56 protein-coding genes, 2 tRNA genes and 1 pseudogene (1 of these 59 only partly in view) are annotated in these 57,671 nt (G+C 49.4%); 25 read left to right on the top strand and 34 right to left on the bottom strand.

The annotated features are described in order from the left end of the window. Positions 1–107 (bottom strand): annotated as a pseudogene (locus HMPREF2909_RS04190) (class I tRNA ligase family protein) (its annotated part extends 796 nt beyond the left edge of the window); the annotation flags it as partial. 155 nt (positions 108–262) lie between these two features. Between HMPREF2909_RS04190 and HMPREF2909_RS09840 the strand changes: the two are divergent. From HMPREF2909_RS09840 to HMPREF2909_RS04160, 6 genes are all read left to right on the top strand, one after another. Then, positions 263–577, top strand: coding sequence for a DNA cytosine methyltransferase (locus tag HMPREF2909_RS09840; protein ID WP_219350890.1), 315 nt, complete (start codon positions 263–265; stop codon positions 575–577). Positions 578–668: 91 nt separating this feature from the next. Then, complete coding sequence (locus HMPREF2909_RS04180; protein WP_210387860.1) at positions 669–881, top strand: hypothetical protein; 213 nt, start codon at positions 669–671, stop codon at positions 879–881. Continuing rightward, positions 875–1,327, top strand: coding sequence for a virulence protein (locus HMPREF2909_RS04175; RefSeq protein ID WP_071415340.1), 453 nt, complete (start codon positions 875–877; stop codon positions 1,325–1,327). The genes HMPREF2909_RS04180 and HMPREF2909_RS04175 overlap by 7 nt, the downstream gene beginning before the upstream one ends. Before the next feature lie 106 nt (positions 1,328–1,433). Next, complete coding sequence (locus HMPREF2909_RS04170) at positions 1,434–1,769, top strand: hypothetical protein (RefSeq protein ID WP_022865315.1); 336 nt, start codon at positions 1,434–1,436, stop codon at positions 1,767–1,769. 178 nt (positions 1,770–1,947) lie between these two features. Continuing rightward, on the top strand, positions 1,948–2,241 hold the full coding sequence (locus HMPREF2909_RS04165; RefSeq protein WP_071415339.1) for an Nmad4 family putative nucleotide modification protein: 294 nt from the start codon (positions 1,948–1,950) through the stop codon (positions 2,239–2,241). Positions 2,242–2,316: 75 nt separating this feature from the next. Further along, entirely contained in the window at positions 2,317–3,921 is a 1,605-nt protein-coding gene (locus HMPREF2909_RS04160; protein WP_022865313.1) for a terminase large subunit, read from the top strand. Here the strand turns inward: HMPREF2909_RS04160 and HMPREF2909_RS04155 are convergent. Then, positions 3,907–4,377: an HXXEE domain-containing protein gene (locus tag HMPREF2909_RS04155; protein ID WP_071415338.1), complete on the bottom strand. Its 471-nt coding sequence runs from the start codon at positions 4,375–4,377 to the stop codon at positions 3,907–3,909. The two genes, HMPREF2909_RS04160 and HMPREF2909_RS04155, sit on opposite strands and share 15 nt — an antisense overlap. 55 nt (positions 4,378–4,432) lie before the next feature. On the opposite strand from HMPREF2909_RS04155, the gene HMPREF2909_RS04150 reads away from it, so the two are divergent. From HMPREF2909_RS04150 to HMPREF2909_RS04120, 7 genes are read left to right on the top strand one after another with little or no spacing between them, the layout of a single operon-like run. Continuing rightward, a complete protein-coding gene (locus HMPREF2909_RS04150) occupies positions 4,433–5,749 on the top strand; it encodes a phage portal protein (RefSeq protein WP_071415337.1) in 1,317 nt (438 codons plus the stop codon). Continuing rightward, a complete protein-coding gene (locus HMPREF2909_RS04145; protein ID WP_071415336.1) occupies positions 5,746–6,630 on the top strand; it encodes a head maturation protease, ClpP-related in 885 nt (294 codons plus the stop codon). Before HMPREF2909_RS04150 ends, HMPREF2909_RS04145 begins: the two co-directional genes overlap by 4 nt. A gap of 22 nt (positions 6,631–6,652) precedes the next feature. After that, positions 6,653–7,870, top strand: coding sequence for a phage major capsid protein (locus tag HMPREF2909_RS04140; protein WP_071415335.1), 1,218 nt, complete (start codon positions 6,653–6,655; stop codon positions 7,868–7,870). A 29-nt stretch (positions 7,871–7,899) separates the two neighbouring features. After that, positions 7,900–8,217, top strand: a complete 318-nt coding sequence (locus HMPREF2909_RS04135) for a head-tail connector protein (RefSeq protein WP_071415334.1) — start codon at positions 7,900–7,902, stop codon at positions 8,215–8,217. A gap of 15 nt (positions 8,218–8,232) precedes the next feature. Continuing rightward, a complete protein-coding gene (locus tag HMPREF2909_RS04130) occupies positions 8,233–8,565 on the top strand; it encodes a phage head completion protein (protein WP_071415333.1) in 333 nt (110 codons plus the stop codon). Further along, positions 8,565–9,002, top strand: coding sequence for an HK97-gp10 family putative phage morphogenesis protein (locus HMPREF2909_RS04125; protein WP_022865306.1), 438 nt, complete (start codon positions 8,565–8,567; stop codon positions 9,000–9,002). Before HMPREF2909_RS04130 ends, HMPREF2909_RS04125 begins: the two co-directional genes overlap by 1 nt. Next, positions 8,999–9,346: a hypothetical protein gene (locus HMPREF2909_RS04120; protein WP_022865305.1), complete on the top strand. Its 348-nt coding sequence runs from the start codon at positions 8,999–9,001 to the stop codon at positions 9,344–9,346. The genes HMPREF2909_RS04125 and HMPREF2909_RS04120 overlap by 4 nt, the downstream gene beginning before the upstream one ends. Here HMPREF2909_RS04120 and HMPREF2909_RS04115 read toward each other — a convergent pair. After that, positions 9,343–10,251, bottom strand: a complete 909-nt coding sequence (locus tag HMPREF2909_RS04115) for a GIY-YIG nuclease family protein (RefSeq protein ID WP_071415332.1) — start codon at positions 10,249–10,251, stop codon at positions 9,343–9,345. The genes HMPREF2909_RS04120 and HMPREF2909_RS04115 overlap by 4 nt on opposite strands. A gap of 97 nt (positions 10,252–10,348) precedes the next feature. Here HMPREF2909_RS04115 and HMPREF2909_RS04110 point away from each other — a divergent pair, with 97 nt between their 5' ends. After that, positions 10,349–10,957, top strand: a complete 609-nt coding sequence (locus HMPREF2909_RS04110; RefSeq protein ID WP_022865303.1) for a major tail protein — start codon at positions 10,349–10,351, stop codon at positions 10,955–10,957. Positions 10,958–10,972: 15 nt separating this feature from the next. Continuing rightward, entirely contained in the window at positions 10,973–11,401 is a 429-nt protein-coding gene (locus HMPREF2909_RS04105; RefSeq protein WP_022865302.1) for a polysaccharide deacetylase family protein, read from the top strand. Positions 11,402–11,591: 190 nt separating this feature from the next. On the opposite strand, the gene HMPREF2909_RS04100 is transcribed toward HMPREF2909_RS04105, so the two are convergent. Next, a complete protein-coding gene (locus HMPREF2909_RS04100) occupies positions 11,592–11,789 on the bottom strand; it encodes a helix-turn-helix transcriptional regulator (protein WP_004014542.1) in 198 nt (65 codons plus the stop codon). A gap of 3 nt (positions 11,790–11,792) precedes the next feature. Beyond that, on the bottom strand, positions 11,793–12,233 hold the full coding sequence (locus HMPREF2909_RS04095) for a hypothetical protein (protein ID WP_210387859.1): 441 nt from the start codon (positions 12,231–12,233) through the stop codon (positions 11,793–11,795). Between the two features lie 106 nt (positions 12,234–12,339). Here HMPREF2909_RS04095 and HMPREF2909_RS04090 point away from each other — a divergent pair, with 106 nt between their 5' ends. The 9 genes from HMPREF2909_RS04090 to HMPREF2909_RS04045 all read left to right on the top strand — a co-directional run bounded on the left by HMPREF2909_RS04090 (position 12,340) and on the right by HMPREF2909_RS04045 (position 24,366). Then, positions 12,340–15,018, top strand: a complete 2,679-nt coding sequence (locus HMPREF2909_RS04090; protein ID WP_071415331.1) for a phage tail protein — start codon at positions 12,340–12,342, stop codon at positions 15,016–15,018. 4 nt (positions 15,019–15,022) lie between these two features. Then, a complete protein-coding gene (locus tag HMPREF2909_RS04085) occupies positions 15,023–15,709 on the top strand; it encodes a hypothetical protein (protein WP_071415330.1) in 687 nt (228 codons plus the stop codon). Positions 15,710–15,722: 13 nt separating this feature from the next. Then, the gene (locus HMPREF2909_RS04080) at positions 15,723–18,383 is read left to right on the top strand and encodes a phage tail spike protein (protein WP_071415329.1); all 2,661 of its coding nucleotides are present in this window, start codon (positions 15,723–15,725) and stop codon (positions 18,381–18,383) included. A 30-nt stretch (positions 18,384–18,413) separates the two neighbouring features. Next, complete coding sequence (locus tag HMPREF2909_RS04075; RefSeq protein ID WP_071415328.1) at positions 18,414–18,851, top strand: DUF1617 family protein; 438 nt, start codon at positions 18,414–18,416, stop codon at positions 18,849–18,851. Between the two features lie 274 nt (positions 18,852–19,125). Continuing rightward, positions 19,126–19,680, top strand: a complete 555-nt coding sequence (locus HMPREF2909_RS04070) for a phage holin family protein (RefSeq protein WP_071415327.1) — start codon at positions 19,126–19,128, stop codon at positions 19,678–19,680. Positions 19,681–19,865: 185 nt separating this feature from the next. Beyond that, on the top strand, positions 19,866–20,714 hold the full coding sequence (locus HMPREF2909_RS04065) for an N-acetylmuramoyl-L-alanine amidase (protein WP_071415326.1): 849 nt from the start codon (positions 19,866–19,868) through the stop codon (positions 20,712–20,714). 607 nt (positions 20,715–21,321) lie between these two features. Next, positions 21,322–21,522 carry an SHOCT domain-containing protein gene (locus HMPREF2909_RS09835; RefSeq protein WP_071415324.1) on the top strand — a complete coding sequence of 67 codons (201 nt, stop codon included), beginning with the start codon at positions 21,322–21,324 and terminating at the stop codon, positions 21,520–21,522. 40 nt (positions 21,523–21,562) lie between these two features. Beyond that, positions 21,563–22,813: a recombinase family protein gene (locus HMPREF2909_RS04050; protein ID WP_071415323.1), complete on the top strand. Its 1,251-nt coding sequence runs from the start codon at positions 21,563–21,565 to the stop codon at positions 22,811–22,813. Then, the gene (locus tag HMPREF2909_RS04045) at positions 22,813–24,366 is read left to right on the top strand and encodes a recombinase family protein (RefSeq protein ID WP_071415322.1); all 1,554 of its coding nucleotides are present in this window, start codon (positions 22,813–22,815) and stop codon (positions 24,364–24,366) included. Before HMPREF2909_RS04050 ends, HMPREF2909_RS04045 begins: the two co-directional genes overlap by 1 nt. Positions 24,367–24,548: 182 nt before the next feature. Here HMPREF2909_RS04045 and HMPREF2909_RS04040 read toward each other — a convergent pair. From HMPREF2909_RS04040 to HMPREF2909_RS03995, 10 genes are all read right to left on the bottom strand, one after another. After that, positions 24,549–24,621: transfer RNA gene (locus tag HMPREF2909_RS04040), tRNA-Ala, on the bottom strand. 67 nt (positions 24,622–24,688) lie between these two features. Then, positions 24,689–25,438, bottom strand: a complete 750-nt coding sequence (locus tag HMPREF2909_RS04035; protein WP_084797246.1) for a histidine phosphatase family protein — start codon at positions 25,436–25,438, stop codon at positions 24,689–24,691. A 10-nt stretch (positions 25,439–25,448) separates the two neighbouring features. After that, positions 25,449–25,838, bottom strand: coding sequence for a ribosome silencing factor (gene rsfS, locus HMPREF2909_RS04030; RefSeq protein ID WP_071415321.1), 390 nt, complete (start codon positions 25,836–25,838; stop codon positions 25,449–25,451). Between the two features lie 16 nt (positions 25,839–25,854). Continuing rightward, positions 25,855–27,246, bottom strand: a complete 1,392-nt coding sequence (gene glmU / locus HMPREF2909_RS04025; protein ID WP_071415320.1) for a bifunctional UDP-N-acetylglucosamine diphosphorylase/glucosamine-1-phosphate N-acetyltransferase GlmU — start codon at positions 27,244–27,246, stop codon at positions 25,855–25,857. 12 nt (positions 27,247–27,258) lie between these two features. After that, positions 27,259–28,062: an HAD-IIA family hydrolase gene (locus HMPREF2909_RS04020; protein ID WP_022856499.1), complete on the bottom strand. Its 804-nt coding sequence runs from the start codon at positions 28,060–28,062 to the stop codon at positions 27,259–27,261. Positions 28,063–28,139: 77 nt separating this feature from the next. After that, positions 28,140–28,210 (bottom strand) — tRNA-Gln (locus HMPREF2909_RS04015). A 202-nt stretch (positions 28,211–28,412) separates the two neighbouring features. After that, a complete protein-coding gene (locus HMPREF2909_RS04010; protein WP_071415319.1) occupies positions 28,413–29,426 on the bottom strand; it encodes a ribose-phosphate diphosphokinase in 1,014 nt (337 codons plus the stop codon). Positions 29,427–29,540: 114 nt separating this feature from the next. Then, entirely contained in the window at positions 29,541–30,335 is a 795-nt protein-coding gene (gene nadD / locus HMPREF2909_RS04005) for a nicotinate-nucleotide adenylyltransferase (protein ID WP_373604534.1), read from the bottom strand. Between the two features lie 75 nt (positions 30,336–30,410). Continuing rightward, a complete protein-coding gene (locus tag HMPREF2909_RS04000; RefSeq protein ID WP_071415974.1) occupies positions 30,411–30,950 on the bottom strand; it encodes a hypothetical protein in 540 nt (179 codons plus the stop codon). Positions 30,951–30,982: 32 nt separating this feature from the next. After that, positions 30,983–32,368 carry a glutamate-5-semialdehyde dehydrogenase gene (locus HMPREF2909_RS03995; RefSeq protein WP_080658312.1) on the bottom strand — a complete coding sequence of 462 codons (1,386 nt, stop codon included), beginning with the start codon at positions 32,366–32,368 and terminating at the stop codon, positions 30,983–30,985. Positions 32,369–32,583: 215 nt separating this feature from the next. On the opposite strand from HMPREF2909_RS03995, the gene thrC reads away from it, so the two are divergent. After that, on the top strand, positions 32,584–34,107 hold the full coding sequence (gene thrC / locus HMPREF2909_RS03990; protein WP_210387905.1) for a threonine synthase: 1,524 nt from the start codon (positions 32,584–32,586) through the stop codon (positions 34,105–34,107). A gap of 665 nt (positions 34,108–34,772) precedes the next feature. Here the strand turns inward: thrC and recN are convergent. The 19 genes from recN to HMPREF2909_RS03895 form a co-directional block, all read right to left on the bottom strand. After that, positions 34,773–36,476, bottom strand: coding sequence for a DNA repair protein RecN (recN, locus tag HMPREF2909_RS03985; protein WP_071415317.1), 1,704 nt, complete (start codon positions 36,474–36,476; stop codon positions 34,773–34,775). Continuing rightward, a complete protein-coding gene (locus HMPREF2909_RS03980) occupies positions 36,476–37,390 on the bottom strand; it encodes an NAD kinase (protein ID WP_071415316.1) in 915 nt (304 codons plus the stop codon). Before HMPREF2909_RS03980 ends, recN begins: the two co-directional genes overlap by 1 nt. Positions 37,391–37,452: 62 nt before the next feature. Then, positions 37,453–38,208, bottom strand: a complete 756-nt coding sequence (locus HMPREF2909_RS03975) for a TlyA family RNA methyltransferase (protein ID WP_071415315.1) — start codon at positions 38,206–38,208, stop codon at positions 37,453–37,455. Between the two features lie 124 nt (positions 38,209–38,332). Further along, positions 38,333–39,388: an HAD-IIA family hydrolase gene (locus HMPREF2909_RS03970; protein WP_071415314.1), complete on the bottom strand. Its 1,056-nt coding sequence runs from the start codon at positions 39,386–39,388 to the stop codon at positions 38,333–38,335. Between the two features lie 3 nt (positions 39,389–39,391). Then, positions 39,392–40,708: a tetratricopeptide repeat protein gene (locus HMPREF2909_RS03965; RefSeq protein ID WP_071415313.1), complete on the bottom strand. Its 1,317-nt coding sequence runs from the start codon at positions 40,706–40,708 to the stop codon at positions 39,392–39,394. A gap of 2 nt (positions 40,709–40,710) precedes the next feature. Continuing rightward, positions 40,711–42,030 carry a tyrosine--tRNA ligase gene (gene tyrS / locus HMPREF2909_RS03960; protein ID WP_071415973.1) on the bottom strand — a complete coding sequence of 440 codons (1,320 nt, stop codon included), beginning with the start codon at positions 42,028–42,030 and terminating at the stop codon, positions 40,711–40,713. A gap of 192 nt (positions 42,031–42,222) precedes the next feature. Then, the gene (locus tag HMPREF2909_RS03955; protein ID WP_071415972.1) at positions 42,223–42,519 is read right to left on the bottom strand and encodes a thiamine-binding protein; all 297 of its coding nucleotides are present in this window, start codon (positions 42,517–42,519) and stop codon (positions 42,223–42,225) included. A 158-nt stretch (positions 42,520–42,677) separates the two neighbouring features. Continuing rightward, entirely contained in the window at positions 42,678–44,165 is a 1,488-nt protein-coding gene (gene argH / locus HMPREF2909_RS03950) for an argininosuccinate lyase (RefSeq protein ID WP_071415312.1), read from the bottom strand. Positions 44,166–44,266: 101 nt separating this feature from the next. Further along, positions 44,267–45,505 carry an argininosuccinate synthase gene (locus HMPREF2909_RS03945; RefSeq protein WP_071415311.1) on the bottom strand — a complete coding sequence of 413 codons (1,239 nt, stop codon included), beginning with the start codon at positions 45,503–45,505 and terminating at the stop codon, positions 44,267–44,269. A gap of 115 nt (positions 45,506–45,620) precedes the next feature. Beyond that, positions 45,621–46,154: an arginine repressor gene (locus HMPREF2909_RS03940; RefSeq protein ID WP_071415310.1), complete on the bottom strand. Its 534-nt coding sequence runs from the start codon at positions 46,152–46,154 to the stop codon at positions 45,621–45,623. Positions 46,155–46,206: 52 nt separating this feature from the next. Then, positions 46,207–47,181, bottom strand: a complete 975-nt coding sequence (argF, locus tag HMPREF2909_RS03935) for an ornithine carbamoyltransferase (RefSeq protein WP_084797244.1) — start codon at positions 47,179–47,181, stop codon at positions 46,207–46,209. Positions 47,182–47,222: 41 nt separating this feature from the next. Further along, complete coding sequence (locus HMPREF2909_RS03930; RefSeq protein WP_071415308.1) at positions 47,223–48,449, bottom strand: acetylornithine transaminase; 1,227 nt, start codon at positions 48,447–48,449, stop codon at positions 47,223–47,225. Further along, the gene (gene argB, locus HMPREF2909_RS03925) at positions 48,436–49,395 is read right to left on the bottom strand and encodes an acetylglutamate kinase (protein WP_071415307.1); all 960 of its coding nucleotides are present in this window, start codon (positions 49,393–49,395) and stop codon (positions 48,436–48,438) included. Before argB ends, HMPREF2909_RS03930 begins: the two co-directional genes overlap by 14 nt. A 5-nt stretch (positions 49,396–49,400) precedes the next feature. Beyond that, positions 49,401–50,573, bottom strand: coding sequence for a bifunctional glutamate N-acetyltransferase/amino-acid acetyltransferase ArgJ (gene argJ, locus HMPREF2909_RS03920; RefSeq protein ID WP_071415306.1), 1,173 nt, complete (start codon positions 50,571–50,573; stop codon positions 49,401–49,403). Further along, a complete protein-coding gene (gene argC, locus HMPREF2909_RS03915; protein WP_071415305.1) occupies positions 50,570–51,688 on the bottom strand; it encodes an N-acetyl-gamma-glutamyl-phosphate reductase in 1,119 nt (372 codons plus the stop codon). The genes argJ and argC overlap by 4 nt, the downstream gene beginning before the upstream one ends. Positions 51,689–51,859: 171 nt before the next feature. Further along, positions 51,860–52,513, bottom strand: coding sequence for a DUF4190 domain-containing protein (locus tag HMPREF2909_RS03910; protein ID WP_071415304.1), 654 nt, complete (start codon positions 52,511–52,513; stop codon positions 51,860–51,862). A 59-nt stretch (positions 52,514–52,572) separates the two neighbouring features. Beyond that, a complete protein-coding gene (gene pheT, locus HMPREF2909_RS03905) occupies positions 52,573–55,170 on the bottom strand; it encodes a phenylalanine--tRNA ligase subunit beta (RefSeq protein ID WP_071415303.1) in 2,598 nt (865 codons plus the stop codon). Positions 55,171–55,173: 3 nt separating this feature from the next. Further along, positions 55,174–56,229 carry a phenylalanine--tRNA ligase subunit alpha gene (pheS, locus tag HMPREF2909_RS03900; protein ID WP_210387904.1) on the bottom strand — a complete coding sequence of 352 codons (1,056 nt, stop codon included), beginning with the start codon at positions 56,227–56,229 and terminating at the stop codon, positions 55,174–55,176. Between the two features lie 136 nt (positions 56,230–56,365). Next, on the bottom strand, positions 56,366–57,217 hold the full coding sequence (locus HMPREF2909_RS03895; RefSeq protein WP_071415301.1) for a TrmH family RNA methyltransferase: 852 nt from the start codon (positions 57,215–57,217) through the stop codon (positions 56,366–56,368). Positions 57,218–57,671 lie beyond the last annotated feature (454 nt).

Here is a 57,671-nt window from a genome sequence, read left to right as displayed (position 1 = left end):
TAAGCCTCAATCATGCCCTGGTTGAACAGGCGATGGAACGGCTCTGAACTGGACACATATCCCAAGTCGTAGAGGACCTTGTGCCAAAAACGCGCGTACAGCAGGTGTTTCTCCGACCTGCAACCAAGGCGGCATCGCCATCGTCGAACCCGACGTTGTGAGCGCCTCGAAGGCAGACTTCTTCTGCCGAGGCAACGTCAATATTGCTGGCGCTCTGTTGGCTTCGGACTCAACTGAGCCGCCCCTGGTCACTGACCCTGGCATGCCCAAATACCGCGTGAGACGCTTAACCCCCACCGAATGCGCCCGCCTACAAGGATTCCCTGATACTTGGACAGACGGACTCGCCATCGAGAACCCGAGCGAAGACGTGCTGGATTATTGGTGGCAGGTCTGGGCTAGCTGGGCCAAGGTGCAAGGATTGAAAAAACCTAAAACCCGCAACCAAGTACGCAAATGGCTGGCTAATCCAGCGTCCGACCGGGCACTCTACAAGCTGTGGGGAAACGGGATAGCTTTGCCGTGCGCCAAACTCGTGCTTTCCCAGATAGTCGCCGAGAGCACTAAAACTCCTTGATTTTAAGGCAAAAATTACTGGATAAGTACGCGCTCCTATGGCTGTATGTACATGACCAAACAACCAGCAAGAAAGAGAGGGTTTGGTGATGATGGGACAGCTATATGTCGATCTAGAAGAAATCGAAAACCTCGGAGTCGACCTCACCGATATTGGTGCGGTGTGGAATGCGGCCAAAGACCACGGCTACGAGCACGTAGAAATGATCGTCTCCAACTTTCCAGACAACTACCTGCGCCTCATCCGCACATGGATGGACGTTCAAAGCATCGAATTTGATGGTGAGGAGGATGAGCAATGGTGAACACCAAAAAGGCTGAAAACTACGGGCTCTTAGTCACCCTGCCCGCCACGCTTGATGAGACTGAGCTGGCAAGGCTGCATGAACTTATCGCTGCCAAGAAAGACTTGATCGCTAAAGCGCTCGGCGCGAGCCATCTCGACATCACCACCAGTAGCGAGGGGCTGAGTTTTCCTTGGTGGGATGAGCTGCCAGAGTTCGAGAAGATCACGGCATACACCGAGTTCCTAAGCAAAATGGTCGCATATGCGAAACGCATCGGGCTCACCACCCACCGCGCCGCGAGTGACAAGGTGGTGAATGAGAAGTATGAACTGCGCTCCCTGCTTTACCACATCGGACTTTCTGGTAAAGAACATAAGGAAGTACGCAAGATCTTACTTGCACCATTAAGCGGTGATTCTGCGTGGAAAACCCCGCCACTAATAAACACTAACCAAGAGATGTAAACCACTATTTATTAGGCAAAATAGGCGGCAAAATGACTGGATAAGTAGCGAAGTCTATGGCTGTATATACATACCGAAACGGTACACAACACATAAGGAAACAGCCATGAACACCAAAGAAGCTGAATGCAGCGTCGAGGAAGAAAACACCGAACGCCTTATCGGACGTGCTAACCGGTTGGGATACACCATCACCAGCATTGAGATTGAACCTGGCCGGGTCGCGATTTCTATTGTTCCTTCCCCGCTGTTCCCCTACACCCCGGAGCTTGACCGAGACTTTGAAACCGATCAATGGCGGGTGCAAACCACCGCCTACGGAGCGTTGAACCTAGACAACATCGAACAAGTCACCGAGGGATACGGGCGGGCAGCAGCGATGGTGCGTGAACTTGAACATGCTACACCAGGAAACGTTGTCAACTACCACCTGACCCGTTAAAACTAAACACACAGGCAACCCCACCTGGCGTGGGGTTTTCCTTTATCGTGAAGCGTTATGACCTAGAGATGTACATCTCTAAGTTTTCTTGAAAATAGGCGGAAAATGACTGGATAAATAGGCGGGTCTATGGCTGTATATACATACCGAAACGGTACACAACAGAAAGGCACCAGCCATGAACAGCACAAAGGTCACCAGCGAAACCCTCCAGATGCGCGTTGATTCCTACGGGACGGTTCTTTCCTACGGGAACTACACGCTAGCAAGTTTTGCTACCTGGACCAAGACTGAAGGATTTGGCAATAACGCCCAAATCTACCGGTTGATGGAAGAACCCGTCAGCGGGTTCGGGCCTAACTCGAGGAGCCGCGGAGAATGCGAACTCGAACTCATCGCGAAGTCAGACCACCTTTTCGCTGACGCCGGACATGCGATCGCCTGGGCGTTAGCTAATCTGCCCGAAGCCTAGCCCCGCCGGGTATGAGGGTACCTGTTATCGCTGGTAGTAACTGACTTTTTAACCAATAGAAGGTAACTGATTCGTATGCGTCAGCTAGCTGAATATCAACCGACACGGTTCATGGCTGAAAGCTCGCGCTATGACAAGCGCCGAGCCGACTTTGCAGTCGCGTTTATCGAAGCTTTAAAGCATACGAAAGGACGGTGGTCAGGAAAACCTTTTAAGTTGATTGATTGGCAAGAACAAATCATTCGCGACCTTTTCGGCACCCTCAAAGCCGATGGATACCGCCAGTTCACGACTGCTTATGTGGAGATTCCGAAGAAGCAAGGCAAGAGTGAGCTGGCTGCTGCCGTCGCATTGTTGCTCACGTGCGCCGATGGCGAGGAACGCGCTGAAGTTTATGGGTGTGCTGCCGATCGGCAACAAGCATCCATCGTGTTCGAAGTGGCAGCCGACATGGTGAGAATGTGTCCCCCACTAGCCAAGCGGGTAAAGATCCTTAGAAGCCAAAAACGTATCATCTACTCCCCCACCAATTCCTTCTACCAGGTACTATCGGCCGAGGCCTATTCCAAACACGGATTCAATATTTCCGGAGTGGTATTCGATGAGCTACACACCCAACCCAACCGGGCGCTCTTCGACGTGATGACCAAAGGCAGTGGGGATGCTCGCACCCAGCCGCTGTACTTCCTGATAACAACCGCCGGCACCGACACTCATTCGATTTGTTACGAGCAACACCAAAAAGCCCAAGACATTCTCGATGGCAAAAAGATCGACCCCACCTTTTATCCAGTCATATATGGGGCGGGGCAAGATGATGATTGGACCGATGAAGCCGTGTGGCATAAAGCCAACCCATCCTTGGACGTGACGGTGCCAATCCAGAAAGTTAGGGACGCTTGTAATAGTGCCAGGCAGAATCCGGCTGAAGAAAACACCTTCAGACAATTGCGGCTCAATCAGTGGGTGAAGCAGAGCGTGCGGTGGATGCCTATGCACGTCTGGAATCAAAACAACACCCCAGTAGATTTATCGGAGTTGGAGAGCCGGGTTTGTTACGGCGGGCTCGACCTGGCATCCACCACCGATATCACTGCTTTCGTTCTCGTATTCCCACCCACGGATGACGATGACAAATACACGGTCGCGCCCTGGTTTTGGATTCCCGAAGACAACCTCAAACTCAGAGTTTCTAGGGATCACGTCCCCTACGACTTGTGGAACAGTCAAGGCTTCTTGGAGACGACCGAGGGCAACGTGGTGCACTACGGGTATATCGAGAAGTTCATTGAGGATCTTGGCACCCGGTTTAATATCCGAGAGATCGCTTTCGACCGGTGGGGTGCGATCCAAATGAGCCAAAACCTTGAGGATGCTGGTTTCACGGTGGTGCCTTTCGGGCAAGGCTTCAAAGACATGTCCCCACCATCCAAAGAACTGATGAAGCTGGCGTTGGAGGGCAAGCTGGCTCATGGCGGGCACCCGGTGCTGGCCTGGATGGTCGATAACATTCACGTACGCACCGACCCAGCAGGAAACATCAAGCCAGATAAGCAAAAATCCACGGAAAAAATCGACGGAGTCGTCGCCACCATCATGGCCTTGGATCGAGCAATAAGATGCGGCAACACCCCAGAGGCGAGCTCAGTTTATGATTCGCGGGGACTATTGGTGTTTTAGCGTTTTGCTGGTGATCCAGTGCATGGCTACAAGGTTGAGTCCCATGGCTGCCACCATGACGAGCGAAGCGAGTGGAAGCCCTACTGTTCCGCAGGTGGGTGTGATGGTGATGAGCCAGATCATGATGGGTAGCTGTATGGGGGCGCTCCATAACCGTAGCGGGATTCGTTTCAGGTAAGTAAAGAGCAACTGGCCGCAGTGGATTACCAGGTGGATGGTGTAGGCGACCATGATGGCTGCTATCCATACTGGCTGGCACCAGATAGCGACCGCGATGAGCAGAACGAGTTCTTCTGTTGCGATCACTGTGAAATGTGTGCGGGTCATGTTGATGTGTCGAACAGGTTCAGGCAACCGGGCAGTGTTGTCGTCTAGCCATGGAACCAGGACGAAGTATTCCTCGATTTCGTGCCACAAAAATAGACCCACAAACACAATGACTGGCCAACCCACCACGCACCTCCTCGTGTGAACGTTACCCAATTATCCCACAGGGAAAGGAGCCACCATCATGGGATTCCTCGACTGGCTACGCGCCGCCAACCCTCGCCGCGCCTCGAACCACCATCTCACGAGCCAGTATTCGTTCCTGTTTGGCCCCACGTCGGCGGGTCGGACGGTGACGGAACGATCGGCGATGCAGATGACGGCCGTGTATTCGTGCGTGCGGATTTTGGCTGAGGCGATAGCCGGCCTACCACTGCACGTATACCGTTACAAGGACGGTGGCGGCAAGGAAAAAGCAGTCGATCATGGTTTGTACCGCCTGCTTCACGATGAACCTAACCCCGAGATGACGAGCTTCGTGTTTAGAGAAACGCTCATGACGCATTTGTTGTTGTGGGGGAACGCGTTTGCTCAGGTAGTGCGTAACGGTCTAGGCGAAGTCATTGGACTGTATCCTTTGCAACCGAATCGGATGAGCGTAGGCAGGGATCTGGACACCAAGAGCTTGTATTACGAGTACCAAACCTCCTGGGACGAACCCGCAGGACAATACCAAACCATTCGGCTTACCCCTAATGATGTGCTTCATGTTCCAGGTCTGGGTTTCGATGGGTTGGTTGGTTATTCCCCGATTGCGATGGCTCGTAATGCTATCGGCCTGGCACAAGCCACTGAGGATTATGGGGCTTCATTTTTTGCTAATGGGGCGGCACCGGGCGGTGTGTTGGAGCATCCGGGCACGATAAAAGATCCCTCCCGGGTGCGTGAGTCCTGGCAGGCAACCTTCGGGGGCGCGAAAAACGGCAATAAAGTCGCTGTTTTGGAAGAAGGGATGAAGTACACGCCGATTAGTGTGTCGCCTGAGCAGGCGCAGTTTCTTGAAACGAGAAAGTTTCAGCTCAATGAGATCGCCCGTATTTTTCGTATTCCGCCGCACATGATCGGTGACCTCGAAAAATCCTCGTTTTCCAATATTGAACAGCAGTCTTTAGAGTTCGTGAAATACACCCTTGACCCGTGGGTAATCCGCTGGGAACAAGCAATCACCAAAACACTGCTAAGCGCTCGTGAGAAACAGCAGTTGTTTGTGAAGTTCAATGTTGAGGGGCTGCTGCGCGGGGATTACCAGTCGCGTATGGAGGGCTATGCGGTAGCCCGCCAGAACGGCTGGATGAGCGCCAACGATATCCGCGAGCTAGAAAACCTTGACCGCATCGACGAAGCCGATGGCGGTGATTTGTATCTGGTCAACGGCAACATGCTCCCGTTGCCCATGGCAGGCGCTTATGCAGCAACCAAACAAGCCGACGCTGTTGAAGCTAAAGATGAGCAGCTGGAAGAACAACCTGGAGAGAATCAAGTTTTGAGGAGGAGAATGTGAAGCGTTTTTGGAACTGGCTAACCCCACAGGCAAGTAGCCCGAATAGTGATGGGGGTGAAAGGGTTTTGCGTATTAACGGGGTTATTGCTGAGGAATCTTGGCTCGACGACGATGTAACACCAGCTGTTTTCGAGTCTGAACTAAATGCTGGCTCGGGTCCGGTCACTGTTTGGCTTAACAGCCCTGGTGGTGATGTGGTTGCGGCAGCCAGGATTTACAACATGCTTCTGGACTACCCAGGAACCGTGACAGTCAATATTGATGGCATCGCAGCATCCGCAGCGAGCGTGATCGCTATGGCAGCAAGTCATGTGGCGATGTCGCCGGTGTCGATGTTGATGATCCACAACCCAGCAACGTTGGCGATGGGTGATAAAACCGAGCTGTCGCGTGCCCTGGACATGCTCGAATCGGTCAAAGCCTCGATTATCAATGCTTACCAGCTCAAGACTGGGTTGAGCAGGGCGAAGTTGTCGAAGTTGATGGATGCCGAGACCTGGATGGACGCAACTGCAGCCATCGAACTTGGGTTCGCCGACGAGCTGCTGACTGGTAAACGAGCACCAACCCCAGACAAAGAGGACGAAGAATCTGAAGAGCCGGGTGAAGACGAGCCGGATGAGGACGATTCCGGCGGGGATGACGAGCAAGGCCCTGCCCGTAAGAAGCCGCCGTTGCCGCCCAAAAACAAGGGTGGTGTGGTGTTTTCCAGAAAGGTTTCAGAGCAAAAACTTGTTGCCCAACTAGCTATGCACGGTAAAAGTGCTGCCCCTCCCGGGCCGCCGCCTCCTGTAAGTGAGCATCCTTGTTTAAAGCCCGCTGTCTCTTGTGGTCGGCGGGTTGTTGATTTATACGCCCTTTTAACCAACCACCCCCATTAACTAAGAGAGGAAATATTCCATTATGACTACTGTTACTGATTTGTATACCCGGCGTGCCCAAACCTGGAATAAGGCTAAGAAGTTTCTAGATGAGCGGCGCGATAGCGACACTGGCTGTCTAAACGCCGAAGATGACGCGGCCTATGCCAAAATGGAAGCTGAGATTGAGGCACTTAGCGGCGAGATTGCTCGATGTGAGCGAGCCGAACGCCTAGAAAGCACTCTTGCCAAGGCGACCTGTAATCCCATCACTTCCGCTCCTGGAAGCGCCATGGGCGAAGACAGTAAGGTCAAGCCTGCCCGTGCTACAGCTTCCTACAAGCGGGCGTTTTGGGATGCGATGCGGCTTAACACCTCACCCATGGAAGTAAGGAATGCGCTAAGTGAGGGGGTGGATTCTGAGGGCGGATACCTAGTGCCTGACGAGTTCGAGCGCACCCTAGTGCAGTCTTTGGCCGACCAAAACATCATGCGAAGCCTCGCCAAGGTTATTCAGACCACTAGCGGGGATCGTAAAATCCCTGTCGTGTCTACCCATGGCACCGCTACCTGGCTGGATGAAGGCAAACCATACAGCGAATCCGATGAAGCTTTCACCCAAATCTCTCTGTCGGCGTTCAAGCTGGGTACCTTCCTGAAAATCAGCGAAGAACTGCTCAACGATGCAGCGTTTAACGTTGAACAATACCTAGCGAGCGAGTTTGCTCGCCGTATTGGAGCTGCTGAAGAAGAAGCCTTCCTGGTTGGCGATGGTAAAGGTAAACCCACCGGCATCTTCAACCCAACCGGCGGAGCAGACTTAGGCGTGACCACCACCAAGCCTACCGACATTAGCGCTGATGAACTCATCGATCTGCACTATAGTTTGCGCTCCCCCTACCGGGCGCGTGCGGTGTGGCTGATGAACGATGCAACAGTAAAGACCGTACGCAAGCTCAAAGACGGTAACGGGCAATACCTGTGGCAACCGGCGATAACCGCCGGCACTCCCGACATGATCCTTGGCCGACCCGTCTACACCAGTGTTTTTGCACCTGAGCTTAAAGCTGGGGCGCGCACAGTAGCGTTCGGTGACCTCGGTTTTTATTGGATTGCTGACCGGCAAGGCCGCTCCTTCAAACGCCTCAACGAGCTATTTGCAACCACCGGGCAGATCGGGTTCCTCGCCTCCCAACGCCTAGACGGCAAGCTCGTCTTGCCCGAAGCGATCAAGGTTCTTACCCAAAAGACCGCCGGGTAAACCATAAAAATAGTTAGGAGGTGGCAGCCATGAAAACAGACGAACTCATGGCCTTAGTCAAGCAGAATCTACTGGTCGACCATAGCGAGGATGATTCTTTGATTGCCTCGTTTGTTTTGGCTGCCATCTCCTATGCCACCGCTTACCAACATCTGCCCGAGGGCTACTACCAAACGCAGCCTATGTCGCAGGCAACCCGGCAAGGCATTATCATGCTCGCCACCCATTTCTACGAATCCAGAGATGGAGCAACCGCCGGGTTTTGGGCAGACAAAACCGATGCTCCCCGCGCCGTGTGGAACGCAGTTAACACCCTGCTTCGTCTGGATCGGGACTGGAAAATCTAAAGAAAGGCGCGCCCTGTGGCAACGCTAGGCAAAATGAGCGAGCACATCGACCTAATACAACCTGTAGTGGTTAAGGACGCTGCCGGGTTCGCCACTACTGGTGACGAAATTATTGCTTCGGTGCGCGCATTTATGCAGGTGCGGCACGCTTCACCGGTTTGGGTCAACCGCGCCGCCTACACCAAAGCAGACCTGTTATTTAGGATCCGAGCAATACCCGGCGTAAAAATAACCGAGGCGATGGAAATCAGCTCCGCACGTGGCAGGTGTGTTATTGATGCGGTCGAATACCTCGGCCGCTATGTCGAGATTTTGGCTCACCGCACCGAAGCAGAAGGAGCACTCTGATGGCTCGCGTACAAATAAAGCTTCCCAACGATTTCATTGACGCACTCGACTCAGCCAGCAACATTCTTGATAACTCCGCTGAGCAAGTACTTAAAGCCGGGGCTAATATCGTGGAGCCGCGTATGCGTTCTAACCTTTCTGCCGCCATCGGCAGCTCAACGAAACAGCCCTCCCGTTCTACCGGTCAGCTCGCCAAAGCGTTAGGAACCGCGCCAGTAAAAGTCAATAGCCGCGGAGACTATAACGTTAAAGTTGGTTTCGCCGAGAACCGAGACGATGGTAGAGCTAACGCACTAATCGCTAACGTTCTTGAACACGGGCGCTCCAACCAGCCCGCTAGACCCTTCCTAGCCCCTACGCGTTCACAAACCAGGCGAGCCGCAATAGCCGCAATGAAACAAACCCTGGCCGCGCGAATCCAGCAGGTGAAACCATGAGCGGGCTTTTAGAAAACCTAAGCCACATCGCTAAACAACTTGGGCTCGCCTATGCAGTCAGCTGCTACACCGATTCCCCAGCCCCAGACACGTATCTAGTCTTCACCCCGTTAACAGATTCTTTCGAGATCTTCGCCGACAACACCCCAGGCGTCGAAATAGAAGAAGCCCGAATCAGCCTGTTCACAAAAACCAACTACTTGGCACTAAGAGACCAGATCACGAAAGCTCTAATTAGCGCTCGCCTAGTTATTACAGCCAGGCGCTATATCGGATACGAGGACGATACCGGCTACCACCACTATTCAATCGACATCGCGGATTATTCGCCGACTACTTTCTAGGAGTTATTGGTTTCTTCCCAGGCTCCATAATTTTGTCCCTCATCATTGACCCAGCGAGCTCTACCATTGGCGGTGGTACCTAACACTATGGCAGCTGCGGCAGAAGGAGAAGTAAAAGCAATATCCCGGGTGACCACGCCGCAATCATTGTCTATGCGGATTGATCCATCACTAACTAGCTTTTGGTGACGACTAGCTATAGCCGCATACGAATTAACCGTTGCCTGGCTTCTGGCTTTACTGGTTTCCCAGCTAGCAACCACGATTGACCCCTTGAGGAGGAAAAACTCTCCATCGATAAGCTGCATCGAGGCATCGATCCGATCTCTTTGTCTATGTAGATGAAAAACAGGTGAAGAAACTATCTGAGCGTTATCTGGTTGCACAGTATTTTCTGGGGAACGCAAAACGTTGACCCCCAGGATCGGCAAAATCAGCTTCATATTGTCTAAGAATGACTCTGCTGATGCTCGTTGCGCTTCAGAAAGCTTCCTAACCCGAGGAGTTTGTTTGTTATCAGGCATAGAACAGCGCTCAGCATTCTTAGCGATTTCAACCAGACGGGCTTCTAAATAACCCCAATGTCCCTCGTTAAAAGATCGTTGCAAGCTAGCAATAATAACGACCTTTTCCCACTGCGGCTTCTTTTTGTCATGATCGCGTAAGCGCTCTACAAAGTTTTCTGTCTTGCCGATATAGCACCAGGTGTTCTCGATAGCTTCGGGGTCATTACCGAGAAGGATATATACGCCGTTACTATTGGCTTCCTCTCGCTTATAAAGCTGGGAAAGTTGATCGCGGCGTGCAGAGGTGACGATCCCCGTCCAATCCGCTATCCCCGCAGTAGCCATACCTCCCGGGGTTCCATCGACCATAAAAAGCTCTACCGCTTTACCACTCGCCATCACAACCACGCCCCTCGTTCACACGCACCTAACCTCAAGAATAACCGAGAAAAACAGATCACCCCTCAATACGAGGATCCAACAGAAAGGAAATACCATGGCAACTATTGGTTTAGACAAGCTCTACTACGCGAGCATTAGCGAAGATCCCACCAGCGGTGAGGAAACCTATGCCGTTCCTAAACCGCTCGCTAAAGCAATATCCGCAGAATTGTCTGTGGAGGTGGCTGAGGCAATTTTGTATGCCGATGACGGGGCATCCGAGATTGTCAAGGAATTCAAATCTGGAACCCTCACTCTTGGGGTTGATGATCTCGGGGCAGAGACTGCAGCTGCCTTAACTGGTGCGAGACTGGACGCCAACGGGGTACTTATCAGCACTTCTGAGGATGGTGGCGCACCCGTGGCTATTGGTTTTAGAGCTGCACGCTCTAACGGGAAGTACCAGTATTTTTGGCTTTACCGCATCAAATTTGCTCTGCCGGGAACCACGCTGGCAACCAAAGCTGATTCGATCACGTTCTCTACCCCGAGTATTGAGGGAACGATCCTGCGGCGTAACAAACCAGACGCTACCGGAAAGCACCCGTGGAAAGCCGAAGTCACCGAAGGAGCGGTCGGCGTCAAGCCAGAAACCATTACTGGCTGGTACACCCAGGTGTATGAGCCTGCCGCTACAACCAGCCCTAAACCGACAAACAACTAGAACAGCAGGTAAGCCATGACAGCGAAAACCCAAACAAACCCGGCCGATAGCCCCACTTTAAAAAGCGCGACAATCACTATCGCAGGTCAAGAATACGAACTCGTCCTCACTACCCGCGCGACCCGCCTGATAGCTCAACGTTACGGAGGTCTAGAACATTTAGGTCAAGCCCTGGAAACTAGCGAAGATATGGATAAGTCGCTCGGTGAGGTAATCTGGCTCATCGCCCTGCTCGCTAACCAGTCCGTACAAATACACAACCTCACCCATCCAGACGATAAGCGCCCAGAGCTGACCGCAGAAGCGGTGGAGTTACTAACTGTGCCTGCAGATTTAGCTGACTATCGGGAGGCTATCGCCCAGGCACTCCAACGCGGCACCCGGCGAGCAATCATGACCGAGGCCCCAGACCCAAAAGGGCAAACCAGGAAAAAGGACACCTAATAGATAGTGATGAGGCAATTTTTACCCGCCTGACCTATATCGGGCTCGCCCACCTGGGACTGACCCGCAGGCAAATCGAACTGACCATATTCGGTGAACTATTGGACCTGGTGGATTGTTGGCGCATCGAAACCGGCAGAGCCCAGCCGAAACGCATCTGGTTTATTGATGATGTGGTACCTGAAGGGGTCTAGGCGTCGTCTGGGGTGAAGATGTCTTCAATCTTGCAGTTGAAGGTTTTCGCGATAGTAAAGGCTAAGGGCAGGGAGGGGTCGAAGCGTCCTTTTTCGATGGAGATCACGGTTTGGCGGCTGACTCCGAGTAGTTCGGCGAGTTTTTCTTGTGACCAGCCGGCCTGTTTGCGGAGCGTGACGAGATTGTTTTTCACGACTTACCTGTGTTTCGCCCACAAATAGGAAATCCCGTAGACAAGGAATTCGAACACGACAATTCCTGCCAACACGAATGAGACGTTACCTGATGTTACTGCTGCGCCGATGCCTGCTGCTGCGATGGTGATTAGGAAAGTGTTCGTGGCTGCGAGCGAGTGCCAGTGGTGCTCCACGGCTTGTTCTGGATGGGCGGTCGCCCCCGGCAGACTTGAGCGGTCAACGATTAGCATCCACACCAAGGCGATGAGAGGACCGGCCAAACAGGCTGCGAGTATCGCCACCGCCGCCCATCGGTGCGGGCCAGTCGGATTGGCCGCCACCTTGAACACGGCGGCACCAATCGCCAGTAACGCCCCTACGGGCACCGCCGGGAAGATCGCTGGGATCTTCGTTTTGCGCACATACCCCCACGCTGGTCGTTTGGTAGTTACCTCTTCCACGATGGGCTCCATACATTCTCCTAATCTGCTCTAACAACCACCACCCTAATGTCAAAGACGCTTTACGTCAAGTGTATTTGACATTATTTGTGAAAGGATCCCTCCCATGGCTGATTCGTCTTTTGGTTTGAAGATTGGCCTTGAGGGTGAGCGGGAGTTTAAGCGCGCGATCACGGATATTAATCGTGAGATGCGGGTTTTGGGATCCGAGATGAAGTTGGTGGCTTCTCAGTTCGATAAGAACGATAAGTCAGCTTCAGCGTTGACTTCTCGTAACCAGGTTTTGGGTAAAGAGATTGAGGCGCAAAAATCTAAGATCCAGACCCTTAAGAGCGCTCTTGATAACTCGGCTACCAGTTTTGGGGAAAATGATTCTCGAACGAAGAATTGGCAGATTCAGCTCAATAACGCTCAGGCGACTTTGAATGGTCTTGAGGGTGAGCTTAAAGAGAATAATTGTGCTCTTTCCAAGTTTGCTGATGAGGCTGACGGTGCGGGTGATGATGCGAAAACTGCAGCTAAGGACACCGGACACCTAGAAAATGCTGTAGATGAGCTGGGTTCGCAGATGGACGGTACCAGTTCGAAGACCCGCATTTTTGGTGATGTGCTTAAAGCCAGCCTGGCAGCGGAAGCTGTTGTTGGTGGGGTTAAAGCTATTGGGCATGCTATTTCTTCTATTGGGCGGGGCATGGTCGGGGCTTTAAAGGATGGTTTGGACTATAACGCCCGGATGGAGCAATACACCACCTCGTTTACCACGATGCTGGGTGATCAAGCCAAGGCTCAGAAACTGGTTAATAACCTCAAGTTGGAAGCGGCTCGTACTCCGTTTGGGATGGAGGATCTAGCCAAGGCCACCCAAACGTTGATGGGGTTCGGCATGAGCGCTGAAGAGTCCCAGGTACGGATCAAACAGTTAGGTGATATCAGCCAGGGGGATGCTGGAAAGTTCGAATCCCTCACGTTGGCGTTTGCTCAAATGAGCTCTACTGGCAAGCTGACTGGTCAGGATTTGAACCAGATGATTAACGCAGGCTTCAACCCTTTAGAGGAGATTTCCCGTAAGACCGGTAAAAGTATCGGTGAGCTCAAAGAAGAAATGGCTAAGGGCGCGATCAGTGCGGATATGGTTGCGGATGCGTTTGCTAGTGCCACAAGTGAGGGTGGACGGTTTTATGGGGCGATGGATGCCCAGTCCAAAACCTTTTCTGGTCAACTCGCTACGTTAAAAGACGGGGTCGATAACCTTAAAGGTCTATTGGCTGGAGGTTTGACCACGGCTTTGGCTGGCACGGTGATGCCGATGGTTAATGGTTGGGTCGATGAACTCACCGGCGCGTTCGAGACCGGGGGCGCCCCTGCCTTTATCGACGCCCTGGGACAGATCTTGAAAGAAGCCCTGGAGTTTATTTCTAGCCAGCTTCCGCAAGTGGTGGATACCGGGATGAGTATCTTGACTGCTTTGTTGGAGGGCATTATCGCTGTTCTGCCTTCCTTGGCGGAAACTGCCGTGACGTTGATTGTGGCATTGGTGGAAGCGATTATTGAGGCACTTCCGAGTCTGTTAGAGGCTGCGGTTCAGATTATCGCCACCTTGGTTGCTGGTATCGGCCAGGCTCTACCGGAGCTGATCCCGGCGGCGGTAGAAATGCTGATGACCATGATCCAGGGGCTCATCGATAATTTGCCACTTATTTTGGATGCAGCCCTACAGTTAATTATCGGTCTTGCGCAAGGTTTGATTGCGGCTATCCCGGTGCTTGTTGAGGCTTTGCCGGAGTTGATTGGTGCGATTATTTCTTTCTTAATCGGAGCCGTCCCCCAGATCATCGAAGCTGGCATCAAGCTGTTAACCGCGCTGGTTGGTGCCTTGCCAGAAATTATTACCGCTATCACCGGGACTTTACCTTTGATTATTACCGCTATCCTTAGCGCGATCATCCAGGCAATCCCACAGTTGATTAACGCGGGCGTGCAACTGTTGACGGCTCTTATAGGGGCGTTACCAACTATTATTAACGCGATTGTGGGGGCTTTACCTCAAATCATCTCTGCCATATTGTCTGCTATTGGTGGGGCTATCCCCCTTCTGGTACAAGCTGGCATCCAACTATTAACCAGTCTAATTCGGGCTTTACCGACCATTATCGGCACTGTCGTTTCGGCTATCCCGAGGATTATCTACAGCATTGTTCAAGCAGTGCTGGGCGGGGTCGGGCAGATGATCAACGCCGGAGCATCCCTGGTTTCTGGGTTATGGCAAGGCATTCAGTCACTAGCAGGTTGGTTGTGGAACCGGGTCTCTAACTGGGTGTCCTCAATCTGGAATGGGATTCTCGGATTTTTCGGTATCCATTCTCCTTCTAAGCAAATGGCGTGGGTTGGTGACATGCTAGTTGCTGGTCTAGCCGGAGCAATAACCTCACGAGGCCATAAGGCCGCCGATGCGGCAGCAAACATGGCAAAAGACACCATGGACGCTATGGGCGAGTTAACTAACGGAGTTAACGTACCTATCAAGGTCAGCGAGGATTTGTCTTTGCCAAGCACCGATCTGACCCCTGCCCCAGTTAACCAAACATCGCAAACCGAAAAGGAAGCTAAAACTTACAGCGTTGATGTTCAAGGGGTAGCAGATGCTACAGCTGCCCGGATTCTTGAGGGTTTGGATATCAAGGTTGTTTTAAGTGATGGGACGCTGGTCGGCAAACTCGCACCCAAAATTGATCAGCAACTATCACGGCTATCTCGGCGAGCCAATCTGCTAGCTGCGGGGGTGTAAAACAATGTACGGGTTTGTTCTCGACCATAAGGTTAGCTCTAAAAGCCTGGGTATCCGTTTTTGCGCACCTGTAGAGATCCCTACTGCCGCCATGGGTGTAGACGATATTGAGGTGTCCGGGCGGGCCGGCACTCTTACCCGCCTTAAAGGGTGGCAAGACAGTGAAATAACTTTGAAACTATCGGTGCGTGGCGGGCTGGAAGCATTCCGCAAAGCCGCTTACTTACTCACCCAAGCCCACACGATTGGGTTTAGCGGTGAGCCTGGCATGTTCAGGTATCTTAAACACGTCAAAATATCACCAGTGCTGCCTTCGATGGCCACTTGGGTAATGTTTGAAGCCGAGCTTTGCTGCCAGCCGTTTACCTACCTGGAAACTGGGCTTAAACAGCTAACTTTAAACGCTTCGGGCACGATTAGTAATCCTGGTCTTTTAGCTTCCGATCCGGTAATAACTGTTTTTGGTACCGGGGAGTTGGAACTAAAAATAAACGATACTGCTTTGATAGTTTCTGCTCCTAGCGGGCAATTAACTATCGATAGTCCCCGGCTTACAGCCCACGTTGCAGGTAAAACCCAAACCAACGGGATTTCAGGGCCCTTCCCGCAACTTTCTCCTGGCACTAACCACATCGAGCTGGGCACAGGTATTTCAAGAATCGAAATCCAAGGTAACTGGCGTACCTTGTAGAAAGGACTAACCCATGATTACGATTCATGATCGTAGCGCTAGGGATTTTACTGCCAGTGGGTTAGCGGTGCTAGATCGCCACGTTATCGACCCGATGGTCACTCAGGAACTAAACGGAAAGTTTTCCCTAACATTTTCCTACCCGGTAGATGGGCCAGCAGCGAACCTGTTGGTAATAGAAAACATCGTGGCCGCCCCGGTTCCAGGAATAAACGTCCGGCAAGGATTTCGTATCAGCGAGGTCACCACCAGCCTTGACGGGATACTCGAGGTAGTTGCCCATCACGTATTTTATGACCTTTCTGCCAACCTTATCGCTGACACCTATGTGGTAAACAAAACCGCTAAAGCCGCCCTGGATCAGCTGCTAGGGGCAGCCAATAGCCCGCACGGTTTTAGCGCTAGCAGTTCAGATAACTCGCGTCGATCCTCTGCCCGCATAGTTAGAACCCCACTCAGCGCGGCTCTGTTAGATGACAGCGACAACAGTTTTATTTCGCGTTGGGGCGGCGAGCTTACTTTCGATAACTGGCACATCCACCACGCGCCGCGCATAGGCGCTAATCATGGCGTGGTTATAAGGGATCGTAAGAACCTGTCCGGATACGAATCGAGCCTGGACTACACCACCATAGTTACCCGGATTTTGCCGGTTGGTTACGACGGTCTGCTCCTACCTGAACTGTACGTGGATTCTCCGCGCATAGGTGATTATGTTGCCCCGCGCATCAAGGTCATCCGCTATGGGCAAGTAAAGGCAATCAAAGACCCAGGCAAGCCACGCGAGGACGAACTGCCCCTAGAGCAAGCACACGCATGGCTGCGCGCCCTAGCCAAAAGCGAGTACAAACTTGGCCAGGTTGATCAGCCATCTTGTGCCTACAAGATTTCATTTGTTGACCTTGCCAGCGCCAAAGAATACGCAGATCTGCGCGAGGTAGAAACCCTATCCTTGGGTGATACCGTGACCGTACGCCATAGCGACTTAGGCGTGGAGTTAACCTCGCGGATCCTGGCCTATGACTACAACCCACTTGGCCAAGAATATATAAGCATTGAGCTAGGCAGCACCGCTCCTAAATTCACCGACATCACCCACACCATCACCGCTGCCCGCAGCCAGGCTATCCAAGCCCAGCAGGTGGCAAGTATTGCGCTAGCTAGCGCGGACGGGAAAAACACCAACCACTATGGCACCACCCAACCAGTATCCGCCCGGCTGGGGGATGTGTGGTTTAAAGACAATGGTGAGCAAGTAGGAATCTGGATCTATAAGGCCACCGATACTGGCCAGCCCAGGTGGGTCAGTCTTGCCACCGATTTGAACGGGGCCCAACTGGCGGCGAACCTGCAAGCAGCTAAAACCCAGATCGCGCAAGCAAACGCTAGCGTTGAGCAAGTCCAAGCAAGCCTTAAACAAACCCAAAGCGAGCTAGTAAAAACCAGTAGCGATACAGCGACTGCAAAAGCGCGGGCCGAAAAAGCCCTCCAGGATGCTACCAGCACCCAAAATGCTCTAGAAGCGTTCAAAGTGCAGGTAGCAGATGAAACCAAAAACATTAACTCCTCCTTGACGATGGTTTCAGACAACGTGAACCTGAGAGTTAAAAGAGCCGAGATTATTACCCAAATCAATCTGTCGAATGAAACCGTTTTGATTGATGCAGCAAAAGTACACATCAGTGGGCAAACCTCAATAGATGACGCCGTAATCGGTACCGCAATGATTGCCGATGCGGCTATCACTAACGCCAAAATCGGTGAGCTGTCCGCCGATAAAATAACCACCGGTACCCTAGCGTCCGCGCGGATTGCCGCCGGGAGCATCACTAGCGATAAGCTCACGATTGCTAACGGATACATCCAAACAGTAATGATCCGCGACGCTGCTATCACCTCGGCGAAGATTGCTTACATAGATGCCAGCAAGATCACCACTGGTCTGCTTGATGCCAACCGGATCGGAGCGGCATCCATTACGGCAGATAAGCTTTCCGCTAACGCTATCCAAGTTGGTCTTGCCGGATGGACAAGCAATATTCGCATCAACCCCACCCAGATCTCTTGGTATAACGGTTCGGAACTGGAAGGAAAAATCGCTAGTACCGGGATGCAGTTTTGGTACGGGAATCGATATATCGGACAGCTAGGCAGGGGCCATAAAAAGGATCATGAGGAAATAGAGGGTATCTCCACCTCCCTAGCTAACGAGGGTGACTATGTTGCCTGGACCTACCAAGACACTCCAAACGGGGACTATTTCACGTGTTTGACCCTAGACCCAAAGGGAAGGTTTTATGATTCGGCTGGCATCCACCTTGGGGCTGATCTGCGCACGAATGGTTACAAGTTCTATACCACCGAAAACAGATCGGTCACCTTGGAAGATTGTGTACTAACCGATAGGGGCACGCATCCAGGATGGGTCGGGCCGACAAAGCTAGCCAAAGTAGTATTCCACACCTATGACGTCATGATCGTCACCAACGGCACGTTCTATAACATGACCCGACTTTTCGACCGGCTCTCAGACCTTATGAGCCGGGTAAACGGGCTCATCGGGCTGCTTAACCAGGGATGGATCAGCACCATAACCTCCAAAGCCGATGGCACCATCTCCTGGACCTACTTCCATAACACCGGGTATCAACCAATGTCTACCAACACTGCCTAAACCAGGCTCGATTCAAGAAAGGAATACGTCATGAAAATTTGGATAGCTAACAAGCACCTAACCGGACTAACAGAACTATTAGCTGCCATGAGTCTTAAACCTGGCCCTTCTAGAGCTAGAACCAAACTACTAGACCTGGTAAGACAGGCCACCAAGCGTTTTAGCGATGACGAATACGAACTGGTAACCCAATACGCCTCCCTAAACGAAAACGGCAAACCCCGCATCGATGCTGGGGGAACATTCACCCTGGCATGCCCAGAAAAAGCCCAAGAATTCTTCAGTGCCCGTCAAAGCCTATTCGATTCCCTGGCCGAAGTATCTGGGCCTACCTACCAAAACCATCTCCAAGAAGTAAAAAGCCTAATAGAAACCTACGACGGCGAGCTCGCCGGGCAACAAGCAGAAGCATTCTGTGCGTTAAGCGAAGCAGTAGAACAAGCCATAAGCAAAGGAGAAACCTCATGATTGAGCAAGCGATAATCCCGATCCCTTCTGACCCAAAACCCGCCCCGCCAGGAAAAACAAAAAACACAGACAATCGTGTAATGGTGATACCTAGAAAAAACACTATGGATATCACCCGCCTCACGCTGCAAGCCCTAAGGCGCTCCCAAATACAAACCGAATAGCGCCGCCTTGTTTGAAGTTTCAATGCCTGCCTTGTGCAGGCATTTCTTATATCCGCAATCCCCCACGCTTTCCCTAACCCGTTAACTATTTTGAAAGGACAGCAAGAATTTTGTCTATCAAAACCATTTGGATGCTATTCCAAGGCGCCATCACCGCTATAGGTGCTTGGCTAGGAGCCTTTCTCGGTGGAACCGACTCCCTGCTTTACGCCATCGTAGCCTTCACCATCATCGACTACGCCACCGGAATACTAGCCGCAATCAACGCCCACAAACTATCCAGCTCGGTAGGGTTTCGCGGTATCGCCCGCAAAATTCTAATCTTCGCCCTCATCGGACTCGCCCACTTATTGGATGTGCATGTTCTTGGCACCCCCGGAGTGCTACGCACCGCCACCATCTTCTTCTACCTATCCAACGAGGGCATCTCCGTCCTCGAAAACGCTGCACTGTTAGGTCTGCCGATCCCGGGCGGACTAAAACAAGCATTAGACACAATCAAGCAAACCGGTCAAAACCAGCCCGCCTTAAAAACCGGCTCAACACCACCCGCTCGGGCGAGCAGTCCAGATAAATACTCCCCGCCCATCCCCCACGCAGACCAGACCAGCCCGGGCAAATATCTGCCCCAACACGCCCTCCCCGACGAAAAAGAAAAACCATGAAAACATGCATGAAAACAATTCTTAAATTCCTGGCACTCCTAACAGTCTTAACGCTACTTACCGCCGGGATCTGGCTCCTTTTCGCCATATTCCTTTCATGGATAATGACCCCGCTTATCTACCTGATCGCACTTTTTATCCTGGCCACCGGCTAAACCAACCAACAAAGAAACGGAGAACCCAAAATGAAGAACTGGAACACTCTAGAAGCTGACCTGAACCTTTTGATGAACAAACACTTCACCAAAGGCAGACAAGGCCGATCCATCAACAAAATCATCCTGCACCACAACGATGGAAACCTTTCCATACAAGGATGCTGGAACGTATGGCAAACCCGACCCGCCTCCGCGCACTACCAAGTAGAAACCAGTGGCCGCATCGGCCAACTCGTCTGGGACCGGGATACTGCCTGGCACGCGGGAAATTGGGTAGCCAACACCACCTCGATTGGAATCGAACACGCAGACGCATCCACCCACCCCTACCGTATCTCCGATGCCTGCCTAGAAAACGGGGCGCACCTGGTCGCCGCCCTGTGCCACTATTACAAGCTCGGCCGACCCTGTTGGGGTAAAAACGTATTCGGACACCGCGACTTTTCCGCAACCGAATGCCCCGCCTCCATAGCCGGATCCCAACACGCAACCTACATGGCCAGAGCCATCTACTGGTACGACCAAATGGCCTCCAGCAAAGCGTCAGCTACGCCAGCACCTGCCTCGAAGCCTGCGCCTACTGGCTGTAAGAGCATCGACACGCTCGCACGTGAAGTCATCAATGGTTCGTGGGGTAACGGGAACGAGCGCTACCAGCGGCTCACCGCGGCCGGGTTCAACTACGACGCCGTGCAAGCCCGCGTCAACGAAATCCTCGGGCTCAAATCCAAACCTGCGGGCAAGTCCATCGAGACCCTGGCGCGTGAGGTGATTCGTGGGGATTGGGGTAACGGCCGGGAACGCTACAACCGTCTCACCAATGCTGGCTACAGCTACCAACAGGTACAAAACCGCGTCAACCAAATCCTTGGTTAACCAGCCGAGGACAACAACTGAATAACCACGCTGAATAAGAGCCGCTCTGGCGAGACGTCACCGTCTTGCTGGGGTGGCTCTTTTTTTGTTTCTACCCATCCAGTTCGCCTCTTCTTCACGGACGTATAGCGCCATTGCAGAAATAGACCGTCCGGATTGGGCTTCTGGGGTGGCTTAAAGCGAAAGCAAGTTCATCGAGTTAGGAGCACGCTATGGGTTTTGATACCAGAGAACAGCACGCAATCCAGCAACTGCATGCTGACCACGTACCATATCGGCGCATTAGCCAGATCCTGGGTTTGCCACCAACATCGGTTCTTCGTTTTGTTAATGACCTTCCAGCAAGCACCACCCGTGTTCCTGATGATGTGCTCGGTTGGTGCCCGTGGTGTGGGGGTCGTCTATATCGACGTACCGACGGTAAGCAGCAGCGTTTTTGTAGCGAGGAGCATCGGCGTGCCTGGTGGAAAGCACACCCTGAGGCGAAAAGGCGCACTGCTATCTATATCTTCACCTGCGCTGGCTGCGCAACCACATTCACTGCCTACGGCAACAAGAAACGCAAGTATTGCTCCCATGCCTGCTACGTGACCCACAGAGGCACGGCATGAAAGCGGTTCAGATGAAACATGAGGCAGTCTGCAGGGTCACGCTCGCACTTGCCGAAAAACTCCGCGTAGCCGGTGCCATCTCTCAGGCTGATTATCAGCGGATACGAGATACTCTCATTGGTTCGTATCATCCTGCGATTATGGCGCTGTTATTGCCACAGCCACTGGATAAATCTGGGCTTCAGAGTGATGTATAGAAGCAAAGGTTCACACCGAACGTGATACAAGGAGACGCGCATGAAAATCCGCAAACTACCACCCAAACCAGCAGCGTTGAAGCTCACGCGGGTAGCGGCGTATGTGCGGGTCTCACGCGAATCCGAGCGCCTCACCCACTCGTTCTCTGCTCAGGTCTCCTACTACAACAAGCTCATCACGAACACCCCGGGCTGGGAATACGCCGGGGTCTACAGCGACTACGCAACGACAGGTACGTCTATCTCGGGGCGCGGCGAGTTCAACCAGATGATCGAGCAAGCACTCGCAGGGAGCATCGACATTATTCTCACCAAATCCATCTCGCGGTTCGCTCGCAACACCGTCGACCTACTCACCACTGTGCGAGCCCTGAAAGCTGCTGGGGTGAGCGTGCGTTTTGAACGTGAAAACATCGACACCGCTAACGCTGAAGGCGAAGTCCTCCTCACTTTACTAGCCTCGTTCGCGCAAGCTGAATCCGAATCTATCTCGGCTAATGCGAAGTGGGGCATCCGTAAAAAGTACAAGGATGGGCTGTTGCATTCGCGCCACCCCTATGGATACCTCTACCACCACGGCCAGCTCGACATTATTGAAGAAGAAGCCGTGATTGTGCGGCGTGTGTTTGCCGAGTTTCTTGAAGGTATCAGCCCGGAGAAAACCTGCAAACAAATGAACCAAGAGGGTTTGCGTTCACGTGGTGGCGGCAAGTTCAGCGCCTCGGTGACCCGCGATTGGCTGGAGAACCCCACCTATATCGGTACCGCAATCTTGCAACAGTACTTCAGTGCTCACGCCGGAGATAACACACCGACTCTGAATCGTGGCGAGCTGGATAAATATATTGTGGAAGACTCCCACCCGCCGATTATCGAGCGTAGCGTTTTTTATGCCGTTCAAGCAGAGCTAGCTAGGCGGCGTGCCACGGGCGGACGCGGCTTGACCCCAACCGGTGGCAGTAGCGCTCTTACGCACCGTATCACCTGCACTATCTGTGGCAGGAACTATCATCGGCGTACCCGCCGCTTGGCACACTCGACTTATAAATACTGGTGGTGCGAAACCGCCACGAAAGGCAAGGGCAACCCCTGTCATGCTCATCAACTACGAGAAGAACACCTGCACGCCATCATCAAACGCCTACTTGGGCTTCATGCTTGGGACAACCAACAGGTTATCGAACAAATCGAGCAGATCGAGGCCAGCCCAAACTGGGTCCTGACCATCCACCTCAGCAGTGGGAACACTGCCACGATTAACTGCCGCACCGGTGAGGAGGTGACTGCCTGATGCCACGGATTACCGCTATCCCTGCCACCAAAAAGATACACACCTCACCCACGGCTTTGCCCTCGCTTCGCCGCGTAGCTGGGTATGCTCGCGTCTCCACCGATGACGCTGACCAGGCGAACTCCTATGAGGCGCAAGTGGATTATTACGAGCACTACATCAAAAACCACGACGGCTGGCAATACGTCGACATCTACACCGATGAAGGAATCTCTGGCACTTCCACGAAACACCGTGACGGATTCAACCGCATGATAGCTGATGCTCTCTCAGGAAGAATCGACTTAATCGTCACCAAAAGCGTCTCCCGTTTTGCTCGCAACACCGTCGACTCCTTGACAACCGTGAGGAAGTTGAAAGATAAAGGCGTGGAGGTGTTTTTCGAGAAAGAAAACATCTGGACCCTCGACTCCAAAGGCGAACTCCTCATCACCATCATGTCAAGCCTTGCCCAAGAAGAATCCAGATCCATCTCCGAGAACGTCACGTGGGGTCAGCGTAAACGCTTTGCCGACGGGAAAGTAAATATGCCATTCAAGAACTTCCTCGGCTACGACCGCGGCCCAGGCGGCAAGCCCGTCATTAACCCTGAGCAAGCCGAAACAGTACGCCGCATCTACCGCCACTACCTCGAAGGCATGAGCATCCCCCAAATCGCGGCATCATTAGATGCGGACGGAATACTGACCCCTCGGCGTAAACACAAATGGAGCCACACCACCATCCAATCCATCCTCACCAACGAGAAATATAAAGGCGATGCTCTGCTACAAAAATCCTTCACCGTCGATTTCCTCACCAAGGCTGTGAAAACCAACGAGGGCGAAGTGCTCCAGTATTACGTGACCGGATCTCACCCAGCCATCATCGACCCTGAAACGTGGGAACTCACCCAAGCGGAATTCGCGGCTCGAGGTAACGGCCGACGCGAGCGAGTGTTCACAGGCAAGGTTTACTGTACTCACTGCGGCGCAGCCTATGGCAGCAAAACGTGGCACTCCACAAGCAAGTATCGCGCCGTCATCTGGCAATGCAACCACAAATTCTCTACACCTCACCCAGGTAAAATGCCGATCCTGCGCGATGAACAACTCCAAGCCATGTTCCAGAGCGCGCTCGCCCAGCTCATCGAGCAACGCGGCCTCATTGACTGGAAACTCCTCGAATCCGTACTCACCGACACCAGCGAGCTGGAAACCAAAGCTGCTGAGCAAGCTGCTGAAGTAGAAATCGCCACGAAACTGATAGAGCAAGCTATCAACGCGAATGCGCATCACTCCCAAAACCAAGACGACTACCACCAGCGCTTCACCCAGCTCGAAACCCGCCAGCGCGAAACCATTACCGCCTACGAAGCAACCACGGCGGAGATTGAACGGCGCACAGGCATCAAAGCCACACTCAACCACTACCGGCGCACCCTCACCACACTAGAAAGTGTAGGCGACTTTAACCCCGCCACCTTCCACGCCCTGTGCCAACGCATCGAGATAGCACCAAGTGGCAAAGCGACCGTGATCTGGAAAGACGGAACCAGCACACAAGCGCAATAGCGGCAAAGCTCCCCAAATAGAAAGCCAGCACCGATCATTTCGGTTGCTGGCTTTCTATTTGTCCAGCTCAACACAACAATTTCGCGTAACCCCTATTTTGGAGCAAACAAGCAATTTTTGGAGCAAAACTCGAAAACAAAACCTGCTGGCGCGAAATTGTATCAACACCAGCAGGCAGTTAGTGGAGCTAACGGGATTCGAACCCGTGACCCCCTGCATGCCATGCAGATGCGCTACCAGCTGCGCCATAGCCCCAAAGCCTTTTACACTATACACAAAGGTGCGAAAAAGTGCAACCAATCTGTGTCTTGCGAGCAAAAGCTTAAATCTGCGGATTGTTCCAATCTCCGCGGTAAGCAGCAACCGGACCATGTGCATAATCGATCAAACGGTAGCGTTCGCTACCATCAGGCATATCGAAAAGCATCAGACGCGTCCAAAAACCGTTAGACATGCTTACAAGGTCAGCGAAGTCATCGTGGAAATCGCTCCACCCCATCAACGTGTTCACAGTCTGGTTAATCCACGCGCCATGCGAGAAAACAAAAAGTTCAGTATCGGAATTCACCCGATGCACCCACTCGTTCACCGCTTGCGCGCCGCGCGCACCCACAACATCCTTAGGCTCTGCCCCATGATTAAGCTCACCATTGCCGAAGTTGCGCCAACTTTCGAAATCTTGCGGCCAACGCTCCTTCATCTCAGAAACAGGCATGCCCTCAAGCTCGCCAAAATTGCGCTCCTGCACACGCTCATCAACTTGCACATCCAAACCGAGCGTATCGGCAAAAGCGTGCGCAGTTTCCTGAGCGCGACCCAGCGTGGAGGCCACGACTAACTGCTTGCGCTCTGGCTGAGAATCAACGTAGAGAGAACGCAAATCTTCTGCAGTGCGCGCAACCTGCCAGCGACCAATCTCGTCAAGAGGAATATCAATCTGACCTTGCAAGCGGTGCTCAGCGTTATACTGCGTGCGACCGTGACGAACAAGCGTCACAAAGCGTGCGTGATGTGCAAAACCCTGCGAGCTAGCCGTAATATCGTTGAGCGCGGATTCTTTTGCAGACGTCATAAAACTCGCTCTACTCCGCGTGTTCTGTATCCGCGCGCTCAGGAAGCTGCAGATCGATGCGTGGGCACTGGCTCCACAAGCGTTCCAAATCATAGAAGTCACGCGAATCCTGATCCATCACGTGCACCACGATATTGCCAAAATCAAGCAGCACCCACTGACCTTCGTCCAAACCTTCACGTTCACGAGGGTTAGTACTCAACTGCAGATGCATCTGCTTTTCCACTTCCTCGGCAATAGACAGCACGTGGCGAGGCGAAGAGCCTGTGGCAATCAGAAAAATATCTGTTAAGCCTAAAGTTTCAGACACATCGAAGGCCACAATATCTGCGCCCTTCATCTCGTCTGCACCGGCTGCAGCTATGCGTGCTGCATCAATAGATTCTTTAAAAGCTGTCACTTACTATCCTTACTTCTTACTTTCCATCGCGTTCCCATTGTGGCTTCCAGTTATCCACCACATGCTGGGTATTTTCGGAATACACCATGGCGTCTGCTGGCACATCATGGCGCACTACTGAGCCCGAACCTGTGGTTACGTTATCGCCCACCCTTACTGGGGCAACAAACATATTGCCCGCACCCACATGCACATGCGCGCCAATCTCAGTATGATGCTTATGCACACCGTCATAGTTGGCAGTAATAGTTCCACCGCCAATATTCGTATGATGTGCCACATGAGCATCTCCCACATAACTCAAATGTGGAACCTTCGTTCCCTCATCGATGTGAGCGTTCTTCATCTCCACGAAAGCGCCCGCCTTCGTATGTGCTGCAAGCTCATTACCTGGACGCAAGTAGGTCCATGGGCCAATCGTTGCTTCCTCGCCGATATGAGTCTTCTCGATGCGAGAACGCTCAACAGTGGCACCACGCTCAATAACAGCGTTAATCAGCGTTGTATCTGGGCCAATTACTGCATGAGCGGCTACGCGAGTATTACCTTGCAGATAAGAACTTGGCAAAATAACAGCATCAGCTTCTAACTGCACGTCATCCTCAATCCATGTAGTATCTGGATCGAGAATAGATACGCCCTGACGCATCCAATACTCACAAATTTCTTGATTATGCGCTTTCGCTAACTTCGATAATTGCACACGGTCGTTTACGCCTTCAACGCGCAAAGGATTATCAACAGTAACAATACCGACCGTACCCATTTCGCGCGCATACGCTAAGGCATCTGTTAAATAGAACTCTTGCTGAGCATTTGATGACTTAATCTTTTCGATGGACTGCGCTAAAACTTGAGCATCGAAAGCGTAGACAGAGGTATTAACCTCATGAACAGCAAGCTCTTTCTCAGAACCATCTTTCTGCTCAACGATACGAATGAATCCGCCAGCAGAGTCACGAATAATACGTCCATAACCGAACGGATTATCCAAAACGCAGCTCAAAATAGTAGCAACGTTTTCGCTCTTTTCATGTTCGCGCACCAAAGAGGTCAAAGTGTTACCGTCCAGCATTGGCATATCGCCTGCTGTAATAAGGATTGTGCCCTTATCTGCCCCGTTGTCTCGCAACTCGTTCATCGCGCACTGCACGGCACGACCGGTTCCAGGAAGCTCATCCTGCTGCACGATAACGGCGTTCTGATTATAGGTGAGCGCTGCTTCGGCAACTTTTTGAGCTTGATGGCGTACTACAACAGCAATCGATGATGGTTGGGTAGCTTGAACTGCCAGCATAACGCGCTGTAAGAAAGTTTTTCCTGCTAAAGCATGCAATACTTTCGGCGTGGCTGACTTCATACGAGTGCCTTCACCGGCGGCTAATACGACTGCTGCTGTAATACTCATTCTGTGTGAATCCTACTCTTCTACTTCTTCTACAACGCCAGACTCTGCGATAGGAATAAGATCTGCGATGGAGTTAACCACGTGGCTTGGGCGGAATGGATAATCCTCCACCTGATCCTTCTGTGTTACACCGGTGAGGGTGAGGAAGGTATGCAAACCAGCTTCTACACCTGCAATAACGTCAGTATCCATGCGATCACCAATCATTGCAGTGTTGGCAGAGTGGCCACCTACGCGGTTCAAAGCGGTACGGAACATAATTGGGTTTGGCTTACCAATGAAGTATGGTTCGCGACCTGTTACATTCGTAATCAACGCTGCAACCGCACCTGTGGATGGCAAAATACCCTGATCGCTTGGACCAGCATTATCTGGATTCGTGCAGATGAAGCGTGCGCCATCCAAGATCAAACGAATAGCAGTCGTAATTGCTTCAAACGAGTAGTTGCGCGTCTCACCCAAAATCACATAATCCGGGTTGCGATCAGACAAAATGTAGCCTGCCTCATGCAAAGCGGTCGTCAAGCCTGCCTCGCCAATCACATATGCCGAACCGCGAGGAATAGTCTGCGAAACAAACTGCGCGGTTGCTAAAGCGGACGTCCAAATATTCTCTTCTGGAATTTCAATGCCCGACAACTTCAAACGTGCAGACAAGTCACGAGGAGTATACATAGGATTATTGGTGAGCACCAAGAAATTGCGATCGTTATCGCGCAATGTCTTAATAAAATCGGCTGCACCCGGCAATGCACGTTGTTCGTGAACAAGCACACCATCCATGTCTGTGAGCCATGTATTGATTTGTACAGTCACTGTACACGACCTTTCTATTGTTATTCATATAAAAAAGCCGACGTCGCAGACCACGCTGGACGCCGGCTTCCCAGCAGCTCCCCCACCTGGATTCGAACCAAGACTAAGGGTTCCAAAGACCCGTGTGCTGCCATTACACCATGGGGGAATATCCACTAGAGAACTGTACCACAGGATAGAAACTTCTGTGACACACATGTCGAAATTCTCGTGGAAGTCTTTAATTTTAGCGGTTTTTAGCGTTTTAACGTGTTAAAAACGGTTTCGAGATTGCGCTGTAAGCATGAAGCGTGTTGCACAATCTCTAATGCACAAACGCTACGCACAACCTCTCTAGCCGTCATACGTCTTTAGCCGAACTGGAACTGACCCTGATGATGTGTTGGATAATTATTAAACACATTCGCCATAGAGGTATCTTCGAATACCGCTCGAATACCAGAAGCCAAAAGTGGCGCAATACTCAAAACAGTTAAGCCATCCCAACGCTTTTCCTGAGGAACAGGAACAGTATTAGTAATAACTACCTCACGTGCACCGCAGTTCTTCAAACGCTCTACAGCAGGATCGGAAAGCACACCGTGTGTTGCCACAACAGTTACAGACTTTGCTCCTGCGTTCATAATCACATGGCAAGCTTCAGCAATAGTGCCGCCAGTATCAATCAAATCGTCTACAAGCACGCAATCCTTGCTTTCAACCTCACCCACTACGCGGTTAGCCACAGCATGATTTGGACGAGTAATATCGCGAGTCTTGTGCACGAAGGACAATGGTGCGCCACCCATGCGCTGTGCCCACTGCTCAGCTACCTTAATACGACCCGCATCTGGAGAGACCACAGCAACATTAGATAAATCGAGGCGGTCGCGCACATAATCAACCAGAACAGGCATGGCCTGAAGATGATCTACAGGACCATCGAAGAAACCCTGAGACTGTGCTGCATGCAAATCCACAGACATAATGCGATCTGCACCTGCTGTGTGCAAAAGATCGAAAACGAGACGTGAAGAAATAGGTTCACGACCCTGATGCTTCTTATCCTGACGCGAATAAGGCATCAATGGGCATACTGCAGTAATGGAATTTGCAGAAGCACGCTTAAGAGCATCAATCATAATAAGATGCTCCATAATAAACTTGTTCGTTTGTTGTGTTGCAGTTTGCAGAACGAAAACATCTGCACCACGAACAGATTGCGTATAGCGAATATACATTTCACCATTGGCAAAGTCGTATTGCGTAGTTTCGAGAACATCAACACCAAGTTCTTCTGCTACATCTTTGGCCAATTTAGGGTGGGAACGACCCGTTACCAAAATGAGATTCTTATCAGGCTTGCCTTCGAGGACTGCGCTCACAGTAACTCCAACCAGTTGATGGACAACATTGCTTTTATGGTAACCGCCAATATTGACACTTGAGAGTACTCGAGTTTTGCGTTGAAAACACGATGAAAATGGGTGGACACAAGCTCAGATGAACACGTTAGGAACACGCGGAGAAGTGTGCGTTCCTCTAGGGCGGCAAGACTGTATAAGCTCGTTGTATCTGCTCTTAGAACGCTCGTAAGTTTTAGTGCTCTCCTGCGCTTGAGATAAATATAAACCGTGTTTCGTAATGTATTGCACCACGCCATCTGGTACCAAATACCACACTGGCTCTCCACGGCTAGACCGACGGCGAATATCAGTAGAAGAAATAGCCAAAGCAGGAATTTCAATCACGTCCACAGCACCATCGGGAACATCTAAACTATTCGTATCCATAGCGTATCCAGGGCGCGTTACTCCTACGAAATGCGCCAAAGACCACATATCGTCAGCATCTTTCCACCTCATAATTTCTGCCAATGCGTCCACACCAGTAATAAAGAAAAGCTCAGCATCAGGACGCATAGTTCGAATATCGCGCAGAGTATCGATGGTATAGGTAATACCTGGACGGTCAATATCTACACGCGAAACAGTAAAGCTAGGGTTAGATGCCGTGGCAATAACCGTCATCAGGTAACGATCTTCTGGGTTAGTTACCACTTTATTTTGTTTGAAAACAGGACGCCCTGTTGGAACGAAAATAACTTCATCTAAATCGTATACCCACGCAACCTCTGAAGCAGCAACCAAGTGACCGTTATGAATAGGATCAAAAGTGCCACCCATAATGCCCACACGAGGATGTTCATGGATACGTCCGCGCTTTGACCTCTTTTTAAGAGCTAAGCGAGACGAATCATTTAATCGAGACGTAAGTTGAGACATAGATCGCATGTCTGCAGTATCCACCGTATGAACTTTTTCAGTCTTTTCGGTCGTAGATGCCATAGAGAGGATAATCCTTATATATTATTTCTTTTCAGTGCCGTTAGTAGCGTCTGTTTCAGCTTGATTATTGCTGTTTTCGCTGCCGTTCGCGTTATCAGCAGCCTCTTCGTCCGCGCGTAACTGCTCTTCTTCATCCCACTGACGTTGCACATAACGGCGGATTTCTGCGTACGTTGGCAACAGGAAGTCTGGTTGATACGCTTTGCGTACACGCGCAACGTATTCGCTGATATGAATAAGTGTATCCGCCATACGCGCTGCGTCACCATTAAGTTCTGCTTCGCGGAAAACGACGATGCGCTTTTCCAGCTCCATAACCAGTTCCGCTACGTTCTCTATATTCTGAGCATCTTGCACATCGTTTGCATCATTATCTGGCCAGCCAATGAGCACTGCATCAGAATATTCCAAAGCACTACGCTCCTCTACCCCAGCAATACCATCTTCAATAGCTACAACGAAAACGTAACGCGCAGTACTTAAACGTTCAGAAGCTACACGCAGCAGGGTGCGAGGGTTCTCCTGCTCAGCCACAATAAGAATATCCGCGCTCGCCAGCATATCGTTTGCCTGAGTTTTCTCGTTCAGAGTCATTATGCACGCACCTGTCCTGTGCCGTAACCTACCCAATGAGTAGTTGTTAATTCTTTCAATCCCATTGGGCCGCGCACATGCATTTTCTGCGTGGAAATCCCCAATTCGGCGCCGAATCCAAACATTCCTCCATCGGTAAAGCGCGTGGAGGCATTGACCATAATCACAGCAGAATTTACAGTGCGTGTAAACTGCTCAATAATAGAATAATCTTCGCTCATAATAGCTTCAGTATGTCCGGTCGAATGAGCGTTAATATGCGCCACAGCTTCCTGCACACTATCGACCACGTGAATGCCGAGTATATAGTCTAAGTACTCTGTATCCCAATCTTCATCGGTGGCATGCTGTGCTTCATAGCCGGCAGCAGTTAAAATCTCAAAGGCACGTTGGTCTGCACGCAAACTCACATTAAACTCTTTCAAAACCTGGGCGGCGGCAGGTAAGAAATCAGCGGCTACGTCAGCATGCACAAGAAGTTTTTCAGCAGCATTGCACACGCCCACTCGCTGCGTTTTAGCATTGACCAAAATAGGCAATGCCTTAGCAAAATCAGCACTGGAATCTATATAAATATGCACATTGCCAGCGCCCGTTTCAATCACAGGAACAGTAGCGTTATTCGACACATATTGAATCAGACCAGCGCTACCGCGAGGCACCAGCAAATCCACATAGCCACGCGCCTTCATAAGAGCCTGAGCGCCTTCACGACCATAAGAATCTACAGAACTGACAGCATCTGCACTAATTCCCTGTTCTTCCAACACTTCTTGCACAATGGCAATAGTGGCAGCATTCGTACGCTCTGCCGCATGACCGCCACGCACAATAACAGCATTGCCTGACTTAAGACACAAGCCAATCACGTCCACTGTTACATTTGGACGAGCCTCATAAATCATACCCACAACACCCATAGGTACGCGCGACTGCACTAAACGCATACCGTTTTCCATAGTTATGCCATGCACAACCTCGCCCACAGGATCCGGCAAAGCAATAACTGTGCGCAAACCTTCCACACTGGCATGCACACGCTGAGCATTAAAGAGCAGACGATCGAGCAAACCTTCGCTCATGCCCTCTGCTCGAGCCGCTTGCATATCTAAGGCGTTTGCCTGCTCAATACGCTCGGCTTGGGCATCTAATGCATCACACACTGCTGCCAGCACTGTGTTTTTCTGATGTGTGGTCATGGTGTCGAGGGCGCGTTGCGCTTTTCGGGCGCGGGTTGCCAGGTCTTGGACGGCGCGCTGGGTTTGGTCTGCGGCAGTTTGGGTTTGGGCGTTCCCAGCTACAAGATTTTCGTCGGTTCCGCTCGAGCTAAAGTCAGCGCGAGAACCAGCCTGCGAGTCAGCTGCAGATTCAAAAGTATCAGTCATAGTCTCATTGTATGCAATGGCTGGCACATTGAGGGCAGTACTCACGGTAAAATTGAGACATTATTCTTATAATTCTTCTAAGAGCTCATTCAAGTGGCAATATTAAGAAGACTAAGGGAAAATGACGAGATTAAAAGTAATCGACTAGATTAAAAGTAATCGCGTGAACGACCGAGAATAAACGTAGACACATAGACACTTAGAGTGAAAGGCAAATCGTGGAACTTTTTCACAGCACTCGCAGCACAGCTATTCAGGTGACCGCTAAGCAGGCCATTCGTCAAGGTATTGCCGATGACGGTGGTTTATTCGTTAACGACTCCTTAGGATCTACTCGTGTCGATGTAGAGTCTCTTCCTGGAAAAAGCTATCAGGAGATTGCTTTAGAAGTTTTAAGCGCTTTGCTTCCTGATTTTACGCGCGAGGAACTACTCTCCTGCATTGAAGGTGCATATGGTTCAAACTTTAAGGACGAAGATATTACTCCTTTGAGGTCTCTGGGTCTGAACTACGTGCTTGAGCTTTTCCACGGTCCAACTTCCGCTTTTAAAGATGTTGCTTTACAGATTTTGCCTCGTTTTATGGCTCATACCACGGGTTCGCTGGCTGATGCACAGTCTCAGGAAGAGGCACAGGAGCAAGCTAATCGTGTGCTGATTTTGACTGCCACGAGTGGTGACACAGGCAAAGCTGCATTGGAAGGTTTTGCGGATGTTGATTCCACTGGCATTGTGGTCTTTTATCCGGCAGGTCAGGTTAGCGAAGTTCAGCGTTTGCAGATGGTTACTCAGACCGGCTCTAATGTGGGTGTGGTTGCTGTGCGCGGTAACTTTGACGATGCGCAAAGTGGAGTAAAGACTATTTTCGGCGATGCACAGCTTGCTACTGAGTTAGCAGAAACCGCTGGTACCCGCTTGTCGAGCGCGAACTCGATTAATGTTGGTCGCTTGGTTCCTCAGGTTGTGTATTACTTTACCGCTTATGCTCAGCTGCTCTTTACTCAGGAAATTAACTTTGGAGACGAGGTTGATTTTATTGTACCTACGGGCAATTTTGGCGATATTTTGGCGGGTTATTACGCTAAGCGATTGGGCTTGCCTGTTGGCAAGTTAGTCGTGGCCAGCGATAAGAACAACGTTTTGTATGACTTCTTGACGACAGGCGTATACGACCGTAACCGTGATTTCTTCACGACAATTTCTCCAAGTATGGATATTTTGATTTCTTCTAACTTGGAGCGCATGCTTTACTACTTCAGCGAGGGAGATACCGAGTTAATTTCTCGTTTGATGAGTGATTTGGCTACAACAGGTCGTTATGAAGTTCCTGCTGATATTATGACGAAGATTCGTGAGGTCTTTGACTGCGGTTGGGCAGATGAAGATCAAGTACGCACTGCTATTGCTGAATGCTGGCAAGATAATGAGTATGTGATCGATCCTCATACTGCTTGCGCTTACCATGTGCTTGGCACAACTGAGGGTACTCCAACTGCTCCTCGCGTTATTTTGTCTACTGCTAGCCCATATAAGTTCCCACGTGCGGTACTCGAAGCATTAGGACAAGATACTCCAGACAGCGATTTTGCTTGCATGGATGCTCTTCGCGATTTCAGCGGCATGCCTATTCCAGAGAATTTGCGTTCTTTGGAAGGTCAGTCTCCACGTTTTACCGACGAGATTGATGTTAGCGATATGCCTGAGTATGTGAAGACTATGGCAGCTCGTTTCGCGGCATAAACTTCTAACACCATCATAATTGAGGATGACAGTCTACTTTGAACTGTCATTCTCAATTATTATCTCGGAAAACTCTTCAGTGATTCACTGGGATTTTTAGCGGCTCTTCAGTTTTTAGCGGGGTTGAGCAGAAGATGTTGTTTAGTAGGTTCCATTTGATTCCTCCGGCTGTCAAGTGTTAAGACATTGCCCCGATGCGAATGTGGTTATTTTTATGAGTAAAATCGATACGCGCAACCGATATGCCACTTTTGACGCCATTTTTCCGCATCGAAACTGACATAACAGATATATGAATCGGTTAAGCAGAATGCGTCAGAGCAATAGCTCTCCGAATTGAACGCAGTGTGAAGCCTGATTGTGAGGAACAACTGCTAATCACACACCTGCAACCTAAAACCCCGCTAAAATCCCAAGAGCCTTTTTACTGGCTGAGAGACGTGTCATGTACTCATTGCTGTTGTATCTATTACAGCTGAGCTTAAATGTAGCAGATACAGCAAAAACATGCAGACCTTAACACAACAGATTTCGCGTATTCAAAAAATCAAAGAACCATTTTAATGAATGCATGGCTAAGTATGAGGTATAAACTACTCAATACGCTGTGCTCTCATTTCAGGTCAGATTCGTTACGAACGCTTGAATCTAATCCTACACAAGCCCTACAATGTGCTCTGCTCTAATAGTTCTTGCGCGTGCTCTAGAGATGTATTGGATTGAGATCCTGCAAGCATACGAGCAATCTCACGAACACGGTCATCTCCTGTAACCGCCGTAACTGTTGTAGAAGCCGAATCACTCGTTTTCTCTTTTTCTACAACAAACTGTTGATCTGCCCATGCAGCAACCTGCGGTAAATGGGTAACCACAATAATCTGCGCTCCCTGAGCCAGAACAGCTAAACGCTGTCCTAACTGTGCAGCAGCAACACCGCCCACGCCAGCATCAATCTCATCAAAAATCAGTGTCGGCACAGTACCAACAGCTCGGCTATCGCGAGCGTCATGCTTTTTCTCAAAAGCAGCTAATTCTAACGCCAACATTAAACGGCTCAGCTCACCACCAGACGCGCTTTTGCCCACAGGAAGAGCTGGTGAACCAGGGAAAGGAATAAACTCAAAAGCAATATTATCTGCACCATATGCGTCAATATCGTTGCGAGCGCTCACGCTAATCTGAAGAGCCGAACCTTCCATAGCTAAGGAAGTCAGTTCGCTCGTCACGGTTCGCGATAACTCTTCAGCAGCTTGGGTTCGAGTTTGTGTAAGCACAGCCGCTTTTTTCACGCTAACTGTGTAGGCTTCTTTCAGTTCCTCTTCTAGCTGAGCAATTTTCTCTGGAGAAGCATCTAAATCTTCAAGCTCGAACTGCGCTTTTTCTTTCCACTCCAAGACATGCGCAATATCTGGCCCCCATCTTTTCAGAAGCTCATCAATATCGTGAATACGCTCATTGATTGCATCGAGTTCAGCAGGATTCAAATCCTCGGTATCGCTACGAGATAAAGTAAAAACGATATCCTGAAGTTCATCCGAAGCATTTTCCAAACGCTCACTCAACTCTGCTGCTTGATCAATATGGTCAAGACTCTGTAAGGCGTGCGTTGCACGAGCAATCAGATCGAGAACCGACTGTCCGCTGGCATCGTCTCCAGAACCTTCTAAAGCCTGCAAAGCAGTACCATAAGCAGCAATAATTTCAGCAGAATGTTCAATAGCATCGCGACGAGCTTTAAGTTCTTCATCCTCCCCTACCTGCGGATGAACTTCCTCTATGCGCGCTATAGATTCGCGTAAATAATCGATACGAGCAATGGACTGCGTCTGCTCGTTATGCACACGCTCCAGTTTGCTCTTTAACTCGGTATAGGCGCGAAAAGCTTGACTATATTCCTCACGTTGCTCGATATTATCTGCATAAGTGTCGAGAAAGTCACGCTGTTTTGAGGTGCTAGCAATTTTGAGCTGTTCGGATTGTCCGTGGATAGTAACCAATTGCTCGCTAATATCCGATAGAACGGTTCGCGGCACGCTATGACCGTTGAGAACAGCTCGAGACCGTCCAGTGCGCGGTACTGTGCGGTTAATAAAAAGCTGATTATCAACACAGTCGCTTCCTGCAGATTGCGATTGCTCTTCGACCTCGTTATTTCCAGTAACATCAAAAATAGCTTGAACCCAAGCGCGGTCCGCATCAGGACGGACACGTGAAGCCTGAGCAGGAGCGCCAGAAATAAGCTCCACAGCATTGAGAAGCATAGATTTACCTGCGCCAGTTTCACCCGTAATGGCGTTCATTCCCGGATGCACATCAATATGAGCGCTGGTTATTGGACCTAATGAGTGAATTTCAAGTTCTTCGAGCACTACTTCGTGTACCCCTTCTTTTCCAAAGATGTTTCACGCCATCCTTTAACGGGTAAGTCAAATTTACGTACCAAACGGTCAGTAAATAAAGTGCCGCTTAAATGCGCTAAACGCAACACACTTGAAGACTGACGAATACGCACATGCGCGCCGCGCGGAACCACGCATTGGCGGCGACCATCGCAGCAAATCCATCCCTCGCAACTAGATGATTCAAGTACTCGAATATCGAAGGTGGAGGTCGATCCAATAATCAAAGGATGCGTAAACAGAGCATGCGCGGCAATAGGTGTTAATTCTAAAGCTTGAACATCTGGCCAAATAACCGGGCCGCCTGCAGAGAAAGCATAAGCAGTTGAACCTGTTGGTGTTGAAACAATCACGCCATCGCAACCGAAGGAACTTGTAGCAACATCATCAACACTAATGCCCACTTCTACCATGCGCGCGCGATCTTCATGCTCTAAAATCATGTCGTTCAAAGCCCAATCGCATAAAATCTCTTCGCGACCTGGCAAATAGAGTTCTACGGCTGCAATCATACGCTCTTCGATGGTGTAATCACGCTGCGCAATTTTTTCCATAGCAGTTGTCAGCTCGAAACTTTCAAACTCAGCTAAGAAACCCACATGACCAGTATTAATACCCACAATCGGAACATGTGTGCCTTTCACCAGTTCAGCTGCGCGCAAAATCGTACCGTCACCGCCAAGAACCACTACTATTTCCACATCATCGCTGACTGGAGTGGCATGATTACCAAAGTATTGTGTATCAGGAATATCGTCACGAACAATAACTGAAAAACCTAAATGTTGTAGCTGATTAATCGCTGTATTTACCGTAGCATCATTGCGTAGAGCTGCATGAGTAACCACCACTGCTGTGTGCTGTTGATCTGCTTCCTTGCTCATAGCTACCTCCTGATTGTCACGTGCGATTCACTATTCTAGCGTGCACTCATGCCACGATTATTTTATATGCGCGTTATCCACAGTATGTATTCTTGATTGCCATGCGTGCCCGTAATCGTCGATGGCGTAATAGCACGCACAGTAAAATGATGGTTCACAGCGCACTCTTGAACAGTTTCAATAGCTTCTTGACGGTATTGAGTGTTCGTTACAATACCTCCTTTACCCAGCTTGTGCGGCCCAACTTCAAACTGTGGTTTAACAAGCACAACAGCATGAGCGCCCGAATGCGTTATGCGCTCAATAACAGGAATAACGTAGGTGAGAGAAATAAACGAGACATCAGAGACAATAAAACGCGGACTATACTCTAAATCATCCAGATACACGTCGCGAATATTAACGCCACTCATTTCAATCACTCGATTATCGTTCGCAATAAGCGGATCGAGTTGACCATGTCCTACGTCTAAAGCAATAACCTGTTGAGCGCCTTTATCGAGCAGAACTTGAGTAAAGCCTCCTGTAGATGCTCCAATATCTAAGCATTTTTTCCCGCGTGGAGCAGGAAGTCCTTGAGGAATAAAAGTATCGAGAGCATCAACAAGCTTGATTGCTCCTCGTGACACATACATGCCGCCAGAACGTACAGTATCGCTCAGCTCGATACGGTCGTTCGCGCTTACAGACAGTGATGCTTTTACTTTGTCTGCGCTACCATTGACCAGCACAGCTCCCGATGCTATCAGTTGCTGCGCTCGGTTACGTGTGGGCGCTAAAGCCCTGTCTACCAGCTCTTTATCTAAACGTTGACCCATGATATGAATTACTGTTCGTCTAGTTGTGCGTGTAAATCATCGAGAACCTGCGTATAGTACTCAATAACCTGCTCAAAATCAGCATCTTCAGCGGGCGCTAAGGGCGCGTAGCTCATTATGAGTCCTAGTTTTCGTGAAGATTCGAAGCGAAGAATGGCAGATGCAGGTCTTCTAGAACGCACAATCCCTCATCTACAGCTGCCCATGCAGCGCTTGCTGCAGCACGCAAACCATCAAGACTCGTGTTAGATGCATCCATATGCACAGTATTACCATCAATCCAAGCGCGAGCATCACGGCAGATAAACTGACTATTCTCTCGTTTCACGTCTGGCTGAGCAAGGCTCAAACCGAGTAAATCAGCACAGATATATGTTGGACGTTCAATCGCACGAGCAGTCATAATCTGCCCAGCATCCGCTACTCCAGTGAGCACTACTGCACTATCGTAGCCACCGCGATTTGCCGCTTCAATATCCGTATCTAAACGATCACCTACTGGTAAACAGTCTTCAGTTTCTACCATCTGTTCGGTTGGGCTGAACAGATGACGTGCTTGATGATACATAGCCGCTTCAGGCTTGCCAGCAGAAGCCTCAGGTTCTTGGTTAGTGGCGGCAATAACAGGAAGCTGCAAAGCACCGTTTCCTGGAGCAATACCTTCTTCGCGCGGAATAGTCATATCGCGATTCGTTACGAAATAGCGAGCACCATGCTGTATAGCATAGGCTGCCTGAGACAGATGCTGCCAGCTAATTTCTGGGAACCACGACTGAATAACAGCATCAGGATTATCTGCAGCACAATCAACTACAACGAGACCAGCCTGAGTAAGCTCGGTTTTAAGATGATCTTTACCCACAACCAGAACACGTGCACCTGGCTGCAGCTTCTCCTTCAACATTGCCGCACTCACCATAGCTGACGTAATGACATCACTGCCGTGAGCATCAACACCAAAACTACTAATCTGTTCTGCTACCACATCTGGGTAGCGCGACGGATTATTCGTTGTATACGCAATATGCATACCTAATCGCGCAGCAGAGTCAATACCTTCGGCAGCATGCTCTACAGGATGAGCACCGCGATACACTACCCCATCCAAATCAAGTAGAGCCAATGAATATCGTGCTGCTAATGGTTGGTTACACCCCTTGATTGTGGTGGGATAGTTCACGTGTTACTCCTCGTTCTCGGTTTCGTCAGTAGCTTCTTTTTCAGCGGTTTCTTCTGGCTCGCTTTCTTCTGGCTCGTCAGGATGAACGCTGTCGAGATAATCAGCCATCTCGCGAGGATCAATACCCAAGCCAGCAAGCATATCTTCATCAATAACTTCTAAATCGTTATCAACGAAAACATCATCTTCATCTATCTCTTCGTTATCGGCATACTGAGCTTCCAAACGATCAAGCAAATCGTTAAGCTTTTCTGCTTCCTGAGTGCGTCCTGCAAGCTCTAAGAAGTTCTGTTCTGCTTGCACAGCGCGCATACGGTATGCTCCTCCCACACCTTGGGCATGAGCAATAGTGTGCACAATTTCTACCGCTTTATCGAATAAATCTAGATCTGCTAAAGCACCCGCATAAACAAGGAAAAGTTCAGCTTTAGCCTCGCCCTGCAGATACTTTGCGTCATCAGACAATGCGATGTCTACAGCCTTTTGAGAATTGCCCAAACCGCGTTCGCAGTCTGCCATAAATGGCAAATAATCACCATATCCGTTCATACGGAATGCTGTGCGGAACTCGCGCAAAGCCAACTTGTAGTCACCTTGACGATAGGCTACAAAGGCTAAAGTTTCGCGACTCACATCTACACGAGATGCTTGACGTGCCACCCACTTTGCGTGCTCCATAGCTGCCTGAGGATCGTCTTCTTCCAAAGCGTATGCCGCCAAAATATGCAAACCAATATTTTCTGCATGTTCTTTCGACAGACCGCGCAAACGTTCCTTTTCATCTGTGGAGAGCATGGACCATTCCAAACCCTTTGGCATCTTAGGCTCACCTAGGCGACGATCTGTATATGGATTTTGCGATGGGAAGCTTAAAGTGCCGTCAGAATTCTTGCGTGGCTTATCGTAGTTTGCCGAAGATGGGCGCCCCTGATGATTTCCTCGCTGATTGCTGAAACCTTTACGACGATCTGAACGACTGTCTGCACGACCCTCTGCTGCGTTCTCTGAGCGATTGTAACGAGGGTTACGCTCATCACGACGATTATTATTGCGACGGTCATCACGCCATGAACCGCGACGTTCACCATTGCTATTCTTTTTATCGAAACGACGCTCTTCACCATCTTCACGACGACGGTCGGAATTAAAGCGTTGCTGACCACCGCGACGAGAAGAATTCTTGCCGTCATTAAAACGACGTCCACCCGATTGCGAGCGTGAACCATGAGAGTTAGAACGACGCGAACCGCCTCCAAATGAGCGCTGTGAGCCGTGAGAGCCCTTGCCACCTGAACGACGACTAGACTGATTTTCTGCCATATTTATTGAGCCTCCACTGCTCCAAGTGCCTTCTTGCCTCGACGTACGAGGGCGAAACGATTAAAGAGGAAATCCTCGCTGCTTAATACAGCTTCAGAATCTTCTACTCGCTGATTATTGACGTAAACGCCACCACCAGCAATAGTTTTACGTGCTTCAGAAATTGATTTGAACAATCCGCTCGCTACCCCAGCTTCTACCACGCGCATACCTGGCTGAGCTGAAGCAAAAATCTTCTGACCGTCTTCACCGTCAATCTTCATGCCTTCTAAAGCAGCTTCTAGGGTATCTTCATCTAAGTCAGTCAGTTCTCCACGACCAAAGAGTGCTGCAGAAGCGTCAATAGCGCCTTGAGCTGCTTTATCTCCATGCACAAAACTGGTTACTTCCCAAGCCAACGTACGCTGTGCTTCGCGGGCGCCTGGATTGCTTTCTACTTCCTGTTCGAGACGTTCAATCTCTTCTTTAGGAAGGAAAGTAAAGAACTTTAACAGCTTAATAACCTCAGTATCTGGCTGGTTGAACCAGAACTGATAGAACTTGTATGGGCTGAACATGCTGGCATCTAACCAGATAGCTCCACCTTCAGATTTACCAAACTTCTTACCCTGAGAATCTGTAATGATTGGGCTAGTGAGCACATGAACAGATTCGCCACGTACTTTACGAATCAAATCTAAGCCAGAGGTGAGGTTACCCCACTGATCAGCTCCGCCGGTCTGCAAAGTGACGCCAAAGTTATCGTATAAGTATAAGAAGTCATTACCTTGAAGCACCTGGTAGCTAAACTCAGTGAAGGAAATACCTTCCTCGGAGTTCAAACGGCGTGCCACGGTATCTTTGGCGAGCATAGTTCCCAAACGGAAGTTCTTACCTACATCACGCAAAAAATCAATAACATTCATCTGTGCAGTCCAGTCGTAATTCGACACAAAACGCACAGGATTGTCTCCATCAGTAACAAGGAAACGTGAGATTTGGTTGCGTAAACGTTCAGTCCATGTGGCCACGATTTCTTTTGAATTCAAAACACGTTCGCCACTTTGACGAGGATCGCCAATAAGACCAGTAGCACCTCCTACTAAGGCAATAGGATGATGACCTGCTTCTTGCAAGTGACGCATCATAAGAACCTGAACGAGGTTGCCAATATGAATGGAGGCTGCTGTAGGGTCGAAACCGCAATAATATGTGATTGGCTCGGAATTGAGTGCTTCTGCGAGTTGTTCGCGATCTGTTGACTGGTTAATTAAACCACGCCATTCCAGTTCTTCAAGGAGCGTGTTAAAGCCAGCTTCCTTGTAGGTCCTTACCTGAGCCATTGGAAAATAATCCTCCACATCATAGCCAACGCTGAAAACGCTATTGCTTTGTTCCATAAACGGCGTAAAACCGTACCCTCTAGTCTCCCATAAAAGCCAGACTTTTAGCATATGTGAAACCCCGCAACTCAATGTTATTATGAACACGAGTTGTGGGGTTTGGCGTATACGATTAGTTGTCGATTAATTGTCTTATTTTTCGAATTTCGAGGTTTTTTCTTTGCTACTTAGAATTTGACCATACGCAATTTTAGCGTTCACGATAATATCATCACTACCGTTTTGTGCAGCAATTAACGCGCACTGATGTAAAGCATCCATACATTCCTCGTACTCTCCTTCAATCACTGTTTCGAAAGGAGTAACGCGTGCCTGCGGAAAACGATCTTGTAGATAGTAAATGACGCGATCAATATCTGGTAGGTAATCTGCAACTTTCATTGGCAAAACTTGGATGGCGATGCTGCAGTTATTCTGTGGTGTGTTCATCAATGTATTCCCTTTCGCTGGCATTATCCAGATCAAGTGCGGTCGAAGCGAGCACTTCCTCTCAGCTGTTAAGCTCCCGACAGTGTCAGCATAGCAAAAGGACGCCACCTCGAAGTGCTATTGTGCCGAGATAACGTCCTTATGGTGGAGAAGGAACTTTAGATGCTTCCTGGAGCTTTAAAAGCACTGCCATCGCTCGTAGAATCAGCAAACTGTTGAAGCGCATCTACTGCTACACGTCCTGTTTCTATTTGCTCGCTTACTCTGTCGAAGGCGGTGCCGCCCTGACCTGCTCGAGCATTCACGCTGCCTTGTGTAGATAAAACTTCACGCACACCTGGAGCTACATCTGCACTCAAGAAGTTTTGGAAAATGCCGCAGTAATCCTCATCGCTCAAATCCCATAGCTCTACACCGCGTTCTTCAGCAATACGCACGCACTCGCCAGACAGCTCGTGTGCATTACGGAATGGGACTTTTTGCTTCACTAACCATTCAGCAATATCTGTTGCTAAGGCAAAACCTGTTGGAGCTTCTTCTTCCATGCGGGTAAAATTGAAAGTCATGGTAGCTACCATACCGGTGAAGGCTGGTAATAAGACGCTCAAAGTATCCACCTGATCGAATACTGCTTCCTTGTCTTCCTGTAAATCGCGTGCGTAGGCAGTTGGAAGTCCCTTTAAAGTGGCTAAGAGTCCAGTTAAATCACCAATAACACGACCAGCTTTACCACGAGCCAATTCTGCGATGTCTGGATTTTTCTTCTGAGGCATAATTGATGAGCCTGTGGAGTAAGCATCATGCAAACGAACAAAAGCGAACTCCTGAGTATTCCAGATAATGATTTCCTCGGAAAAGCGTGAAATATCTACACCAATCATGGCTGCTACGAAGGAGAACTCAGCCACAACATCGCGCGATGATGTGCCATCAATAGAGTTTTCTGTAACATCGCTAAAGCCTAGCTCTACAGCTACTGCGTGAGGATCTAGACCGAGAGTATTACCTGCTAAAGCTCCAGAACCGTATGGCGAGAAGTTAGCTCGTTTATCCCAATCTACTAAACGTTGCACATCACGCAACAGTGGCCATGCGTGAGCCATGAGCTGGTGAGATACAAGAACTGGCTGTGCATGCTGCATATGTGTGCGACCAGGCATAACAGCTTGTCCAGCCTTTTGAGATTGTTCAATAAGAGCACGCACCAAATCAAGCACATCGCGAGATATGAATCTCGCTTGGCGGCGCAACCATATGCGAATTAGTGTTGCAATCTGATCGTTACGGGAACGACCAGCACGCAATTTTCCACCCAATTCATCGCCTGCAATAGCAAGCAGACCGCGTTCCAAAGCTGTTGCTTCGTCTTCGTCACTCTCTTGAGGAACAAATTCTTGCGTATCTACCTGGCGTTGCAGCTCATCTAAAGCAGCTTCCATACGCTCTAGCTCGTCGGCTGTTAAATGTCCGGCACGACCTAAAGCACGCGCATGAGCACGCGAACCAGCGATATCGTCATCAGCTAAACGCCAATCAAATTGTGTGGATTTACTCAAACGTGCTAAAGCTTCAGATGGACCAGAGGTAAATCTGCCACCCCATAAAGCGATGCCATCATCGTGAGTAACCTGCGTTGTCTCTGCCATATCTTCCCTCACTTATGTATACGTCTTACAGTCAAACTAAGGATTGCTCATGCTGTACGTATGAACAATCCTTAGACGAAAACTATTCTTCAGGCAACAGCTTATGCCACAGTATTGTTTGGCACTTCTACAGCATTACCAAACTTCACATCACGAGCTGCTGCAACGCGAGTTGGCAGACCATAAATCTCAATGAAGCCGTTGGATGCGTTCTGATCGAAGGAATCACCAGATTCGTAAGTTGCCAAATTGTAGTCATACAAAGAGGACTCAGAACGACGACCCACAACTACTGCGCGACCGCCATGCAGAACCATGCGAATTTCACCAGAAACATACTGCTGAGTATCGTCAATGAAAGCGTTCAAAGACTTCACTGCTGGAGAGAACCACTGAGCATCGTATACTAATTCTGCCCAACGCTTGTCAATATCGCGCTTAATGCGGTGCTGTTCACGTTCCAAGCAGAAGTTTTCCAACTCATTATGTGCTTCAATCAGAGCTACAGCACCTGGAGCTTCATATAATTCGCGGGACTTAATACCAACTAAGCGGTCTTCAATCAAATCGATGCGACCAATACCCTGAGCACCTGCACGGCGGTTCATCTCTTCAATAGCCTGCAATGGGGTTACATCGCGGCCATCAATCTTCACTGGAACACCCTGCTTGAATTCGATGGTAACTTCATCAGCTACTGGTGGGAATGCAGGATCGTCAGTGTAAGAATATACATCCTTAGTTGGAGCATTCCATGGGTCTTCCAAATAACCTGTTTCAATAGCGCGTCCCCACACATTCTGATCGATAGAATATGGGCTCTTCTCTGTTTGCTCAATAGGAAGATTATGGTCTTGAGCATACTGAATCTCGATGTCGCGTGTTAACGACAAATCACGAATTGGGCTAATAGCACCCAAGGTTGGATCAATAGACTGAATCGACACTTCGAAACGAACCTGATCATTACCCTTACCCGTGCAACCATGCGCAATAGTATCTGCACCAAACTGGTGAGCAGCACGCACCAAATGCTTAGTAATAAGAGGACGAGAAATAGCTGACACCAATGGGTATACACCCTCATACATAGCATTAGCTTTAAGAGCACGCATGCAGTATTCGTTAGCAAACTCATCACGAGCATCTACGATGTAGGATTCCACAGCGCCACACGCTAAAGCACGTTCACGAATTGTTTCGAGACGCTCGCCCCCCTGACCAACATCTAGGGATACAGCGACAACGTCTTTTCCGGTGCGATCTTTCAAATATGGAATAGCAACAGAGGTATCTAATCCTCCGGAATATGCAAGAACAATACGGTTCTGGTCAGTCATTACAACCCTTTCTAATACGGTCACATCACCATGTGCTGTTTTTAATTGTATGTATAGCTATGTCTTTTATAAGGCTCTCGCGTGAAGTTGTGTCTTATGTTATCTGTTGCGATAATTATCGAGCATCAGATGCTATGGAAACAAGCCAATCCATCTTTTCTTCTGCAGCTTCATTATCGGTGGTAATCATTATTACTGTATCGTCACCGGCAATAGTTCCCGCCACATTGTCGAGTGGTTGCTTGTCGATTGCACTTGCCACATATTGCGCAGCTCCAGGTGGCGTGTGAATAACAACAAGGTTTTGCGCACACACCACTTCAGTAATCAGTCCACTAATTACTTTTGCTAACTGCTGTTCTATGCGTTGGCGTACTTTTTCTGCCATAACATCATCAATATAATGAGACCCCACCGTAGCATGTTGATCATCAGAAGCTACCGAATAAGCAAAAACTCCCGATGGTAAACGTACTTTACTGGCTTTGAGATCATCTAAATCGCGGCTCAGTGTTGCCTGCGTCACCTGAATACCCTCACGAGCCAATAAATGAACGAGCTGTTGCTGCGACTCAATAATATTGTGCGTAATAAGTCGCTCAACTATGCGCAGACGTGCTGCGCGCGTAGTAGGAATACCTTCATTCATACTATGTAGTTACTTTCTGTACTATCAACCTACACTTATGAGCACTGCTGATTTAAGCAATTCCAGCGAGAAGACTCGCATCATCACGCTGCTGAGCAATAAGCCATGTGAGCACTGCTTTTTGCGCGTGCAAACGATTTTCTGCCTCATCCCATACCACTGATTGTGGTCCATCGATAACACTAGCAGTTACTTCTTTACCACGGTATGCTGGCAGGCAGTGTTGGAAAAGAGCTGTTGGTTTTGCTAACTGCATAAGCTCATCATTAACCTGGTATGGAACAAATGGTTTGGAACGCAGTTGGTATTCAGATTCTTCTCCCATAGATACCCACGTATCGGTAAAGACACAGTCCGCATCGTGCACTGCTTCTCGAGGGTCTGTTGTTACCAGAATAGATCCACCATTTTCTGCAGCAATACGCTGAGCATCGGCGAGAATATCTGCACGTGGCAAGAATCCTTGAGGTCCAGCTACACGCACATGCATACCTGCTACTGCTCCAGCTAACACATAGGAGTGAGACATATTATTTGCTGCGTCACCAAGATAAGCAATGGTTTTTCCTTGCAAAGTATCAACCCCACCTTGATGCTGAGCAATAGTCATCAAATCTGCTAAGACCTGGCATGGATGGAAGTCATCTGTTAATGCGTTAACCACAGGAACAGTTGCATACTTCGCCATCTCTTCAATACGATCTTGACCGAATGTGCGCCACACAATTGCAGAGGTCATACGTGTAAGCACGCGGGAGGTATCTGCTACTGGCTCTCCACGTCCAAGCTGTGATCCATCCTTATCGATAATCAGTGGATATCCGCCCAGCTCTGCTATTCCTGTGGCAAAACTTGAACGTGTGCGTGTGCTTGGCTTATCAAAAAGCACAGCTACAGACTGAGGACCTTCGAAAGGTCGAGACAAATAGCGATTGTTTCGGAAAGCTAAACCAAGCTTAAGAATGGTTTTCTGCTCGTCATGATTTAAATCATCATCGCGTAATAAATGACGTAATGTTCCTGCCATCATTTTCTCTTTCTTATGTAGTAATTCGCCTGAATGGACTGTTAGTCGCGTGGTAAATTCGATGGAATGCTATTGAGAATCTCAACGCCTTCTTCAATCTGCTCTGCAGTAATATTAAGAGGCGGAGCTATGCGTAGGGCATTCTCAGATACTGCATTCACAATAAGACCGTGGTCTAAAGCCCACGATGCTGCCGCATGAGCACATGGGTAAGCTAACTGTACAGCATTGAGTAAACCGGCTCCTCGCACACCGACGAATAATGGATTCTTACTGTGTGCTAGAGCATCACGTAGCTGCTGACCACGTTCGCGTGCATTGTTCAGCAATTGCTCTTCTTCTACAATACGTACTGTAGCAAGCCCTGCGGCAGTAGCTAAAGGATTTCCAGCAAAAGTAGAGCCGTGAGAACTCGGAGTGAACAGTTGTGAAACTTCCTGTCCAAAAGTTATGAGGCCTCCCATCGGGAAGCCACCAGCTACACCTTTTGCAAAACTTATGGCGTCAGGACGTATTCCTCCGCTTAACTCTTTATTTTGAAATGCAAACCAATATCCTGTGCGCCCCATACCTGTTTGTACTTCGTCAATAACAAGCAAAGCATTATGCTCGTCACATAAACGACGAGCTTCTTGCACATAGTCTGTTCCTACAGGTAACACGCCAGCTTCGCCCTGAATAAGCTCCATAATAATGCCCGCAACAGGACCTGCCTCGAATGCAGCTTGCAGGGCTTCTTTATTGCCAGCTTCCACAAATTCAACATGAGGAAGAAGTGGATTATATGGTTCACGAATAACTGGTTTCCACGTTACACTCAATGCACCAAGAGTTCGACCATGGAAACTATGTGTGAGCGCAAGAATACGAGCATTATCTGCATGACCACGCGCGTTTGCATGGAGCTTTATGAGTTTTAATGCGGCTTCGTTTCCTTCTGTACCAGAATTTGCAAAATATACACGTGACCCAGCAGGCGCATCGGCTAACTCGAGTAATTTTTCTGATAGTTCAATTTGAGGAACGGTAGCAAAATAATTTGACGTATGGGCAATACGACCAGCTTGCTGTGATACAGCTTGAACCCATGCTGGATGACTGTATCCCACACTGTTGACTGCGATGCCAGCAAGAAAATCAAGATATTTCTTACCATCCACATCCCACACATAGGAACCTTCACCGTGGTCAAGCACACGCAAAGGTGTTCCAAAAACATTCATGTGATGCTGTGCATACGACTCTAATAATGTATTACTTGTGCTCATGGAAACTCCTCATATGCATACCTTCACCACGAACAACCATGGTGCCAATACCTGCAGAAGTAAAAATCTCGTTGAGAATGGAATGTTTCTTACGTCCATCAATAATATGAGCTTGGTTTACCCCACCATCGATAGCTCGAATGCAAGCCTCCATTTTCGGCCGCATTCCCGATTCCAATTGAGGTAACATCTCACGCAAAGTTTCTACACCTACCTGACTGACCAACGATGATTGATCTGGCCACCGAGAATACAAACCTTCTACATCGGTTAGAATAACTAATTTGCTCGCTCCTAAGGCGCAGGCTAAAGCTGCGGCAGCAGTATCTGCATTAACATTAAGCACTTGAGTAACGTCATCTTCATCAGGAGCCACGGAGGAGACAACAGGAATGCGATCGGATGCAATGAGGTCTTCTACAGAACGCGCATCTACACTAACTACATCTCCGACTAATCCCACATCTATAGGCTCCCCATTGACCGTAGGCCTGCGTCTACATGCTGAGAAAAGACCACCATCTTCTCCAGAGAGTCCAACTGCATATGGACCGTAAGAATTAATCAGTCCCACCAATTCACGCGATACTTTACCAGTAAGCACCATGCGCACAATATCCATGGTTTGTTCATCTGTTACACGTAAACCACCACGGAATTCAGATTTAATACCCAATGTTGTGAGCATCCGATTAATCTGTGGTCCTCCACCATGCACAACAACTGGATGTAAACCAACTTGACGCAAAAATACCATATCTTCAGCGAAAGCAGCACGCAGTTCATCGTTAATCATGGCGTTGCCGCCATATTTAATAACAACGAGTGAGCCTGCAAATTCTTGAAGCCACGGAAGCATTTCCAATAATACTTCTGATTTTTGGCTATCGGTTAAATCTTGATGCACATTAATATGAAGTGCTTCGTGATTGTATTCGCTATCCATTATTCCTACGATTCATAGTCTGCATTAATATGCACATAGTCGAGAGTAAGGTCGTCGGTCCATACCACTGCCTGAGCTGAAGAGCCGGTATGCAAATTGATATCAATATGCACTTCCCCCTCCTCCATAGACACTCGTTCGCGAGGCTCTCCTGGTTTACCCCCATCGCATACACGCACACCGTTAATATCTACAGTTACCTTCTGCGGGTCGAAAGCAGCAATATCTACAGGAACTGTTCCTAAGGATGAGACAACACGCCCCCAATTAGGATCATTTCCATAAATAGCGCATTTAAGCAGATTAGATGAAGACACCGCACGTGCGCATGCAAGCGCAGCCGCATAGCTTCCTGCACCACGAACTTCAATACGAATATCGTGGCTAGCTCCCTCGCCATCGCCAATAATCTGGCGAGCAAGCTGAGCACACGCATCACAGACTATAGCAGTAAATTCTTCTGCGCTCGGCTCAACGCCGCTAGCTCCCGATGCCAACACAATCACCGTATCGTTAGTAGACATACAACCATCTACATCAATACAGTCAAAGCTTCGCGATGTTGCCTCACGCAGAGCAGACTGAGCTAATTCAGAAGACACTACAGCATCTGTAGTAATAACGCTAATCATGGTGGCAAGCTGAGGCGCAATCATTCCGGAGCCTTTAACCATACCACCCACACGGTAGCCTGCTCCCTCTATACATACGGTTTTAGGCCTCGTATCAGTGGTCATAATGGCTTCAGCTGCATATGCACCAGCTTCCTCGGAGCTATCAAGCGCATTTACGGCCTTTTCTACTCCGTGGAATACAGCATCTAAAGGCAAAAGCTCACCAATTAATCCCGTAGATGCAATAAGCACATCGTCAGATGCGCATCCCAATAAAGAAGCTGCATAGTCAGCTGTTTGCTCTACTTGAGCATATCCAGCTTCACCAGTGCACGCATTAGCTCCACCAGAATTAATTACCATGGCGCGAGCATGACCCGATGCGATGATATTGCGCGAATACTGCACGGGAGCTGCTGCGAAACGGTTAGTAGTAAAAACACCAGCAGCCACATTGAGTGGACCGTTATTCACCACAACAGCCACGTCTTTTTTACCTTCAACTGAGGAAATTCCTCCTCGTACTCCGGCAGCAGAAAAACCTTGAGCAAAAACTACACTCATGGTGCAACTCCAATCTTGGTTAAGCCAGCATCTTCCGGCAATCCCAGTGCAATATTCAACGATTGAATAGCTTGTCCAGCTGTACCACGATTCAAATTATCAATCGCACTGAAGCCATACAATAACCCAGCACGACGGTCTACAGCTACTTGAATGTGCGCAGCATTTGAACCGATAACATCTGCAGTAGCCGGCAATACTGTTGGAGGTAGTAATTCAATAAAGAACTCATTGCCATACGCCTTTTCATAAACAGAACGGATTTCTTCATCGCTCATCTCAAGAGCTTTGTTACTCAAAGCAGCGCTTACCGTAGCCATAATTCCACGAGACATGGGCGCAAGAACAGGAGTAAAGCCAAGCTTATACTGTTGAATCGCACTATAGTTTTGCCCATCTAATCCCTGAGCATGAGCAAAATTTTGTTGAATTTCTGGAATATGGCGGTGGCTTCCTGCAACTGAATAGGCAGTGGCATTGCCTAAAGCCTCAGAAGCAAGCAAATTCACTCGTCCTGTTTTACGACCCGCACCAGAATATCCCACGACTGCATGTGCCGAGATCTGCGAGTTAGCCAAACCCGCAGCAAGAGCTGGTTGAAAAGCCAAAGTTACTGCCGTAACATTGCAACCAGGTTCGGCAAGTCGATGAGCACTAGACAAATGAGAACGCTGATACGAAAAACCAAAGTTTTCGTCTCCTCCTGTAATCAGTTCTGGAAGAGCATACGTCCATGGCGCACAGTAACCGTCACCATAAAAGTCTTGCCATGCTTCAGCTGATTCCAAACGATGATCAGCTCCTAAATCAATAACAATGCGCACATCTTCAAGCTGAGCTGCTAAAGCACCAGATGCTCCATGAGGCAAAGCTAAAATAACAACATCATGACCGCTTAATACTTCTGGTGTTGTGTCTTCAATAGTCAGCGAAGAGAGCTGAGGTATATGAGGAGTAAATTCTCCCAGTCGCTTGCCAGCAGACGAGTGACCAGCCACACACGTGACTTCGAAATTTGGATGCGCTGCCAGTATTCGCAACGCTTCACCACCCGCGTATCCTGTGGCACCAGCTACAGCAACAGTGAGTGGATAATCAAGATGAAGATCTTGCATAATCACACCTACTTATTCATATATTTGTATAATTATGCAACATTTACTCGACGAATGATGCCTATTCACAACATGCGCGTGTCGTATATTTTCAAGGCTTCATGCACTGTATTGTCAACATACAAAAGCCGATGCTCATCGAGAACATCGGTTTGTATATTCATACATATTTTATGCACCTATATGCGCACGAATCCATGCTGTCACCATATTGAGGAATTCTAATTCAGTCATTCCTGTAGCCACAATATAAGCGAATAATATTATCTGCAGAACACATAGAATAATAGCAATAATAGCCAGCGTACGACCTTTCATATGCAATATCTTGGTTCGGTTTAACGACATAATTGCCAAAAAGAGAGCCAAAAGAGTGGTCTGCGTAAAGAAAGAACCAATAAAAGCAATAATCGCATAGAAATCCCAACGACCATAAGCCGGGTTCTTCTTCGGATCATCTGGATCGAATTCAAAACGCTCAAAAGGTGATGCAACAGGATTCCCATCGCGATCATAGAACTGAGGCGTATTCACATTACGAGACGTATAATCCGTATTAGCTGACTGTCCAGAGTGAGACTGCTGCCCATGTGCTTGATTACCCTGAGTAGAAGTGTCACTCGGAGCGCCAAAAGGACTAACCACCATAATGCGCTTCGACTTCGCCTGAGCTTTAGGCTCCTGGCTTGGTTCAGGCTTGCCGTACACATAAGGATCCCAACCAGGAAATTCGGATGCCAAACGACCGTAAGCAGGACCTGTCTGCTCTGCGTCTGTATCGTCAGTGTGCTTGGAATCATCAAGCGTGTTCAGATCGTCTGTCATGAACAATATCTTTCCTTCAGTTGGTTTCTTATGTATTTCCGTGCCAGTACGTAGCTTTATTACGCGCGCAGCACAGCTCTTGCTGCTGCAGTAGCGTCAATAATAGCAGCACGCACAGCATCAGTATCTTCTGCTGTCAGTGTACGGTCAGCAGCACGCAATGTTACAGCGTATGCCAAAGATTTCTTCGCTTCACCCAAGCTGTCATCAGTAAAGACATCGAACAAACTAATGGACTCAAGCAAATCTCCTGCAGCTGTACGAATAATATCGCTTAACTGTACAGAAGTCATAGCTTGTGGAACCACAAAAGCGAAGTCCTGATGCACCGGAGGATAGCTCGACACTGGTCGTGCTTGTACAGGCTCGTAGGTGACCTCATCAAATACAGCATCCAAATCGAGCTCAAATGCAGCAGTATGAGCTGGCAATCCCAAGGACTCGTTAATACGAGGATGGAATTCGCCCACAGTTCCTACTACACGCTCCCCTACCTTCACCTGTGCGAAACGACCAGGATGCCATGTTGCTGGAACATCATCACCGTGCAGCTGGTCTAACGTAAAGTTCGCAGCTAAACGCTCGGAAATACGGGTCACGGCTTCTACTACATCTGTCCAGTCAGCCGTGCGCTTCTCGCCCATCCAGCCTGTTTCTTGCACATCACCAGTGAGAATAGCAGCAACATGCAATGGCTGATATGGCAAACCTGCATCCAAAGCTGCCAACTGCTCATCGCTTGGACGACCCCCACCAGATAATGCAGGAATTGCTGGAGCTTGTGGATCCCATTCGAAAACATGACCTACTTCGTAGGAGCTTGCCTGTGGATTACCACGGCGAATATTGCGTTGAACGGTACGCATAAGGGTCAGCAAGATTTCGCGGCGCAAATATGGACGGTCTCCTGCTAATGGATTAGCAAGTTCTACACTGATTGGCTTGATGGCATCAGCATCGTATGCGAAGTCCTTATAATCCTCGTCGCCCACAAACGGATAACTGATAGTTTCTGTTAAACCATATTCAGCTAATGTATCTGCTACTTGGCGACGACGTAACTGTGAGTCTGTTAAGCCAGTCATAGATGTAGCAGGAACTGCTGGAACAGTTACAGCAATCTGGTCATAACCCACCAAACGAGCTACTTCTTCTACTAAATCGCAGGCTTCAGTAAGATCTGGACGCCAGCTTGGAACAGTAACAGACAAAACGCCTTCAGACACAGTACTTACGATGCTACCAATATCGCTAAGAATCTGTGCAATCTGTTCATCTGTGGTGGTTAAACCGGTTAAACGTGCCACCTCGGATGTGTGGAATTCAATAGTGCGGGGCTGTTCAGTGTTATTCACATCTGTTGGATTCTCGCTGGCAACGCCGCCGCAGACACCCATAAGCAATTCGATTGCTTCGAAGGCAGCAGCAGCTTGAAGCTGAGTATCTACTCCGCGCTCAAAACGACGGCTTGCTTCCGAAGGAATCTTATGGCGGCGAGCAGAGCGTGCAATAGAAATAGGGTCAAAGTGTGCTGCTTCAATCAGCACATTGGTGGTTTCTTCGGTAACTTCACCGTACAAACCACCCATAACGCCCGCAATACCGAGCACACGAGAACCACGCTCTCCGTTTGGAGAATCGGTAATCAGCAAATCTTCGCTGACCAAGTCATGCTCTTTACCATCCAAAGTAACAAGCTTTTCGCCATCTACAGCGCGACGCACCACGATTGGCTGAACAATCTTATCGAGATCGTATGCATGTAATGGCTGTCCTACATCAAGCATCACGTAGTTCGTAACATCCACTGCAGCTGAAATAGGACGCATACCCGAGCGCAGTAAACGCTGACGCATCTGATGAGTGGAACGACCTTCGCGATTAATACCCGTAAGAGTACGTGCATAAAAACGGTCACAGCCTGGAACACCGTGAATAGGATTGGTGTCGTCAATAATAACCTCAACATCGCCATGTTCGCTTGCATGAAGCTGTTCGGCACGCTCAAGGTATGATGCTACAACATCGTTAAATTGAGCACCAGTAGAATGGTGGAATTCACGTGCAACACCGCGGTAGGAGAAAGCATAACCGCGATCTGGCGTAATATTAATTTCCAAAGTTGCTTCATTTAAGCCAAGCAATCCCAGTGCATCGTCGCCAGGCTGGAGAGCCTCAACCTGCCCATCACTTAAACCATAATCATTGAGCACAATAATGCCATTGTGATCCGAACTCAATCCCAACTCGCGCTCAGATGCGCACATACCGTCAGAAATATGCCCATAGGTCTTGCGAGGCTCAATCTTAAAATCGCCAGGCAACACAGCCCCCGGCAGCGTCACAACCACCTTCTGACCAGCCGCAATATTAGGCGCTCCACACACAATACCGCGAGGAACCTTATTACCCTCCTCGTCAAGCACATTGTGTTCTCCCACGTCAATATGGCACCAGTTAATAACCTTGCCATTCTTCTGCGGTTCAGGAGTCAAGTCAACAACATAACCCACAACAATAGGTCCGGTTACTTGAGAGGTATGAATCTCTTCCTCTTCCAAGCCTACCTTCACCAAATCAGCCGCAAGCTGCTCATAAGTTTCTTCAGCTGGCACGTCTACATGGTCGCGCAGCCAGTTCATATCAATAAGTGGCATCTTTTACTCTCCCATCGCAAACTGCTGGCTGAAACGCACATCTCCCTCAACGAGATCGTGCATATCGTTAATATCGTGACGCAGCAGCAAAGTACGTTCCATACCCACGCCAAAAGCAAAACCGGAATACACATCAGGATCAATTCCCGCAGAGCGCAGCACATTCGGATTCACCATGCCGCAACCGCCCCACTCAATCCAACCAGGACCACCCTTCTTATCTGGGAACCATAAATCCATTTCTGCGCTTGGCTCAGTAAATGGGAAGTAACTTGGACGCAAGCGAGTCTTTGCTTCAGGACCAAACATAGCCACAGCAAGCTTATCTAAAACGCCCTTCAAATCTGCCATCGTCAAGCCTTTATCTACAGCTAAAGCTTCACACTGATGGAAAACAGGGGTATGTGTAGCATCCAATTCATCGGTGCGGAACACGCGACCTGGGCACGCAATATACAGTGGCACACCGCGCGAGAGCAAAGAACGCGCCTGAACCGGCGAAGTATGGGTACGCATAACCATGTTAGACCCCACAAAACCAGCGGAATCTTTCGCCTGATTACCCTTAATATAAAAGGTATCTTGCATCTGACGAGCAGGATGATCTGGACCAAAGTTCAAGGCATCGAAATCATGCCATTCAGTTTCAACTTCTGGACCTTCAGCAATTTGCCAGCCCATCGATACAAAGAAGTCTTCCACATCTTCAAGCAACTTTGGCAAAGGATGACGCGCTCCTAAAGGATTGCGGCGCACTGGCTGAGTCATATCCACAGTTTCTGCTGCCAATGCAATACGCTCAGCCTCTTCTTTTAGCGCAGTCTCACGCTGAGCATATGCACGCCCAAAATCAGCGCGAAGTTTGCCCACAACTTTGCCGGCTTCCTTCTTCTGATCTGCAGCCAAAGAACCAATTGCTTTGCTAGCTTGAGCCATTGCAGAGTTATTGCCCGCATATTCGCTTCGAATTGCATGTAACTCATCGAGAGTTGCAGCACTGTTGAGCTTGTCAATGCCTTCTTGAACAGCAGCTTGCACTGCTGTAGCATCGAACTGAATATTATCAGCCACTTGCTTATACCTTCCCTTAGAACAGTCTGTATGCCATTTTTCCTTTTGGCTTAGACTTTCCACAGCCTGTGTATTGTCTTGTGTCTAGGAATTATTCTTCGTGATTTTTTTACTGCGCGCACGTTTACTCAGTAGGAGTATCGCGCATATGCATGGCGAAAGAATACAGCATAACGGACGCACTCATAGCCACATTAAGAGATTCCGCTTTTCCATATAATGGAATAATGGCTGCACGATCGCACTGATCAACGATTTCTGCAGGTAAACCACGCGCCTCGTTTCCGAAAAGTATAACGTTCGCTTGACGCTTATCTGTGTGAGTTAAAGCCTGCTGAAGAGAAACAACAGGAGTGCTGTCTGTTCCGTAAATTTCCGCTGCTGTTATGCAGGCTGACTGTGCGCGCATAACCTCGAAAAACTCTTCCTCGCGTGCATAGAACACGGGGATGTGGAAGAGAGAGCCTGCTGTAGAGCGCACAACTTTCGGATTAGTAATATCAACGCAATCGCCCACTAAAACTACTGCTTGACATCCACTAGCATCGGCTGCGCGAATAATAGTTCCCGCATTACCCGGATCGCGTAACTGCCAACAAGCAGCGCTTAGACTGCCAGCATCTGTTTGAAACTCGTCTGCAGAACGCACAACTGCTTCCATGTGTACAACTGCCGCAATGCCTTGGCAATCAGAGCTGATGGCATGCATTACTTTGTCTGTTGCCTGATGAACATACAGGTTTTTATCTATTGATTCGCGCACGACCGCACGCAAAACCTCGGATGTAGCGTAATCATTGCGCACATAGATATCGCGCACACTGTCGGCAGCATAACGCACAGCTTCACGCACTGCTTGAGGACCTTCAACGAGAAATAATCCGCTCCTTTTGCGCGCTTTACGGTTTATTAAATCTGATACAAGACGCACTCGTTGAGCTTGAGGGTTGTCCATAATATCGCGATGCAATGGCATGACTATATCTGCTTTCTTCTCAGGTACAAGTGAGGTCACAAAAGTATGCATGTATTCTATGAAGTATTGTAGCGGTTTGACTGATTTCGCGTGGCGGATAGCAGCTTCTATGTGAGTTTCGAGGTTGTTAAGGTTGTCTATTCTATGATGCAGTACTGATATGAGTTAGATTGAGGGAGCGCGAACGTTTTCTGGTTATAGCGTCCACATTGTCAGCGTTGCACGCGCACCTACGCCGTAAACCTGAACTCAATCCCCGCTAAATAGGCTCTTCGGACTTAGCGGTGTTGAGCAGAAGATGTTGCCCAGTAGGTTCCAGTTGATTCCTCCGGCTGTCAGGTGTCAAGACATCGCCCGGTGTGAATGTGCTTTGGTTTATTTTCTTTTGTCATCATGAGTGAACAACCCTAGTTATGCGTAAAGTCGATACGCGCAACCGATATGCCAGTTTTGA

The sequence above is a fragment of the Alloscardovia sp. HMSC034E08 genome, from assembly GCF_001813415.1.
GTDB classification, from domain to species: Bacteria; Actinomycetota; Actinomycetes; order Actinomycetales; family Bifidobacteriaceae; genus Alloscardovia; species Alloscardovia omnicolens.
The sequence above is the reverse complement of the archived record's forward strand: the minus strand, read 5'-3'. Positions and strand labels throughout refer to the sequence as shown.

Excerpts from the sequence above, each read along its gene's own strand:
- HMPREF2909_RS04075 (WP_071415328.1), top strand. The coding sequence starts at position 18,414 with ATGAAAATTTGGATAGCTAACAAGCACCTAACCGGACTAACAGAACTA.
- HMPREF2909_RS04180 (WP_210387860.1), top strand. The coding sequence starts at position 669 with ATGGGACAGCTATATGTCGATCTAGAAGAAATCGAAAACCTCGGAGTC.
- HMPREF2909_RS04050 (WP_071415323.1), top strand. The coding sequence starts at position 21,563 with ATGAAAATCCGCAAACTACCACCCAAACCAGCAGCGTTGAAGCTCACG.
- argH (WP_071415312.1), bottom strand. The coding sequence starts at position 44,165 with ATGGCAGAGACAACGCAGGTTACTCACGATGATGGCATCGCTTTATGG.
- glmU (WP_071415320.1), bottom strand. The coding sequence starts at position 27,246 with ATGAGTATTACAGCAGCAGTCGTATTAGCCGCCGGTGAAGGCACTCGT.
- HMPREF2909_RS03975 (WP_071415315.1), bottom strand. The coding sequence starts at position 38,208 with ATGGGTCAACGTTTAGATAAAGAGCTGGTAGACAGGGCTTTAGCGCCC.
- HMPREF2909_RS04125 (WP_022865306.1), top strand. The coding sequence starts at position 8,565 with ATGGCTCGCGTACAAATAAAGCTTCCCAACGATTTCATTGACGCACTC.
- HMPREF2909_RS03930 (WP_071415308.1), bottom strand. The coding sequence starts at position 48,449 with ATGAGCACAAGTAATACATTATTAGAGTCGTATGCACAGCATCACATG.
- tyrS (WP_071415973.1), bottom strand. The coding sequence starts at position 42,030 with ATGGCTCAGGTAAGGACCTACAAGGAAGCTGGCTTTAACACGCTCCTT.
- HMPREF2909_RS03995 (WP_080658312.1), bottom strand. The coding sequence starts at position 32,368 with ATGACTGATACTTTTGAATCTGCAGCTGACTCGCAGGCTGGTTCTCGC.
- HMPREF2909_RS04170 (WP_022865315.1), top strand. The coding sequence starts at position 1,434 with ATGAACACCAAAGAAGCTGAATGCAGCGTCGAGGAAGAAAACACCGAA.
- HMPREF2909_RS03945 (WP_071415311.1), bottom strand. The coding sequence starts at position 45,505 with ATGACTGACCAGAACCGTATTGTTCTTGCATATTCCGGAGGATTAGAT.
- HMPREF2909_RS03895 (WP_071415301.1), bottom strand. The coding sequence starts at position 57,217 with ATGCCATTGCATCGCGATATTATGGACAACCCTCAAGCTCAACGAGTG.
- HMPREF2909_RS03980 (WP_071415316.1), bottom strand. The coding sequence starts at position 37,390 with ATGAGCAAGGAAGCAGATCAACAGCACACAGCAGTGGTGGTTACTCAT.
- HMPREF2909_RS04110 (WP_022865303.1), top strand. The coding sequence starts at position 10,349 with ATGGCAACTATTGGTTTAGACAAGCTCTACTACGCGAGCATTAGCGAA.
- HMPREF2909_RS04175 (WP_071415340.1), top strand. The coding sequence starts at position 875 with ATGGTGAACACCAAAAAGGCTGAAAACTACGGGCTCTTAGTCACCCTG.
- HMPREF2909_RS04080 (WP_071415329.1), top strand. The coding sequence starts at position 15,723 with ATGATTACGATTCATGATCGTAGCGCTAGGGATTTTACTGCCAGTGGG.
- HMPREF2909_RS04120 (WP_022865305.1), top strand. The coding sequence starts at position 8,999 with ATGAGCGGGCTTTTAGAAAACCTAAGCCACATCGCTAAACAACTTGGG.
- argB (WP_071415307.1), bottom strand. The coding sequence starts at position 49,395 with ATGGATAGCGAATACAATCACGAAGCACTTCATATTAATGTGCATCAA.
- argF (WP_084797244.1), bottom strand. The coding sequence starts at position 47,181 with ATGGCAGGAACATTACGTCATTTATTACGCGATGATGATTTAAATCAT.
- HMPREF2909_RS04045 (WP_071415322.1), top strand. The coding sequence starts at position 22,813 with ATGCCACGGATTACCGCTATCCCTGCCACCAAAAAGATACACACCTCA.
- HMPREF2909_RS04090 (WP_071415331.1), top strand. The coding sequence starts at position 12,340 with ATGGCTGATTCGTCTTTTGGTTTGAAGATTGGCCTTGAGGGTGAGCGG.
- HMPREF2909_RS04150 (WP_071415337.1), top strand. The coding sequence starts at position 4,433 with ATGGGATTCCTCGACTGGCTACGCGCCGCCAACCCTCGCCGCGCCTCG.
- HMPREF2909_RS04065 (WP_071415326.1), top strand. The coding sequence starts at position 19,866 with ATGAAGAACTGGAACACTCTAGAAGCTGACCTGAACCTTTTGATGAAC.
- HMPREF2909_RS04140 (WP_071415335.1), top strand. The coding sequence starts at position 6,653 with ATGACTACTGTTACTGATTTGTATACCCGGCGTGCCCAAACCTGGAAT.
- HMPREF2909_RS04115 (WP_071415332.1), bottom strand. The coding sequence starts at position 10,251 with ATGGCGAGTGGTAAAGCGGTAGAGCTTTTTATGGTCGATGGAACCCCG.
- HMPREF2909_RS09835 (WP_071415324.1), top strand. The coding sequence starts at position 21,322 with ATGAAAGCGGTTCAGATGAAACATGAGGCAGTCTGCAGGGTCACGCTC.
- HMPREF2909_RS03910 (WP_071415304.1), bottom strand. The coding sequence starts at position 52,513 with ATGACAGACGATCTGAACACGCTTGATGATTCCAAGCACACTGACGAT.
- HMPREF2909_RS03955 (WP_071415972.1), bottom strand. The coding sequence starts at position 42,519 with ATGAACACACCACAGAATAACTGCAGCATCGCCATCCAAGTTTTGCCA.
- HMPREF2909_RS04000 (WP_071415974.1), bottom strand. The coding sequence starts at position 30,950 with ATGCTGGCGAGCGCGGATATTCTTATTGTGGCTGAGCAGGAGAACCCT.
- HMPREF2909_RS04105 (WP_022865302.1), top strand. The coding sequence starts at position 10,973 with ATGACAGCGAAAACCCAAACAAACCCGGCCGATAGCCCCACTTTAAAA.
- nadD (WP_373604534.1), bottom strand. The coding sequence starts at position 30,335 with ATGCGATCTATGTCTCAACTTACGTCTCGATTAAATGATTCGTCTCGC.
- pheT (WP_071415303.1), bottom strand. The coding sequence starts at position 55,170 with ATGCCACTTATTGATATGAACTGGCTGCGCGACCATGTAGACGTGCCA.
- HMPREF2909_RS04035 (WP_084797246.1), bottom strand. The coding sequence starts at position 25,438 with ATGACGTCTGCAAAAGAATCCGCGCTCAACGATATTACGGCTAGCTCG.
- argC (WP_071415305.1), bottom strand. The coding sequence starts at position 51,688 with ATGCAAGATCTTCATCTTGATTATCCACTCACTGTTGCTGTAGCTGGT.
- HMPREF2909_RS09840 (WP_219350890.1), top strand. The coding sequence starts at position 263 with ATGCCCAAATACCGCGTGAGACGCTTAACCCCCACCGAATGCGCCCGC.
- argJ (WP_071415306.1), bottom strand. The coding sequence starts at position 50,573 with ATGAGTGTAGTTTTTGCTCAAGGTTTTTCTGCTGCCGGAGTACGAGGA.
- HMPREF2909_RS04160 (WP_022865313.1), top strand. The coding sequence starts at position 2,317 with ATGCGTCAGCTAGCTGAATATCAACCGACACGGTTCATGGCTGAAAGC.
- HMPREF2909_RS04135 (WP_071415334.1), top strand. The coding sequence starts at position 7,900 with ATGAAAACAGACGAACTCATGGCCTTAGTCAAGCAGAATCTACTGGTC.
- HMPREF2909_RS04085 (WP_071415330.1), top strand. The coding sequence starts at position 15,023 with ATGTACGGGTTTGTTCTCGACCATAAGGTTAGCTCTAAAAGCCTGGGT.
- HMPREF2909_RS04165 (WP_071415339.1), top strand. The coding sequence starts at position 1,948 with ATGAACAGCACAAAGGTCACCAGCGAAACCCTCCAGATGCGCGTTGAT.
- HMPREF2909_RS03965 (WP_071415313.1), bottom strand. The coding sequence starts at position 40,708 with ATGGCAGAAAATCAGTCTAGTCGTCGTTCAGGTGGCAAGGGCTCTCAC.
- HMPREF2909_RS03940 (WP_071415310.1), bottom strand. The coding sequence starts at position 46,154 with ATGAATGAAGGTATTCCTACTACGCGCGCAGCACGTCTGCGCATAGTT.